Source organism: Geofilum sp. OHC36d9 (genome assembly GCF_052400685.1).
Classification (GTDB): Bacteria; Bacteroidota; Bacteroidia; order Bacteroidales; family Marinilabiliaceae; genus CAZHHH01.
The window spans coordinates 288,686-329,339 of sequence record NZ_JBQTGJ010000003.1 but is presented as its reverse complement, the minus strand read 5'-3'; the positions used below and the strand labels follow the sequence as shown (position 1 = coordinate 329,339).

The window sequence follows — 40,654 nt, the reverse complement described above, 5'->3', positions numbered from 1 at the left end:
CTTTTTTGTCTGGGAAGCCATGTAGGTATCTACACGGCGTCCTTTTTTGTCTGGGAAGCCATGTAGGTATCTACACGACGTCCTTTTTTGCCGGGAAAGCCATGTAGGTATCTACACGACGTCCTTTTTTGCCGGGGAAGCAATGTAGGTATCTACACGAGGTCCTTTAACAGATTTCGGAGATTTATACTCCGCTATGTTTTTTGCATCAAAAAAATCCCCGGAGGGTTGCTCCGGGGATTACTATCAGGCGTTTTTGAATGGCCTATTCCGCTGCATCATCTTCATCATCTTTGTCGGAACTATTGGATCGTTTTTTAACAGTGATGTTGTTGTTCGAAATAATTTGATTGACAACTTCGCCAAACTCACTGTAATTCTCCTCATCGACGGCAACCATTGCCCGCAAGTAAACCACCAGCTTGTTGTTGATGAGCTGAACAATTTGTTTTTTAATTGTGGTGGCATTTTCCACGGAAGTTTCTTTGGCTTTTTCTTGTTCGAAGAGGAGGTCACTGGCCTCAAAGGCTGCCTGTGCCGTTTTAATATTAGCCAGACTTTCGGCTACGCCCGATAAAAGCGCAATGTTATCCGTCATTTCGGGGGTGCTTAAATCGGTAATCATGGAATTAACCAGCGACGATTGGGTGGCGTAACTATCTGAAATAGTTTTTAGTCCGTAATGGTTAAACACAGACATCACTTTTTCAGCTGCCGACTTAATGCTGTTGTCGAAGTGGTGTGTGTAACCCAGCACCTGGTAATAAAAGCTTCTGATGGAATTGTCGCGTAATTCGTCTTTTTCTTCCAGTTCCGATTCGCTTTTTATGCGGTTAATGGCATTGTTAAAAGGACCGGAGAGTTCCTGAATCGATTTCATGATGGCCGACAGGTGGGGGTCGTCTGTCAGGCCTGAACTTCTGTAAGCCGATGAAATAAGAGATGCTGATGCATCGACCTCTGTCATGCGGCTCGTTTGTATGATTTTTTCAATCATAGGTGGGTGTTTTTGAGGTTAATAAAATATTGAACTGTGAAACAATACACAAAATTTATAAAAAATTTTAAAAATGTCAAGATTAAAATGGGATGGGGGTGTGGTCGTCTGAAAAAGGCATTATTAATTTTTGGCTTTAGCCCTTTCAGGGCAATGAAACCATGGAATATCATAACACAGGGCGATGCCCTGTGCTAATGCTACAAGGCTTTCAGCCTTGGACAATATCATGGTATGAGGTCCTGAGGGCAAATCAAAGCTTACATATACTGATTGGTTGTTGTATTTATAATACTCTCCTAAACCCTCACGCATGCCCCCTGACCCCCTTGAGGGGGAACCGCCTGCGCGCAATGTGGCGGGGCAATAAGAATCCGTTTTATTCGGGATAATTCGCGTCATTCGTTGACAAAAATGAGCGCACAAAAAAATGGTATTTTCTTGCTGACTCATTAATAGGCAAATGCAAATACTTTATTATTTTTCGGGCTGAAAGCCCAACTAAATTCAGCCCAATGGCAACGCCTTGGGTAGAAAAACATCGACCTAATTAGCACCCTGAAAGGGCAAATCAAACCTTCCTATCTGATTTTTTCAAAACCGCCTACGTATGCCCCCTGACCCCCTAACCCCCTTGAGGGGGAACCGCCTGCGCGCAATGTGGCGGAGCACAAAAAAATTCGCGTTAATTCGCGTTAATTCGCTGACAAAAAATGGCTTTGGGAATATGATATCAACTACGTGGTCAAATATGGATGTATTAATTTTTGGCTTTAGCCCTTTCAGGGCAATGAAACCATGGAATATCATAACACAGGGCGATGCCCCGTGCTAATGCTATAAGGCTTTCAGCCTTGGACAATATCATGGTATGAGGTCCTGAGGGGAAATCAAGTTTTCGGTGCTGATTGTTTGGCGTATTTCCAATATTTACAAAACCCCCTCACGCATGCCCCCTAACCCCCTTAAGGGGGAACCGCCTGCGCGCAATGTGGCGGAGCACAAAAAAATTCGCGTTAATTCGCGTTAATTCGCTGACAAAAAAAAAGAGTGGGTGACACCCCGGTCAGATTGTGTAAACAACCACCTATAAGCCCTGAAAGGGCGACAAGCAACAGCATAGGGCAACGCCCTATGAATATGAACGACCCTATAACATAGCCCTGTAAAGGCGTAAGCCAGACAGTGATACAATTTATTCCAGGGGTGGCTATAACATATAATATTAAAAGAAATTATCGGGTAGACCGACCACACTAAAATATGTCTTTAGAAACAGGAGATCAATTGCGGCGTAAATATGAATAAATCTGTTTTTGGCTTTAGCCCTTTCAGGGCAATGAAACCATGGAATATCATAACACAGGGCGATGCCCCGTGCTAATGCTATAAGGCTTTCAGCCTTGGACAATATCATGGTATGAGGTCCTGAGGGGAAATCAAGTTTTCGGTGCTGATTGTTTGGCGTATTTCCAATATTTACAAAACCGCCTCACGCATGCCCCCTGACCCCCTTAAGGGGGAACCGCCTGCGCGCAATGTGGCGGAGCACAAAAAAAATCGTGTTAATTCGTGAAAATTCGCTGACAAAAAATGGTGTTTTCTTGCTGACATTAGTTAACAGGCTGAAGCAAATACGTCATTGTCTTTTTTTCACTTTTATTAAATACCGGCCATAGAAAGCCGCAATGACCAATGCCAGAAATCCTTCGATTAAAACCGTCATTTGCACGCCAATGTAATGAGAAACAGCGCCGATCAGCAGGCTTCCAAGGGGCATTGTTGTCGATAATATCATCAAATAAATACTGATCACCCTGCCACGAAAACGATTGGGAACATGGATCTGAACGATGGTATTACTGATGGTTCTCACCGACATCATACCAAATGCGCCAATCGTAATAAACAGCAAAGCCATCGGTAAAATCACTATCTGCGAAAAGAGCGCCAGTGCCACCCCGAATATCACGGTGTTGATGGCCAGTACTTTGCTTAGGTTAGCACTTTGTCTTAACGAGGCTAAAAACAAAGCGCCTATTAGCGCCCCAAATCCAATCACCCCATCAATTATTCCCAGGGTAGAAGCTGAGCCGTGAAAAATATCTTTGGCAAAAACAGGGGTGAGTGTGGTAAAAGGCAAAACCAAAAAACCCATAATACTAACAAAAATGAGGACTGAATTGATCTCGGGTTTGCTTTTTATATAATTGATTGCTTCGGTAAACTCTTTTTTCAGGTTCTTATCTGCGTTTGGTTTTAACTTTGGTTTTGGTAATTTCATTAAGAGCAATGTAAAAATTACCGGAATAAAACTGACGGCATTCAGGCCAAAACAGACGGTGTCGCTGAATTTCTCCAATACAAAACCGGCAATGGCAGGACCAATCAGTTTTGCCAAATTACCCATGGACGAATTTAAGGCCAAAGCATTGGGTAATTCGGCTTTATTGGTAACTAAATCGCGTATTAATGATTGACGTGCCGGCATATCAAATCCATTAATGACACCCAACACGGCACTTAATATAATGATGACCCAAACGGCAAATTGTTTGAAAAATACAATTGACAGGGTTAATAAAATGGCCTGTAACAGGGATAGTACCTGCGTTGATAATAAAACTTTATAACGGCTGTATCTGTCGGCGACGATGCCGCCATACAGCGACACCAAAGCGGTTGGGAAAAGGGTTGCAAAAACCGATACCCCTAACATGAATTTGGATTGTGTTAAAGAATAAATAACCCAACTGACAGCTGTTTTCTGCATCCAGGTTCCCATTAGCGAAACTGACTGTCCAACAAAAAACAACCGGTAGTTTCGATTTTTGAATGAACTGAATGTGTGATTTATCATTTTACAAAGAAATTGCTTTTAGCCCGACAATAAAACCAATTTATGTAGAAAAACAACAGTTGTTTTAATTAAGAGAAAGAAAAAGCGACTTTAAATAATTCTGCAATCGTTGTGTAGTTTATTTTATAAACTAAGTGTTTGAAATAAAAACACGCTCCCTGACCCCTGACCCCCTAACCCCCTTGAGGGGGAACCGCCTGCGCGCGATGTGGCGGAGCAAAAAAAAATTGCGTTAATTCGTTGACAAAAAATGGTATTTTCTTGCTGACACATTAATAGGCAGATGCAAATACGTTATTGTCTTTCGGGCTGAAAGCCCAACTAAATTCAGCCCAATGGCAACGCCTTGGGTAGAAAAACATCGATCTAATTAGCGCCCTGAAAGGGCAAATCAATACTTACATACTTATTGGTTGTTATATTTTCCAACATTTTCAAATCCCCTCACGCATGCCCCCTAACCCCCTGAGCCCCTTGAGGGGGAACCGCCTGCGCGCGATGTGGCGGAGCTCAAAAAATTCGCGTTAATTCGCGTAATTCGCTGACAAAAGAGAACGTAACGAAAAAATGGTATTTTCTTGCTGACTCATTAATAGGCAAATGCAAATACTTTATTATTTTTCGGGCTGAAAGCCCAACTAAATTCAGCCCAATGGCAACGCCTTGGGTAGAAAAATATCGACCTAATTAGCACCCTGAAAGGGCAAATCAATACTTACATACTTATTGGTTGTTGTATTCTCCAATATTTTCAAATCCCCTCACGCATGCCCCCTGACCCCCTGACCCCCTTGAGGGGGAACCGCCAGCGCGCGATGTGGCGGAGCACAAAAAAATTCGTGGTAATTCGCGTTAATTCGCTGACAAAAATGAAGGATAAATCAAGGATTTTATACTGATTGGTTGTTGTATTATCCAATATTTTTAAACGGCCCTCACGCATGCCCCCTGACCCCCTTGAGGGGGAACCGCCAGCGCGCGATGTGGCGCAGCAATAAAAATTCGTGGTAATTCGCGTTAATTCGCTGACAAAAAAAGAGCGGATGACACGCCGAAGTGGCAAATCAAGTTTTCGGTTTGGCGATAATCAGTCGTTCAGAATTTGGGCGGAGGTGGTGAGTTGTGCGCCTTGTTTTTCCATATTCATTATGGCCTTTTGGGAGTCGTTGGGGTGGATGTTGACGCCTTTGGTGGCGTCGGTAATGAGAGTGGTTGCGTAACCCAGCTTAAGCGCATCGAGCACGGTGTAGTATACGCAATAGTCGGTGGCCAGTCCGGCAACATACAGGCTGGTAATGCCGTTGCGCTTCAGGTAGACCTGTAACCCTGTTTCTTTTAAATGGCCATTATCGTAGAAAGCACTGTACGAATCAATGTCAGGATCGGTCCCTTTAAATATCACATTTGATAAAAGAGATTGATTAATCCGGGGCGAGAGCTCGGCTCCGGGACTACCTTGCATGCAGTGATCGGGCCATAGTATTTGTGTCAGCCCATTTAATTGTATCACCTCACCGGGTTGTTTGTTAACGTGGTTGGAGGCAAAACTACCATGATTAGCCGGATGCCAGTCGCGTGTTGCAATAATACAGTTGAATTTATGCTGGATATTATTGATGACCGGAATAATATGATCGCCATCGGGCACACCCAAAGCGCCGTTCGGCAGAAAATCGTTTTGGATATCAATGAGAAGTAGTGCTTGCATCTGTTTATAATTATTTTTTGAAACTAAGACAAATATTTCTTTTTATAAAAAAGAATTAGTTCCATGCGTCGGTTGAATAATTGTTGTTCCAGCCCAACGGGATAGATGTGAGGATTAACCAATCGGCGGTGCGTTTTGTCTAACAACGAAAGACCTTCTTTTGTTCTGTTTTGAAGTTGTTGAACACTTTCGTGTGTGCCGATGAAAGTTCCGTTTTTTATAATGGGCGTCAGTAAATCGGCTGAATGGGTGTCCTTCATATCGATGGTTTTAGTCCGAACAGGGTCGGCCGGGTCGATAATAACAGTTTTTGAAGGCAGCGTATCCCTTTCATCATAAATCATATCGCAACAGAAATCATTGTCTTTAAAAAACCGTTTCACCTGTTGAAAGCCGGGTATATTAACTTTTATGGACTGTTCCGACAGTTTGATGCGGTCTTCCCATTGGTTGGGTTTCGTTTCGATGGCCGAGAGTTTGTAAACGCCACCCAGTGCGGGTTGGTCATAGGCCGTAACCAATTTTGTGCCCACGCCCCAGATGTCGATGGGCGCTTCTTGTTGTTTTAAACTGGTGATGAGATGTTCATCCAAATCGTTGGAAGCAACAATTTTCATAAATGGGAGGCCTGCCTCGTTGAGCTTTCGGCGGGCCAGCTGACTCAGGTAGGCGAGGTCGCCCGAATCCAACCGAATACCATTAATCTGATAACCATTGGCCAGCATTCGCTTGGCCGTTTTAATGGCGTGATCGATGCCAGTAGGGGTGTGGTACGTGTCGACGAGCAATACGGTATTGCCGGGCATGGCGTCGGCAAACGTATCAAAGGCCGTCTGTTCCTCATCAAAAGCCTGCACCCAGCTGTGGGCATGCGTTCCCAAAGCCGGTATGTTGTATTGTTTGGCGGCCAGTACGTTGGAGGTTCCGGCCGCGCCTCCAATATAGGCAGCACGGGCGGCCGACAGGGCGCCGTCGATACCCTGGGCACGGCGTAAGCCAAATTCCATGATGGGATCGCCTTTGGTGGCCAGAACGATACGGGCGGCCTTGGTGGCTATCAGTGACTGGAAATTAATGAAGGTCAGCAGTGCCGACTCCACCAGCTGGCATTGAATGATGGGGCCGGTGACCCTCAGCAATGGCTCATGCGGGAATACAATGGTGCCTTCGGGCACGGCATGCACATCGCAGGTAAACGACAGCTGTGACAGGTATTTTATAAATTCTTCATCAAACATGGGTTGTCCGCTTTGATCCTTTAAGGTCGACAAATAGCCCAACTCTTCATCCGTAAACGAAAAATGATCCAAAAATTCAACCACCTGATCCAGTCCGCAGGCTATGGTGTAACCACCCTTAAAAGGGTTTTCCCTGAAAAATAAGTGAAACACCGCCCGACGGTTGTGTAAATTATTTTTCCAAAAGCCATAGGCCATGGTTAGCTGATACAAGTCGGTGAGCAGAGCTGATGTTTGCATGAAATTATGTTTTGATGAAGTTATACCCGTGTAAATGTGAGAAAAAACAGACCCGAAGACAAAATTTTTCTCATCCGTTCAATGTTTTTTATTGAAACGATTGGTTTACGGTCTTTGTATTGGTAATTGCCATAAGCGATACGTTTTGTTTTTAGCGCATCTGCCGGGCCTGTTTTTATTGTCTCAATAATTTACTGGTCAAAATGTGTGAGGCGGATAGTTTTTTTGGCAACAGCGACCAATGACTGGCGCGGGCCGGACAAATATCAATGCCACCCCGTCGGGTATAGATGCAGGTTACCATTAATTCTTCGGGCTTAAAACGTTGCCACAAACGCTGGTATATCATTTCGCATATTTCTTCGTGGAAATGGTTCTCACTGCGAATGGAAACGATATATTTCAACAGACTGTTATTCCCGGGCAAAGCAGCCCCTTTCAGATATATAAAAACCGAGCCCCAGTCGGGTTGATGTGTTATTTTACAGTTGCTGCGTAGCAGGTGAGTCGCTGTTTTAAGGCTGCCACCATGACCACATGACAAAAGCAGATCGGGATTTTCGGCGAAAGTATCAAACGTAATTTGTTCTGCGTCCGGACTCTCTTCCAAAAGTGAATAGTCGGGAAAATCAGACGTTTGTAATGACGTGTTATGATTAAAAAACGACAGTTGGGTGTTACATTTCAGAAGTTTATCGAGGTCGTTTTTAATAATATCAAGAACCTTTTTCACGCCTTCGTCGCGGTTGTTGCCATACCGCTCCATATTGAAGGCATTGAGGTAGAGTTTCAGCGATTTGCTTTCCACCAAAAAGGGGCTGTCGGCGGGATAAACAATTTTCAGAACGCCTGTAACCGGTAGTCCTTTGTTTGTGAGCAGACTTAATTCGTAGGCGTGCCAGGCATCGATACCCACAAAAGGAAGCTGTTCATTTTTCAGATCATACATTTCGCGGTTGAGAGCGCGCGGCACTGCCACCAATATTTCAGGTTGGTAATGGTTGGGATAATTGACCTGTTTTCCCAATACCTTTGCTTCAGGTAGCTCGTTTTTCATAGTAGCGTGATTATTGATCGGTCATCGGGCTAAACACCGGCTATGGCGCCAAATAAATCGATGTGAATTCGTGAGGTATAGCGCCAGCCATTACGAATGGCCATCTCAACCACCAAATTAGTCGTTTGTTTCAACTCTTCCTGATTAGCTCCCAGCGGCATTAACATGATATCTTCGGGTTGCCAGCCGGTTAGTCGTTGCAGATATTGCTGAATAATTTCCTGTTCATCGGTTGCCCTGGCTACAACAAATTTTAGCTGTATCGCTTTATGATTTGATCGTGAGAAATCGATGAATGACTGGAGTGCTTTGAGATTGTAACGTTTTTCGGCATGAAAATCGGCAGGGCCATTCATTTTCAGTCCCAGTGCTTCCATCTTTTTTGCATTGGGCGTTGCGTTGGTCAGCTTGGGCGACACACTAAACAGGTCGATGTATTGCGCCAAATCATCGTCGAACAACGTGCCATTGGTTTCCATGGTCAGATGCAGGCCGAGCTCCTGCTTGAGCCTTTTGGCCAGCATCGTCAGCGGTTTTTTTTGCAGCAAAGGCTCTCCACCTGTCAGTACCAGATGCTTCAGGTTTCCCTGATTCTGTTTTATCAGTTCAAAAACGGTGTCAACACTCAGTTGTTGTATGGTTTTCACCTCGAATGAGGCGTAGGGCGTGTCGCAACGGCTTAAGGTGCCGTCGGGTAACTCCCAGATGCAACGAAGATTACATGACGCCAGCCGCACAAAAAGCGAGGGCACACCAGCCATAATTCCTTCGCCCTGAATGGTTCCCGACACAGAAAGGCCCGTCGCCGGGCGGTCGTTCAACCGATTTCCTTGCGCGTCTTTGGTGATGGGAAAAACGCCTTCGTTGGCCAGCACCAGTTGACTGTTATCCATCTTCATATTAAATTTTCTTTGATTTGATGGCGGGGTCTGCCATCCCGGCTTTTCTAAATGCTTCTGCGCGTAGCAAACAACTGTCGCAAGTGCCGCATGGTTCATCACCCCCGCGATAGCAGCTCCAGGTATTTTCGAAGGGGACTCCCAGTTTTTGCCCTAAAAGAATTTCTTCCGTTTTCGTTTTATGTATGAACGGGGCGTGAATGGTAATGGGTAGTCCTTTTTCGGCGCCCATCACGGTGCCCTGGTTAATCGCCGTTTGCATGGCGTTGATGAAAGAAGCCCGGCAATCCACATAACCGCTGTAGTCGACTTCGCTTACGCCGATAAATATGTCCTGAGCACCAATGGCTTCGGCGTAGGAGGCGGCCACAGAAAGAAATACCATATTGCGGGCCGGGACGTAGGTCACAGGAATATCGGTACGGCTGATGTCGCCATCTTCCACATTCATATTTTTGTCGGTGAGGGACGAGCCGCCCCATTGTCCAATGTTAATGGAGACCAGCCGGTGATTTTGAACGCCTGCTTTTTGGGCCAGAATGGCCGCTCCTTTAATCTCTTTGTCGTGCCGTTGACCGTAGTTAAAACTCAGGGTGTGGGGTTCAAAACCTTCGCTCCTGGCCAGCCAAAGCGCTACGGCCGAGTCTAACCCGCCCGATAATAATATAACAGCCTTTTTGCTCATTTTTTATGATATTTATAGACAAACCGCGCCTGCCGGCAAAATGATAATCATCAAAGTAAATAGTGTCAATTCTTTCGTTTCGCTCGCTTTCAATATGATTTTTTACCAATGTAAATTCACATTTCTTGAGCGGCGTAAGCCTTGAATTTGAATTTTTCAGCTCAAATTCCCGACTTTCTGAACAGACACTAAATAGCAAGCAACAGGTTTCATCCGACTTATAAACAATAATTAGTTTTTTAAACAATCAGCAGGATGAATGCAAACAGAACCTCGTCTTAAATAAACAGCTAAAGGCAACGTGGAGTAGTATTGAGATGTATTGAAAAACATCTGCAAAAGCAGAATGGAAGGAGGTGAATAGACATTCAACCCTTTCATCGGCATTTTTGCGCATGAACGCCATGGCCCATAGTTTTATTTAAAGACAGGATGGTTTCGAACTGTCTGTATTCATTAGCGGCGCAAAGATAACTGATTTTGCGCACCCAACCATAAAAAAACGTGAAATAACGTGGGCGTAAATTTTCAGCAATTTTGATGGTTGTCTTTAAAAATTCCGGAAGGGTGTGTTCATTCTGGGCGGTATTGTGGGAAGGGGGGCTTTTAGCTTATTTTTTAAGACATCTAGCTAATTAGTGTCTGTCCATAAACTAAGTTTTTAAAGTATAAAGTTAAAATACAAGGCTTGTGAGGTCATAAAAATCAAGGCGTTTACTTTTCGTAAATGACTGTTTTTATGACAAGCATAACGCAGAAGTTGACTTTATAGACAAACACAAATTAGGCTTATTCGCTGTAAATCATAACAATTTTAATAGGATGCTGTGACTCAGGCAAGAGAGATATACTACAAAAAGTCCTGATTTGAATTTGGTAAAGTAAACCGATTAGTTAACTTTACGCAATGATTAGAAAAGTAATTGTATATAAGGATCACTTTGTAAACTTTTACAAAAATCAGGATTCCAAAATTAAAGAGAAAATTGGATATGTTCTTGATTTAATAAGATTTGAAAGCCAAGTACCAACGAAATTTTACAAATTACTTGAAAATACAGATGGAATTTGGGAAGTTCGGGTAATCACAACTTTTAAAAGTATTCGGATTTTATGCTTTCAAGACAAAGGATCCCTTGTTGTGCTAACCAATTGCTTTCTTAAGAAAACCCGTAAAACTCCGCAAAAAGAGATAAAGATGGCTGAAAAATTAAAAAAAGAGTATTTGAAAGAAAAATATGGAGGACAATAAAATGAAACGAGCCATGAGTGTAATTTCACACACAGAAGTATGATTAATTCCGGCGAGTTCCATATGGCAACTGAAAGACAAATTATAAACATATGAAACGAACATGAATTTTAGCATTCTAAAATACACACAGGAGAATGATTAAAATTCATCGAGAGTTCCATATGACCATTGAAAGATAAATTTAAACATATGAAACGAGCCATGGGAATTGATTCACACACAGAAGTATGATTATCCCGGCGAGTTCCATATGGCAACTGAAAAACAAATTATAAACATATGAAAAATATAACTGATTTTGAAGACTTATTAATTGACAATTTTGGTGTAAAAGGCACTCCATCTAGAGATAAGTATGATGCTGATTCATTATCTTTTAGACTTGGAGTTATGCTCAAGGAAGCCAGAAAAGAGGCTCAAATTACTCAGGAGGAACTGGCAGAAAGGACAGGAACAAAAAAAAGTTATATATCGAGAATTGAACGTGGACAAAGTGACATCCAAATTTCAACATACTACAAATTGATTGAAATTGGATTAGGGAAACATTTAAATATCTCCATAGGATAAAGCTACGGCGTGCCAACAGACGGCCAGGAAGCAATGGGTGGCGCTATACTATTTTATAGTCACGGCATGTTATTGCCATGGTGAAATCCAGTTTTAGTTACAAAACTTTCTCCTTTTACACATCCGTTTTGACAATTATTAATTTTCAGTAATTTAGATTGTTGTTTAAAAAATATCCGGAAGGCTGTGTCAATTTTTGAGGCGGTGTTATTAAAGACAATCAGACTAGTCTTTCTTTAGATGACTAAATTACCGCACAAACCCAAAAAATAGAACAATTAAAACAGCATAAAAAGGGCTTGATGCAAGGTTTGCTTTTGTCTTTGCAACGTCATTCGGAGGAGAGTCAGAGTCCTCTGAAAATTGAGATTGCGGATCAAGTCCACAATGACGTATAGGATGAAGCCCGCAACGCTGTCATTGCGGACCCTGATCCGCAATCTCCAATAAAGAACAAAAACAAAGTCAACGTAAATGACACAAAAAGAAAAACATGAAAAACAAGGAGTCTCTCTTTGAGAGACTGTACTCTCAACTCAATCCAAAGCACAATCTATAATATACTGCGATTTTTCATTTTTTGATACCCATCCACGTTGCTTTGTGCCACCAACCTTCAAGAGGCCCGCGTTTGTGGCCATTCATCCACCATTTTGAAAACAGGGTTTGCACAATTGCCAGAGTCATACCGATGAGCAGGCAATGGGTGGCACTGGTGTATTGATACAGCCCCAGTCCGAAGCCATAATAGATAAAAGAACCGAGTATGCTTTGAATCATGTAGTTGCTTAGACTCATTCGGCCAACAGGCGACAGTTTGGTTAACCATGCAGCCGATCTTTTAAACCTGAAAAGAATGACAAACAGGGCGACCAAAATGCTCATAAAGGCAAAGTTAGACCACGAAGTGATGATGACGCCCAGCCGAAGTCGTAACGCCTCAGCAAACGGCCATCCGGATACGGACGATTTTAGATAAAACAAAGGGATAAAAGCGATGACAGCCAGCAATAATGTTCTGTTCCAGAATTTATGATTGGACGACGTCATGGCGAAACGATTTTGACGCCCCAACAACATGCCTGACAAAAATAAGGCGGCCGTCTGAAAGTAACGTCCGTTTTCGAGCGACCAATACAAAACGGCTGTGCGTCCATTGGTGAGATTACCCCATGCGGCCTCAAAAAAAGAACCGTTGGAAAGATATTCGCCAATTTTATGAAAGTATGTGCCTGCTTTTGCCACCGGGCCTGTGTAGTCGGGGTTCAATACTATTTTAATGAAATAGAACCACTCCAACGGCTGAAGCATTAAAAAGATGGCGGCAGATAACACGATGGCGTTGCTGAGCTTTCGGAATGGAACCATAATAACACCAATAACTGCATAAATTGCCAGTATATCACCTTCGAAAAAAATGGAATTGATAATACCAAATCCCAGCAATAACAGAAGACGCCACAGAAAACGTCCGCAAAAATCTTCGCCTCGTTTTTGCCGGTTGTTGTACTGAATAAAAAAGGTGACGCCAAACAGCAATGCAAAAATAGCATACGATTTTCCGCCAAACAGGAAGAATAAACTGTCCCATATAATCTTATCGAGGGATGAAAGCCATGCCGGCAGATGTTCAGGTATAAAATAAAAATCGAAATGCTCAATGTTGTGGAGAAGCATTATTGAAATAATGGCAAAACCTCGCAGCGCATCAACCACATTTAGCCGGTCCGGAGATGTATTGGGGATTGACTTCATTGGGTGTTTGTTTATGGTTTCTGTTTTAACGATTACTGAGTTACTTCATTGGCATCTGTATCTTCCTCATCAGTGACCTCCTCTTCCGAAAGATCGTCGTTTGAGGGGGCAAATATTTTAAGGAATTTTTTCATCCGACTGGCGGGCGACAATACAAAGGTATAAGAAGGATCGCCCAGACCAACTTTCATACGGCGAATTTTTTCATCAACCGTCTGAACATGTGTATTAAAAGCCTCGTTGGAGGAGAGCACGTTCATGACGCCACTGCGGTAATTAAAAAAGTAAAAGAGATCATCTCCGGCATCAATGTAAAAATTCATTGAATTACCTGCGCGACTGAATGTAATATTTGCCTTGATGGATACCCTTCGGTTCATGGGTTTGTCCTGCATCCAAAGAATTGTGGATTCGGTATCGCAAATGTAGCTTCGTGATGAAGAATCCCATACCCAGTCGAGGTTATCAAAGACAAATAGTTGTTGATAGGGCTGGGGCAGAGACTGCAAGGCATCGACACCTTGCACCTCACGTGATACGTTGATGGCATTTTCGTGCCCCATCCATTCAGCCATCCGCCAAATTGTTGTGGACGATTCGGGTTTGCCTGTGTTGGAGGAATTGGCATTTCGCAGATCCGCATACATCATATCAATGGCTGGCTGGTCAAGCATGAAATCAAGTCCAAACAGCGTATAGAGTCTGATGGTGTCGTTGTCGGAGCGTGATTGTATGATTTCCCCCGAAGCAGCTGTTTTAACCTGTCCCAAATCGAGTCCCATATTTAGCGTTCCCTGTCCGGTAACCATACAGCCATCGTTGAGAAAACGCATTACATTACCCGTTGTGTCGGGGTGATTTATTTTTATTTCGTCGGAAATTTCAAAACTGTTACGGGATTTGTTAAACCAGAGTATTCCGTCGGCCGACATGACCGGCACGTCACTATGAAACAGTTGTTTTTCCAGAAATGCACTGTAAATAATATTGGAATCCCTGTTCAGGAAAAAGTTACTATAGACATTCTCGAGATCGGAATTTTGTTTTTTCTCAGGAAGAGGAATGCGAACATCCTGCGGGTCTATTTCCGATTCAAAACGAATATAGTCTTGTGGTCCTAATACCGAGCAGGCGTGAAGCATCTGTACGCCCCCTTTAAAATTGAGTAAGGGCTTACCGGCCGTGAGATGCGTTTCCCCTTTAAAGGCAAAATAGGGATTAAACGTGAAGAGGTCTTTGTCGTCAATTGTTCCATCGGCAATGGTCTTGCCCTCTTTGTTAAGCGTTATATCATCAAATACAATGGTTTTAACAGCGTTGGCCCCGTTGATGAAATCGAATTTTCCACTTGCTTTATAATCGTATTTCCCATTGATATGAACCAGCGCATCATAAAATGTGTGAATCGAATCGTTCAGCACAATCTTAACATTAACAAGCGAGTCGAGTACCGCCTCCTTATTAATGGTTACGTTGCCATCGGACAGTTGCATACGGCTGTCGCCAACATTAATCTGTTTAACTTCTTGTGCTTTAATGATTTTATTTTCCACATCATACAGGGCCAGTGGCGCAATAAAATCAAGCGAATCCTGACGTTTGTGAGTTGAAACAAAACGGTTACCTGTGGAACCGCTGGCGCCCAGATAGATGTCATTGTTATCCATATCCCACGAAAAGGCGGTGATATAAGCGATGTACAGGTTGTCGGTGAATTCGACTTTGTTGCCGGCATTGTGTGACTGGAAGTTACCCCGGCGGCTTTCAAAGTCTATTGTCGACAGCAGATTGTTGGTCCGGAAATTCACTTCGGTGGTTCCTGCGTCGTTAATTAAGTTGAAATCTGATGAGTCGGCTACGGCAATATGATGGGAAAAATCAAAGCGGTTGGCTGTCAGATAGGCATTGGGCATATTGAATTGCCCGCTGCCTTCCAATCCGTTTGGCGACACAGTAAGCGATCCCACAAGTGAGGTTTCTTCCTTATACATCGTAAAGGGATCGCTGGTAACCGTTGCAATCAGTTTTTCATCATAAGGCTGGTAATTGATGTCGGCATTTAAACCATTTACATCGGGATATTCAACGCCGTTGGCACGTTCATCCACCTTAAAGGAGTACGCATTACCCACTGTTTGTTGCGGCAGGAAGGTGAACTCTTTTGATTGGCTGGTTGAAGTCAGATAGTTTAGTGTTCCATCGCCTTTTAAACCCGCATTGCTAAGGTTTATGGTATTGGTAAACAATGCCCGCTGGTCGTATACAGGGTAACCATCGGGGGGTGACTGGCGTGTAAATCCAAGAGAAAAATCGGGTTGAACCACCAATGTCTCTTCAATGACGGGAAAAATATTTGATTGTAGTTCACCTGTAAACGCAATGTTTTCGCGTGTCAGATAGTTGATGCTGTCAATAACAAACGGGTCGAGCGTAAAGAAAAACTGGTCGCGTTTATAAGCGCCTCCTTGTGTTGACGACTGATCGTAATACACAAACGAGTTGGTATTACTGGTCAAACGCGGGTACTCGGGATACTCTTCCACGCCTGATTTATTATTGGGTCTGTCTATCTCCAAAAAGCCCGAGAGATTTGAAATGGTATTATTAATTTTTTGTTGTTGTCGTTGCCCCACAAAATCGTATTGGTTAACTACCATGTGCAGAACCATTGAGTCGATGGCATTGAGGTCAATACGGAATTTATCATAATTAAAGGTGAATCCCTGCCCGAAGAGATCAATCATACCTGAAGTGATGGAGCCATCGAACTGAAAAAAACGATTTTTTTTCAATAGTATTTTTTGGTCTCTGGGATAGAAAATAACATTCTGGCGATCGCTGATGGAAACAGTTGGTACACCATTGATTTGCATATCGTAATTTTTCAGGTCGAGGATGGCATTGGGTATTGCTCCCGGAGTGGTGGACCTGAATTGTATGACATCATAATCTTTTCGTCCGGCACGGAAAAGCAGAAAATCGGTTAACCGATCTTCAATCTCAATGAAATCGGTATTTACATTATATTTTATAAAGCCATGGAATGACAGGCCAATGACCTGTTGCCGCACCTGGTTTTCGGGCATTCCAAGGTATTGTGCATAATCTTTGGCGGTAAAAGGACGTCCATTCCAATATTTAGAGCAGTTTAAAAGTCCCTGCAACGGATGGACGGCGTCCATGCCTTGTAATTTATGAAAAAACGATTCTCTGAAATAGCTTATCGATTCAAAGAAGGCATGGTTCTGGTCAGCACCGGTTAGCATTCTGAATTCGATCTGGTTTTCGTTTAGTCGCCATTTAATCAGCTCGGTATCCATACTTATATTGTGGTAAGTATTGAAAAACGGACTCAGAGCAATGCCTTCACCATCCCTTATAAGATCCAGCTCTTTGATGCCCGCCATATATTTGAAATAAACACCGGGATGATAGATGGTGCCGGAGTCCAGAAATAGAGTGATTTCGGCACTGTTACTTAAAATCTGGTCGTCGCGAAGCGAGAAATAGAGCGATCGGGCGGTGATAAAAAGTGTGTCGTTGCGGAATATTTCAATTTTTGCCGGTTTTTTTGAGGTTCCGGAGCCCAAAAACTTTTCTCCATACTGGGCGAATCCTCCTTCGTAATTAAAGTCGGGCTGTATGTCAGGAATTTGATAAAACTGTTCGTAGGATTCAAATTTGGGATAATTTGACGTGCGGCTGTTAACGAGTTTGTGATGAAGATGACCTTTTAACGGTTGATTAAAATAATGACTATTAATAAACGTAACGCTATCAACCTTAACTTCATTACGTTTCATATTGATTTTATAAGCACCAAAATGCGCATTTACTTCATTGGCCTTAAAACCAAATCGCTCCCAGGTTACCGTTCCTTTTTGACCCTGCCATTGCCCCGATTGGAGATTGACACGACCTTTGGTGTCGAATATTTGAAGACTGTCGTAACTGGCACGGCAGGTCAGTGCCATATTATCGGTAACAAGGTATAACGAATCGGTAAACCGAAACTGAAAATCCGGCGATGAACTTTGCCACTGAATGGCGGGGGTGGAGTAGATAATATTATTTAACAACGCATTGTTAGTCAATCGGCATAGTGCGACGGCATGACGTATTCTGAAACGTGGCGAATCAAATAATTTGAGCAGGGCATTATGCCAGGTTTGATAGCTGGCTTGTGGATGGCCACTTGATTGAAAAGCCATTACTGTTTGCAGATATTCAGAATAATCAGGGAAGGGAAATGCTTTTTGTTGATAAAAAATATCACATATCGTAATGATATCTGCTTTTATTTCAGGTGACGTGTTGGACGATTCCCAGAAATCATTAAAGGTGTCGAGGAATTCTTTGGCCTTCTTACGATCACCTGTGGTATTATAAAGATTTTCCAGCTGCTTAATAAAACCGGCTTCTCCATCGGTGCTGAAATAGCCGTTTTGTGAAGAGCTATTTATGGTGAACAAAAAAATAAATGCAATAATAGCGCCCCCTGTCTTTCTCATCTGCAGTCCTATTTTCAATCAATTCACTTTTTCATACGCAACAGCTGTCCATTGGTTATTTTCTTTTACCGATACAGATGTTAATAAATGTTTATTGGCGCAAGCATCGATAATCGGTTTGTCGATATCATAAAAGCCGCTCAGAATAATCAATCCGCCGGTTTTCAGCCGATTGTAGTATGTAGGCAGGTCTTCCAGCAATATATTACGGTTGATGTTGGCCAGAATGAGGTCGAAATTATCCATGGTGGCGAGCGTGGATGCAGTTCCCTGCAGTATGCTCATGTTTTGAATGTTGTTAAGTGTACAGTTTTCTTCACTGTTGTCAACGCACCACTGGTCTATGTCGATGCCAACCACTTCTTTGGCGCCGCGCATCGATGCCAGAATGCCCAGGATACCAGTGCCGCATCCCATATCAAGCACACGTTTCCCGGTCACATCAACCTCCAGAATATGCTCGATCATCATGGTGGTTGTAGCATGATGGCCTGTACCAAACGCCATTTTTGGCGCTATAATTATTTCGGTTGGAAGTGAAGGGTAGTCTTTGTGAAAGGGGCTGCGAACCAACACCTGGTTGGCAACAGCTATGGGGTGAAAATAATTTTTTTCCCACTCTTCATTCCAGTTTTTATCGGCTATGGTAGTATTGGAGAATGAGAGGTTAAATTCGCCAAAAGGAATTTGAAGGGTTTGCAAAGTCGTTTCGTCAAACATCGCAACCGGAATATAAGCTTCAATACCGTTATCGGTATCCACAAAGCTTTCGTAACCCAGGCCACCCATCAAGGCACTTAAAATGTCAGCGGCTTCTTGTTGGTATGGGGTTATGGTAACAATGGTTTGTATGTATTTCATGGCTTTGTATATGGGTATTTGTAAGAAAGAAAAGAGACTGCACCGTTGGGGCAGCCTCTTAAAAGTATGGTTTTTAATGAAATAATTCAGTTAAAAACAGGATGCTTTTTTAGAAAGCGGTGATGATTGATAAAAAGTCTTCGGCTTTTAATGAAGCGCCACCAATTAATCCGCCATCTACATCGGGATTTGAAAATAATTCTTTGGCATTTTTGGCGTTGCAGCTACCACCATAAAGAATAGATACGTTGTTGGCGACCTCTTTACCGTATTTACCAGCTACCAAACCACGGATAAAGGCATGAATTTCCTGAGCCTGTGCTGGCGAAGCCGTTTTACCGGTACCAATGGCCCAAACAGGTTCGTATGCCAATACAATTTTACCGAAGGCTTCAGCCGAAAGATGAAATAAAGCTTCTTCAATCTGGCTTTTAACCACATCAAAATGCTTGTTTGATTCGCGTTCGCTCAATACTTCACCTACGCAGAAGATAGGAAGCAAGTCATTGGCCAGTGCTAAATCTGTTTTTTCTTTCAGGATAGCATTGTTCTCGCCATAATAAGCACGGCGTTCTGAGTGACCCAGGATAACATATTTTGCACCGGTTGATTTAACCATGGCGGCTGAAACTTCACCTGTGTAGGCACCAGAGACTTTGTCGGCACAATTTTGAGCGGCTACGGCAATTTTATCAGATTTTACCGTTTTTACCACTTCGGTGATGTGAACAAATGGTGTTCCTAAAATAATTTGGCATTTGGGATCAATGGCTTCAACACGGCTGTTTATATCTTTTGCCAGCTCGACGCCTTCCTGAACAGTTTTGTTCATTTTCCAGTTTCCTGCTACAATGTTTTGTCTCATTTTTGAATTTTTATAGTATTAAATGTATTTGCAACTAGTATGGTGACAAAAAACAGTGCAAATATATGTAACCAAACTGTTTTTTGTGAAGATTGACGGGTTTGATTTTCAATCGCCGTTGCCAGTGGTTGATCCAGAATCTTTTTGGCCGGGATATCCTTAAAGTGCCATTTTCCGACAATGGTACCATCGTATAACAATACCAGTCCCGGATTGGAACGGATGATGGTTTTCAGCGTAACGTCGTCGGCCTGCAAAACATCAAAAATGGTTTTGTTTTTAACCAGGAATTGATCAATCTTGTCAAGGTTAGAGGATGTTACCAGATAGAAGGGAATTTGTTTTTCTTCGGCGCCACGAGCCAGCTCCGACAATGTCATGATATTATCAGCGTTCATGGTTTCTACTTTTGGGCTGATAAGCAGGAACAGCGGGCCTTTGTGGTTTACGATATCAGAAGTGACATCGTTTTGAGCGTCATCCATCAGCGATAGGTCGCGCAGTGGAGGTTGGTAGCCTTCTGTTATAACTTTACTTTCGCGGCTGACAAAAACCCAGGTGGAATCTTCATACGGATAATTGTCAACGGTAAAGGTTTGTTGTTTTCCGTTTTTTTCCAGTACAAAGGTGGTTTCATATTCAGGCATAACGGCCCCTTCGGGAATAATCATTTGCGATGGGACGTTGACGCCGACCTTATAGGGGCGGAAATCCAGAATGGGCAGATGATTGTAACTGTATAGCGCCAGCCATAATACATAGACCAGGGGTAAGGCCGACATTGCACTGTTGTATATTTTGTTTGTATTTGAAGCATAATCCTTTCTGAAAATATACAACCCAATGGTGAAAATGATAACCACTACGTTTTTCCAGAAGGTTTCCCAGTTGGTTAATTTTATGGCGTCGCCAAAGCAACCGCAATCACTAACAGGATTAAAAACGGCCAACACAAGTGTTAAAAGCGTGAAGAATGCCATTAGCCAAAGGGTAATTTTTGCCATTACCCGGGTATGAAGATTCACTAAAAGATAAAAACCAATACCAAATTCGAGTATGGCCTGAATAATGGCGAATGGTATTGCCATTGGTATTAACCAGGTGATGTGAAAGGCGGTGAAATAGTCATCAATTTTAATGGCCCCGCCAACGGGATCTACAGCTTTTACAAAACCGGAAAAAATAAATGTCAGACCAGGAATTATCCGAAAGATAAATTTTAATACTGTGTTCATTTTATTTTTTTAATTAATACATTTTCATTTACCGTTATGTAGTAATAAGTCCTGTTTTATTATGTTGTTTATTCAGAGAAATCGATTTTAATCAGCGCAAAGACAGCATAGTTAATGATGTCCATATAATTGGCCTCAACGCCTTCTGAAACAATTGTCTTTCCTTTGTGGTCTTCAATTTCTTTAATACGGAACAATTTCATTAGTATGAGATCGCTAAGCGAACTGATGCGCATGCTGCGCCATGCCTCGTCGTAATCGTGATTTTTATTTTCCATGAGTGATTTGGACTCATCAATGGCTTTCAGGTAGCGATCGAGGGCCTCGTCGTGTGGCATAACCGGGTTGTCGCTAACGCCCAGATCCAACTGGATAAGTGCCATGGCAGCATAGTTTACAATGCCTATAAATTCGGGGCGGATACCTTCATCCACTTTTGAGATGCCTTTGACTTGCAGGCTGCGGATACGCTGTGCTTTTATAAATATTTGATCGGTAACGGACTCCGGGCGCAGGATACGCCATGCGGTACCATAGTCGGTCATTTTTTTTTCAAATACTTCACGACATACTTTGATCACATGTTCAAATTGCTGGTCGGTGTTATGCGCCATTTTTTTGCACGTATTACAATTAATTGAACGAAATAACTACTGTTTTTACGAAAGCGTAAAAGTATCAAAAAATGATGAAGTTTGGTAGTTTTTGCCGGTCAACCATTATTCGTATTTAAAGAATTGTGAAAACTATTTGTTAAAACAGAGGGCCGGCGGGGAATTAGTCTGGGACTGATGTAACGCAACACTGACTGTTGGTTTGGTATGTTTATTAATTTTTAATGCTGCCAGTTTGGTGCAAATCCTTACTTTTGCAGTTATTTTTGAATAAGCAGGGTGATATGAATCAACCAAAAAAAGAAAAACAGTGGATTCCGGCTTCGGTAACGACGCTTTTTTGGCATATGCTGAAATGGTTATTGATAAGTTTATTAATCGGCTTGTTAGCAGGTTCAGCTTCGGCGTTTTTTCTTTGGTCACTTCATTGGGCGACCGACTGGCGCGAAAGTCATGTGTGGATCATAGCCTTGCTGCCTTTGGGGGGATTGATCATCGGTTTGTCATATTATTATTGGGGTGAAAGTGTGGTGAAAGGTAATAATCAGTTATTGGAAGAGTTTCATTCCCCCAAAAAAGTTATTCCATTGCGGATGGTGCCACTGGTATTGTTTGGCACTGTGGCCACACATTTTTTTGGTGGTTCTGCCGGGCGTGAAGGTACTGCCATACAGATGGGCGGTGCCATTGCCGACCAGTTTACCCGCATTTTTAAATTGCGGCCCCGCGATCGTAAGATATTACTCTCGGCGGGGGTGAGTGCCGGTTTTGCTTCGGTTTTTGGAACCCCACTTGCGGGAGCCGTTTTTGCGCTGGAAGTGTTTGTTGTGGGACGGGTACGTTACGAAGGTATTCTGGCGGCGTTTCTTTCGGCAGTTATTGCCAATCAAACGTGCCGTTTATGGGGTATTCATCATACCTTGTATCATATCCCTGTTGTGCCGGAGGTTAGCCTGCAAAATGTAATTCTAGCTATAATTGCCGGCATTGTTTTCGGCTTTGGGGCACGTTCTTTTTCATATTTTGCCCGTTTTTGGGCTTCCTGGTTTAAAAAATTAATAAGCTGGCCGCCGTTAAGGCCTGTGGTAGGGGGCGTCATTATTGCGTTGGTTGTTTGGCTCATGGGCACGACCCGCTATATTGGTTTGGGCGTTCCGGTGATTGAAGAAGCCTTTTCGCAAGGCGTCCCGTTTTATGATTTTGCCATTAAAATACTGCTGACCACTTTTACGTTAGGTGCCGGATTTAAAGGGGGAGAGGTCACGCCATTGTTTTTCATTGGTGCCACATTGGGCAATCTGCTGGCCTGGTTTATGCCGTTGCCAATGGCAGTATTGGCCGGAATGGGTTTTGTGGCAGTATTTGCAGGCGCTACCAATACCCCATTGGCCTGTATCTTCATGGGACTAGAGTTGTTTGGTATGGAGAGTGGTGTGTTTATTGCCATCGCCGTGGTGCTGGCTTATCTTTTTTCGGGTCACACGGGTATTTATGGCAGTCAGATTATTGGAAACCCCAAACATATAATACTAGGCAGGCAACGGGGAAAAACTCTGGACGAAGTTTAAATGCTCAGGTTAATGTCTCCTGGTAGATATCCCATTCATAGTCTTTTTCCTTGGGTATAATTTGAATGTGATTATTGCCTCTTACCACAGTCGATTTAGAAGGTATTTTGCCGGAAATAACACAGCCCGCTCCTATGGTTACTTCATTACCAATAATGGTCCCGGCAAGTATTACGCAGTTGGCACCAATCCATACATTATTTCCAATGGTGATTCCCTTTTTTAAACTTTGCTTTCTGTGATCGTATTTGTTGTGATTGGTGGTTACTATAATCGTGTTGGCCCCTATACTGACGTTGTCGCCCATTTTTAAACCACCATAGGCATTGATATATAAACCCGGGTTATCACCTGGGTCGCACATAATTCCTTTTTCAATAAATTGCCATCCTTTTATTTTACTACGGAAATCAACCGGCCAGGGCACCGGACGATTAAAACCCATAATTTTTTGCATAAAAAAATATTGCCACAGAACTTTATAATGTCTCATATAGCCCTTTCGGGGTCTTTGATACTTTGGATATATAAATTTTACGAGCCATCTGAACAGCGACTGATCCAGTATTTCAATAATGGTATCTTTCAGTGTCATTTATTGCGTATTTAAAATTTTTCAAATGTAATTGATCGATTTTTTTGAGCATCCCAGCTGGCATACACAGCCCTAAAGATAGGAAAAAAGGAGATGGTCAGTTTTCGGCATTTTATTATGCAATAAAACAGATCTTTCCTACCATTAAAATTGGGGAGTTAAGAAATGGGTGGGTATAAGATTAAATGACTTTTTAAATAATGATTAGCGCATCACTGTATCGGTTTAAATGATTCATTATGTTTGTGTCTTAATATTTAGTTTTTTAAAGCATGGGAATACCTCTTTTACACAGTTGTATAGCCAGACCCCAGGGGTCACGCATCATTACTAAGTGAGAACCATCATCCAGATAATCTTCGGATTCGAGCGTCGCTCCGGCTTCAAGCAATTTGTTTTTATCTGACTCCGGCGATTCTGAAACAAAAGCAAGATGTAAAATTAACGGATTCATTTTTCGGTATGAGGGTATCTCATCTGCGGGATTTTTATAAATTTCGACCATAACTCTACCACTGTCATCTGTCAGAAAAGTTGTAAAAGGAGGCTTCTCCTGTTGTTTTAAAATTTTGAGTTCGAGATGTTTTTTATACCATTGAGCCATTGCAACGGGGGCTTCTACATTAAGAGCAAAATGTTCTATTTTCATATGTTTATAATTTGTTTTTTAAGGTCATATGGAACTCGCCAGAATAATCATACTTCTGTGTGAGAGTTCCCTCTCATGGCTCGTTTCATGTTTATATTTTGTTTGTTTTTGCCAGATGGAACTCCCATGAAAATAATCATCCCCCTGTGTGAAAAATCCTTTATCATGGTCGTTTCATATCTTCATTTTAATTAGTCTCAGCAAGAAAACCCAAACCTCTATCTGTTGTTTGTCTCTAAAGTCAACTACTTCGTTATGCTTGTTATAAAAACAGCCATTTACAAAAGTAAACGCCTTGATTTTTCTGACTTCGCAACCCTTGTATTTAAACTTTATTTTTCAAACACTTAGTTTATGGACAGGCACTATCTATCGTTGTTGATAATAGGTATTGGATAAACTTATCAATCAATTGTGACATTCAAATATAATATGAATTATCTTATCCCGATATTATTTGTTCTGGTATTGCCGTGAAAAATTCAGCAAAGAGACTACGAACTGAAGCGAGTTTCCTAATTTTGATAGACGCATTGTTATTTTAGTGACAGTAACAATACAGAGCTGATAAAAATGCGGATTTATGTGTAGGAGTTACTTTTTTATAAAGGATTATAGTCGATTTTACAACGCATACATCGCTCAATGGTATACGTTTAAAGTAAAAGAATTTATCGAGGCGAAAGCGACGGTTAAATGAAATGGTTAAATCCATTTTTTAAATTTTCAATCGATTTTCCGTTCAATTCATAGCGAAGCCCTTTTTCCCGGTTAATTTGACCAATAGATTTTAGTTCATGACCAAATTGTTGTTGAAATTCCTGTATTATTTTTTCAGCCATTTTATTGTCAATCGTCAGGAGTAAGCAATAGTCTTCTCCACCTGAAGTGGCCAATTCGTAGGTGTTGTGACCATATTTTTGAGAAAATTGTTTCATCTGAGGTGAAACCGGTAAATCAGATAACTCTATAACGGCCCCTTTATCGGATGCATTAAGAATATGTTTGAGGTCGGAAGCTATACCGTCCGATACATCCATCATTGCGTTGACCCCCGCTTGCTGTGCCAGCCACAGGCCTTCGTTAACATGGGGCATTGGATGATTGTGACTTTTAATTAAAGAAGATGTCAGTTTATCGTCAGGATAATTATTTAAGATAGCATGGAGACCAGCCGCCGAATCGCCCAGAGGTCCGCTTACCGCTATAATATCGTTGGTCTGAGCCATGCTTCGTAATCGTGCATGGCCTTTTTTTACCTGTCCAATGACGGTAATATTAAGCGTTAATTTATCAATGGAACGGGTGGTATCGCCACCTAACAGTGGAACGCGAAATATTTGACTCAGTTGGTAATACCCGTTCATCAGCGCGTCGAGATATTCTACTTCAATGTTTTTGGGAATGGCTATCGACAGGAATGAGCCAACCGGACGACCACCCATGGCTGCAATATCGCTTAAATTAACGGCCAACGATTTATGACCTAAATCCTGTGCTGAAATTTTATTGCGTAGAAAATGAATATCTTCAACCAACATGTCGGTTGTAATAATCATTTCTTCGGATTCATTCATGGGCAATATGGCACAATCATCGCCTATTCCTTTAGTGCCCGGCGTTAACAAATTATTGAAATGTGGCGTGAAACGCTCTATAAAGCCAAATTCACCTATCTCTGATAGTTTCATCTCCGTATATCGTTTTATTGTCTTCAGATGGAAATTCGCGTTGTCTTTTTGATGGTTGTTACGCCTTTGGGTAAATCAATTTTTTTGACCGTGCTTAAATCCTTGAGCCTATTAATTCTACCTCTTTTTAGACCGTTTTGTTGATCGCGAAGTTGAGTATTAAGGGTAAAAACATTCTCCATTCGTTTGATTGTGAGTGATGTATTAAAATCAATTTCTTATAAGTTTTATTTAAACATTCTTTTATGCATTTGAAAAACAATGTTTAAATGGTTTTTGTACACGTTTTCGGCTTTAAAGATAGTGGTTTGAAAAGGTTGTGAGGTAACTATGTGTTGTAAAATTGCAGGTCAAACGAAACTGATTAAAGATTGAAATAGCTAAGTTGTGCTTGTTTATAAAGTCAACTACTTCGTTATGATTGCCATAAAACAGTCATTAACGAAAAGCAAACGCCTTAATTTTGATGACTTCGCAAGCCTTGTATTTGAACGTTCTATTTCAATCAGTTAAATTTATGGACAGGCATTAAGTTGTGCTTGCAAGAAAAATTTAAACTCTGCGGTATGTTTGTCCCATAAATGGTTATTTACCATAGTAAACATATTTAAATTTTAAAGTCCCAAAAAGCGAATGTTTCCTGTCGTAAAAGGCCCTGTTAAAGTGCTTAAGCAGGTTGAAAAGACTGCAAAAAACTGTACGGGGGCGTTAATATGGTTGGATGATTATGAGTGGCGCGATGTTTTTATGTTTCGTTTCGGGTTATCCGGATATTAAAACGCAGAATTCTTTTGTCAAATATCTGGGAAGACGATTCAGAGAGTTTTTATCTGACGGCAAAAAACAAGAGGGATGTTATCATCCCTCTTGTAAGTATTGCTTGCCCGAAATATTTGGCGACAAATAAGAACGCTTAAAGGTTCTCTGTCGTTATTCTTCGTTTGGCAATTTTTTCATTTCAAATTTATCACCCGTTTCTTCCACTATTTTACGATAGAAATTTTCGCTGTATCCAGGAAACTGAGCATGTGCCGGTCTGCCATATTCGTTACGCAGAAATACACCATCTTTTTCGGGATGCAAGTTTCCGTCCTGATATTTTACCATTAAAAATGCGCCCAATTTTTTCCATTCCTCAACTGTTGTCCGGGCTTGTGTGTGGCTGTATTCAGTAAGGAATTGCCGTGCGAGTGCCGGATCTTTGTCATACAACGCTTCGGCTGTCTGATCAATTACAGCACCATAAGCCTCAAACTGGTCTTCCAAACGTTTTTGTGTTTTACGAACATCGTTAATCATCAAATCGTAACGGGTATAAGATTGATTAGAAACCCAGGTAAACACCCAAAAAGCACTGTTCCAGGTAAAGTCAATCATACTACCGTTACCCACTTTATAATTGTAGGGCACGCTGTTCATTCCCATGTACATTGGGACGTATACCGTTGTGTTGGCATCGTCGACACCAAACCAAAGAATTCCCCCAATGGCATCGTGATACCCGCTTCTCATTTGAGCTACAAACGAAAATCCCGTTTGTTGGGTGGCGATGGCCCGTTCGTTAAAATATTCTTTGCCATCCACTTCCCAGGTTAGCGGACGCCATCGGTATGGCAAGCTATATGCGCCGGCGCCGGCATCTTTGGTCATATCAAGAGGGGTGCCTTCGAAATGATCGCGCATGATATTCTGTACGTCGCGTACCGAAACTTTTTTATCCGGCTTGATGTACAGTGGCATTCTATCAGTTGATTTGCCTTCTACAAAGTCGGTGTATTTATCCATCTCTTTGTTGACATGTCTAAATGCGCTCCACACACGCGCTTCACAAAAACGAACGGCTTCAAAATCTAATGGTGCGTAGGCATCGGCAAAACTGAAGTCTTTGTTTTTACCATTGAAATAGCCCATTTCCCGTGCAAAGGAAATAACATCTTTAGAATAGATGACATTGTCTTTATCTGATAAATCGAAGGTGGTGATACGCGACTGGTTGGCATGAGCCGATATGTAGCCATCGGGAATACGCACAGCCACCCATACGGCTCCTTTGTCACGGTTGCCTTTGCCAATCATCTCCATTATCCAGACTTCATTGGGATCGGCAATCGAAAACGATTCTCCGGAACTGTAATAACCGTATTTATCCACCAAATCGGTCATTATTTCGATGGCTTCACGAGCTGTTTTTGATCGTTGCAGCGCAATGTACATTAAACTTCCATAGTCAATTAGACCAGTGGTGTCAACCAACTCGGGACGTCCGCCATAGGTGGTTTCTCCAATGGATACCTGGTGTTCGTTCATATTACCAATAACCTGATAGGTTTGTTCTGCCTGGGGTATTTCGCCCAAATATTTTCCGGTATCCCATTCATACACCTTCAGCATTGCGTCTTTGTCCCATGTTTGTGCGGGCCAGTAATACAACTCGCCATACAAATCATGTGAGTCGGCGGCATACGAAATAAAGGTGGATCCATCAACCGAAGCCCCTTTGGTTACTAATATATTGGTGCAGGCACTTGTTTTAGTCATCCCGCTTGTCATCAACATTAACAGGCCCGCAAATACCGCGGCTTTTTTCATCATCATAATTATTAAATTTTTAAGTTTCCCCTGAAATATTTTATTTAGATGGTGCTTGCCCTAAAACTTTGTAGCAGATAAGAAAGCTCCATTTTTGGGCTTTTGTACGTGCCAATTTTTATAGGCCGTATGGAACTTATATGCCTAATATCTAAAGATATTCATATTTTTATCCAGGCCTTTTCGTTCCGAAGCTTAAAAGAGTGATTTTATTTGTGTCGTTGACCATTCTGAAAGCAATAAGAACGAGATAAATAGATTTTTCTTGCCAGCATTATCTAACAATTAATTTGCCATTATTGTTGTCAGTACCTATTGTAGTAATGATTTTTAGTCACCACAAATAATATTTTATGCTTAAAAAAGCCAATCAGCCGGCCAAAAGTATATAAAATGTTACATCCGGAAAAGGAATATCAGGCTGAGATCGCATGCGTGACGCTATCAATGAGGCCCGATCATGTTTTGGGGACTCAGAATTTCCGTCAGTTGCTCTTTTGACAACAAGCCTTCGGCCAGAACCAGCTCATAAACGCCGCGTCCTGTTTTTTGTGCCATTTTTGCTATGCGCGTGCTGTTTTTATAGCCGATGTAAGGATTCAAGGCGGTAACAATTCCGATACTGTTCATAACCATTTTTTCGCAGACTTCACGATTGGCGGTAATGCCATCCACACAGCGAAGTCGCAATGTATCCATGCCGCGTCTCAAAAATTGAATCGATTCCATAATACTATAGGCCAATATCGGCTCCATAACGTTGAGCTGTAGCTGTCCGGCTTCTGCTGCGAACGTTACGGTAATGTCGTTTCCTATAACCTTAAAACAGATTTGATTCATCACTTCAGGAATAACCGGGTTAACTTTCCCCGGCATGATGGATGAACCCGGTTGCATAGGCGGCAGGTTGATTTCATTGAGTCCGGCGCGCGGACCCGATGATAGCAATCTTAAATCATTACATATTTTGGAGATTTTCACCGCCATCCGTTTTAATGCAGATGAATAGATGACATATGCACCGGTATCGGGAGTGGCTTCAACCAGGTCGCTGGCCAGCACGATGGGATAGCCGGTGATTTCGCATAAATAGCTGACACAAGCCTGTGAGTATCCTGGAGCTGCATTTAGCCCTGTACCGATGGCTGTGGCTCCCATGTTAACTTCGTTGAAAAGATTGGCATTTTGTGTCAGACGGTCAATTTCTTCGGCCAGCGTGTTGGCAAAAGCATTAAATTCCTGACCCAGAGTCATGGGGACTGCATCCTGCAGTTGCGTTCGCCCCATTTTTATAACATCTTTAAATTCAGTACCCTTTTGTTTGAATGCTTCAACCAAAAGTTTGAGATGATCGATCAGAATATAATTTAACCGCATCAATGAAAGTTGAATAGAGGTAGGATAGGCATCGTTTGTCGATTGCGACATATTCACATGATCATTGGGTGAACAATGGTCGTAATCGCCGCGTTTGTAACCCATTAGCTCCAATGCACGATTGGCAATGACTTCATTGGCGTTCATGTTGGTGGAAGTGCCGGCTCCGCCCTGTATCATATCGATGGGAAACTGTTCGTCCAACTTTCCTTCCATCACTTCTTTACATGCCGTAACAATAGCGTCAGTCAGTGAGTCGTTTAAAAGCCCCAATTCGTTATTAGCTTTGGCGGCTGCCATCTTAACAGCTCCCAATGCCCAGATAAAGCTCCGGTAGTGTTTTAATTTGGCCGTTGAGATGTTGAAATTTTCAATGGCCCGGCATGTTTGAACGCCGTAATAGGCGTCAGCGGGGACTTCCATCTCGCCCAGCAAATCACTTTCTATCCTTGTCTGCATACCATATTTTTTATTACCAAAATTAGTGTTTACGCAGGGTTTGAGGTATGATTATTATCAGGTAATTTGTGTTTGCCCAAAAACGCCTTTGGCCGATAAAAAGGCTCCTTTTTTGAAACTTGAGCAGCTCGAAAATGTGAGTTTACTCCTGTAAATGACCATTTTGAGAGCAAGCATAATGCATAAGATAGACTTTATAGGCAGACTCTAATTAAAGCCTGTCCATAAACTAAGTGTTTGAAATATAAAGTTCAAATACAAGGCTTGTGAAGTCATAAAAATCAAGGCGTTTACTTTTCGTAAACGACTGTTTTTATGACAAGCATAACGTAGTTGACTTTATAAACAAAAACTAATTAAGGCGCATTGCTATCTTTAAAACCGGTCAACCTGAATAATATGATCGGAATTTATTTTTTTTTCACCATTCCAGCGATAAGCACTAAGTTTTCCTTTGGAGCTGGCTACGCAACTATCTATGCAACACAGATTATCTGATACTACCATTGGTTCTTTGGCCGCACAATAGTGCCCAAATATCATGATTGGATTGTTGTTCTGATACACCTCAAATGGCTTAATTATTTCCGGTGGAATAGTGTATTCCGGTAACACAAACCGATTTCCATAACTGATGGTGCGAAAAGTTTGTCCTTCTGGTTTTTCCCACCATTTTATACGGAAATTGGCACGACGCAAGTTTTGGGCGTCTTTTATTATCATGTCATTGGGAAGATTTATTTCAATGCCTCGCGTGGTTTGCCATACCGCTTCGGCAAATGGCGTTTCGTGCTTAAAGATCTCTTTTAATTGTGATCTTGATATTTTACCTCCAGTTATACTTGAAGATAATATTTTTTGATTTTCAGGGCTCCAATAGGCATGTGCCACTCGTATGCGACCAAAATCAATCATAAAAGGCAAAGTTCGTAGCCACTTTACATAGTCGTACAATTCCTCATCATTGCCAAATTGTTTCCGTATGGTTTCCATCTGATTTTTGTTGCTTGGCGCCAGAATCAGGTACGAACGTCCGTTTTTCTTGGTTGTGAAATGACCGATCATATTTAGTTCATGATTACCTAAAACGGCCATTGCCGATTGATTGTCAACCATTTGCCGGATCAGTTTTAAAACGTCACTGGTTGCGGGTCCGCGACTAACCATATCCCCAACAAAGATGGCCTTTCGAGTGGGGTGCTGCCAAACACCGTTTATTTTTGTATAGTCCATTTTCTCAAGCAATGCCACTAATTCCTTGTGGTATCCGTGAATATCCCCAATGATATCCAGCTTTTCATATCTTGAAATGACTATTTTTTCCCTTCGGCATTTGATAAAACTCTGTATCTTTGAAATCACGTGCTGATTTTTTTATTTTTATATCAATTTTAGGCACTCTAAAATGGTGATTTTTTCCAGAACTTATAATCTTTTAACTTCATTTTTTATCGATTATTTTTGTTTGGTTTGTCATCGAAGCAATATCTTGATTACATCGTGTAGCTGTCTGTAAAGGGAGGCGTTTGCTGCGAAGCTCAAATACAAGTTTTGTGCAGTTGGGAAAATTTGAGTTGACGGTTGTAAATGATCAATTTAGACGCGAGAGTAACGAAAAAAAAAGTATCTTATTATTGACACGACTTATTAATTATAGTATCAACATGGAAATTTAAGTGCTTGATAAAAAATATTCAATTCTGACAAGCACTATTTATAACATAAAATTATGGAAGTACGTTGGGGTTTTATTGGATGCGGTGATGTTACTGAAAAGAAAAGTGGTCCGGCCTTTAATAAGGTCACAGGTTCGAAGGTGGTGGCTGTGATGCGCCGAAATGGCCAATTAGCGAAAGATTATGCGAGTCGCCATGGTGTTAGTACATGGTACGATAGTGCATCTGACTTAATAAACGATACAAATGTTAATGCGGTTTATGTGGCAACGCCACCTTCTACGCATGCGCGTTATGCCATTGAAGCCATGCAAGCCGGAAAACCGGTGTATGTTGAAAAGCCAATGGCGGCTTCGTATGCCGAATGCCAGGAAATGCTGAAAGTATCCCGCGAAACGGGTAGTCCTTTGTTTGTAGCTTACTATCGACGCACTTTACCTGGATTTTTGAAGGTAAAGGAGTTGGTACAAGATGGTCGCATCGGAAAACCTTTGATGGTTAATATTCGTCTTACGCGTCCGGCCCTCGAAGTGGAAGCCAATGTTAATAATCAATCGTGGCGGGTAGACCCGAAAACAGCTGGTGGAGGAATCTTTTACGATCTGGCATCCCATCAACTTGATTTTTTGATGTTTGTGTTTGATGATATTGTTGAGGTAAGCGGCTTAACAGATTGCATGGGTGGGTTATATAGAGCAGAAGACACGGTGGTTGCCAATTTCCGGTTTAAATCGGGGGTTCTGGGCGTTGGGGCCTGGTCGTTCGTTACGGGTGAAGCGGCACAGGAAGATGTTATGGAAATTATTGGTACGGAAGGTAAGATTCAGTTTTCGGGCTTTGGACATTCGCCGGTGCGGTTAATCACTCCTAAAGGAGTTCTTGAATTTCCGTGTCTCAACCCTGAGAATATTCAATATAATTTAATTGAACAAGTAGTTGAGGCTATTAACGGTAAGTGTCAGTGCGTCAGTACAGGTGAAACTGCAGCACAAACGAATTGGGTGATGGAACAAGTGGTTAAGGATTAATTTATATTGTTATAAGCCGATTGTTTTATCTGGCATCGAAACCCTGATATCAGTGGCTTTTTGCGGTATTTCCTGTCAACTTTGATACTCCCAAAGCACAAATGTTATCCGTATTTTTGGGCTTATTTCATTTAATACACCTTTAGCTACATTTTTTTATGAAATATTGATACCATGTTGTACTATATGTTGTTGACAATTCAACGTATCATAAATATTGGGTATAAAAGTGTCCGATTTTTTTGGAGAATTATTTATAAGCTGGATACTTTTAACGAGGCTTTTTGGTTGGCTTTTCTGTCTCAAAAAAGGATGGATGCTCTTACTTTTGCCAAATACCGGGGCGATAAAGTATATACAAAAGACGAAAACACCAGAAAAGGTTTGTTTAATTGGGAACAGGTTATTTTGGATCAATATATTCCTAAAAACGAATTAATTATAATCATTGGGGCTGGCGGCGGTCGGGAAACCTATTCGTTATTGAAATCGGGTTATAGCGTTAAGTCTTTTGAAGCAGTGCCTGAAATGGTGGCCTATGCCAATAATTTTTTCAAAAATGAAGGCTTACCAGTCATCTATAATTTGCAACCGATAAATACAGTCCCAAAAGTTAAAGGTAATGTTTGGTGGCTTGGCTGGGGTCTTTATACGCATTTATATGGGCGCGATAACCGGGTTCAATTTTTAAAGGAAGTTCGTGCTAATCTGTTAAATGATGACGGTATTATTGTTATTTCTTATTGGCGAATTGGGGATAGCAGGAAGCATTTGGATTTGGTGTTTAAATTAAGTAACAGACTTTCTAAGAGAAAAGTCGAAATGGGTGAGTGTTTTAGGTATGGCTATTGGGCAAAATATTTTTCAAAGGAAGAGATTCGCGATGAAGCTGAACGGGCTGGTTTAATGGTCGCATATATAAATCATGATGAATACGGATGTGCCGTTTTGACACCCGGATGACTATTATGTGTGCAAGAGTATGATGACTAGTGTCTATCTATAAAGTCAACTATTTCGTTATGCTTGTCATAAAAACAGTCATTTACTAAAAGTAAACTGTCTCCGTCTTCTTTCTCCTTGTAAAGCATAATCAAAGCAATAGCTTTGCTTCTGCCTTTACTTCGTTCGTCAGTTCCTTGATTTTTATGACTTCGTGAGCCTCGTATTTGAACTTTATATTTCAAATACTTAGTTTATGGACAGACTCTAATTAATATTCAATTTTTTCCGAATATTCATTCTATCTTTTCTTTAATCCTATTTTTTGCTAATTTTGCGCAAAATTTAATGTGACCAAAGATGTTTGAGAATCTATCGGAAAGACTCGATCGCTCTTTTAAAATGCTTAAAGGGCAGGGCAAAATCACTGAAATTAACGTAGCGGAAACGCTTAAAGATATTCGTCGCGCCTTATTGGATGCCGACGTCAATTTTAAAACGGCCAAAACTTTTACCGAAACGGTAAAAGAAACGGCCTTGGGTCAGAATGTGCTGACGGCTGTTAAGCCCGAGCAGATGATGGTCAAAATTGTTCATGACGAGCTGACTCAGTTGATGGGTGGGGAAACCACCGATATCAATTTAAAAGGGGAACCTGCAGTTATCTTAATTGCAGGTTTGCAGGGATCCGGTAAAACAACATTTACCGGTAAACTGGCAAATTATCTGAAAAGCAAGAGATCCAAAAATCCTTTGTTGGTTGCCGGTGACGTTTACCGTCCTGCTGCCATCAACCAGTTGCAGGTGCTGGGTGAGCAAATAGGAGTACCTGTTTATACGCAGGAAGGCAGTACCGATCCGGTAAGAATTGCCAAAGATGCCATTAAAGAAGCCAAACAAAAAGGCTATGATTTGGTAATTATTGATACCGCCGGTCGTTTGGCTGTTGATGAGGCAATGATGAAAGAGATTGCTGCCATTAAATCGGCTGTAAAACCCGACGAAATATTGTTTGTGGTTGATGCCATGACGGGGCAGGATGCCGTGAATACCGCCAAAGAATTTAATGACCGATTGGATTTTGATGGTGTTGTATTAACCAAACTGGATGGTGACACCCGGGGTGGTGCCGCTCTTTCTATCCGAAGCGTGGTTAGCAAGCCAATAAAATTTGTGGGTACCGGCGAAAAAATGGATGCGCTGGATGTGTTTCACCCCAGCCGTATGGCCGACCGTATTTTGGGTATGGGTGATATCGTTTCTTTGGTAGAACGGGCACAAGAGCAGTTCGATGCCGAAGAAGCTCAAAAGCTGCAAAAGAAAATCGCCAAAAATCAATTTAGCTTTAATGATTTTCTGAGTCAAATTCAGCAAATCAAAAAAATGGGTAGCCTAAAGGATTTGGCGGGCATGATTCCTGGTATGGGTAAGGCCATTAAAAACATGGATTTTGATGATGACGCATTCAAAGAGGTGGAAGCCATCATACATTCGATGACGCCCGACGAGCGAGAAAGGCCTGAGATACTTAACGGAAGCCGTCGTAAACGTATTGCTGATGGCAGTGGAACTACCATTCAGGAGGTAAACCGACTTATAAAACAGTTTGAAGATACGCGTAAGGTGATGAAGATGATGAGTCAAGGCAAGAATTTGTCCAAATTAATGGCCAATATGCCAATGGGGCGACGTTAATTTTTTGCCAATCACTTTATTATAACCATAAACCAGTATAATATGCAACTTATTGACGGGAAAAAGACCTCACAGGCCGTAAAACTTGAAATTGCAGAGGCTGTTAAGAAAATGATTGCTTCAGGTAAAAAGAAACCACATCTGGCTGCTGTTTTGGTGGGTAACGATGGCGGCAGTGAAACCTATGTGGCAGCTAAAATTAAAGCCTGCGAAGCAGTGGGGTTTGTCTCGTCTTTGGTTCGTTTTACGGCCGATGTTACTGAAAATGAATTGCTGGCAGCGGTCAATAAGCTGAATAATGATCCTGACGTGGATGGATTCATCGTTCAGCTGCCTTTACCCAAACATATTTCTGAAGAAAAAATTACCGAAGCCATTGACCCTTCCAAGGATGTGGATGGTTTTCATCCACAAAACCTGGGGCGTATGATTACCGGTGGCGATGCTTTTATTTCGGCCACACCCCAAGGTATAATGGAGCTTCTGAAGCGGTATGATATCGAAACAAAAGGCAAGCATGTGGTTATATTAGGACGCAGCAACATCGTGGGACGCCCTATGAGTATTCTCTTGTCACTTAAAGGAAACCCAGGCGACGCCACTGTTACAGTTTGCCATAGCCGGACAAAAAATCTCAAAGAAATTTGTTTGCAGGCTGATATAATCGTAGCTGCCATTGGTATTCCTGAATTTTTGAAGGCCGACATGGTAAAAGAAGGTGCTGTTGTTATTGATGTGGGTACCACCCGTGTTCCATCTACTGAAACAAAGAGTGGCTTCCGCCTGAAAGGGGATGTAGACTTTGCCGAAGTATCGCCCAAATGCAGTTTTATTACACCGGTACCAGGTGGTGTAGGACCTATGACTATTGTGTCGTTGCTGCTGAATACCCTGAAGGCTGCTGCAAAAAGATAATCTGCAGACAGGTACGTTTTGAAGTGCCATTTCATAGCTGGTACTCAATCATGTATATGCTTAAAATCAGCAATTTGAGCTTGAAAAATAACATGTAAGGCTTATGCGAAGTGTACGTTTACTTGTGTAAATGCCCATTTTGAAGGTAAGCATGCCGCAGTCGTAAAAAATCCATACGCAGATTTTTGCTGAATCTCATTAAAATAGCCGAATGATAATCACGATGTCATACTGCCGGCCATCGTTGTAATTAATGGGCGATAAGTTGTATTTGACGGTTTTACCAATAATAGGGTACTTTGGATAAAATCGTTTAGCAATGGAAAGCACTCCTAATATTATCAGGAACTACTTATTTTACCAATTTGTACAATCGCCAGGATCTGCAGGTTGATATACCAATGTAAGTGAGTTGATACCTGCTGACCTTCGGTTTTTGGAAAATGAAGAAAATAAAGCCATTGTCCCAAACAATTCAACAAGGGTTCAATAGTCCACGAGTAGATAATTTTGATTTTGACGAAAATCTGTAAAAACTCAAAGCAGAAGAAAGGAAAACCGCCATTTTATTAATTTCATTGGCTGATTGATTGAAATTTATTAACTTTTCAACCCAATCAAATAGAGTATGTCAAACTTAAAATCAAAAAATTTTTGGCTAAAACTCGATAACGCAGCCAAACTTTATCCGGCCATACAAAATGCTGAATTGACTGCGGTATTTCGAATTACGGCAGTGTTGACCGATCGGGTCAAAATTAAACCTTTAATATCGGCTGTTTCGTTGGCAGAGAGCCGTTTTCCATATTTCAGAGTGACACTTAAAACCGGTGCTTTCTGGTATTATCTGGAATCTTCAGATTTGAAGTTTAAGGTATTACCTGATTTTGATACACCTTGCCGGGCTTTTGCTAAAGATGAGTTATTATTCAGAATTTTGGTAAAAGGCAATCGAATTAGTGTCGAGTTTTCTCACATACTCACAGATGGTTCGGGGGCTTTTTCGTTTCTAAAATATGTATTGAACCACTATTTCAGAATTTGTGGTGTTGAAAATATTGTGACGAAAGAATTTGAGCTAAAGCCTGATAAAGAAGAGTATGAGGATGCTTACAACCGATATTTTAAGCGGGTTAATGTATCGCCGGTAAAACAACCAAAAGCATTTCACCTGCCGTTTAAGAATCCTGTTTCTTTTAATGTGCTCACGGCAACCATTCCTCTGCGGCAGTTAATTGCAACGGCCAAAGGTTTTGAAGTATCTGTAACGGAATATCTGACGGCTGTTTACTTATTTGCTTTGCAAAATCTGTATAATAAAACCCCAGGGTTTAAGCGGCATCGTATACTGCGTATTCAGGTACCAATCAACCTCCGTAATATTTTTCCTTCCAAAACAATGCGCAATTTTTCGCTTTTTGTTATGCCCGGTATTGATTTGCGGCTGGGGGCATACACTTTTGAGGAGATTGTAAAAATGGTGCATTATCAGATGCGGCTCGAAACAGATCAGAAGTTAATTCATAAAACAATGTCGCGTAATGTTGCCGGTGAAAAGAACTTTTTTGTACGGAGTATGCCTTTATTTTTAAAATCGTTTGTCATTTCGTTGTTTTATGCCGCTGGTGCCAATCAGTATAGCGGTGTGATAACCAATTATGGATCGCTAAAATTGCCGACAGCAATGGAGCATCGTATCGAACGGTTTTATTTTATTCCGCCGCCGCCCAATAAGCATATCAAAGTCAGTGCTGGGATGGTTGGATTTAAGGGGAATTTGATAATTAATTTTGGAAGCATTACTGCTTCGAAAGAGTTAGAACGTCTTTTTTTCTCTGTTATGATTCAACAGGGGATATCGGTAAAAATATTAAAATCGTAGGTTATGATATATTGTAAAAAATGTGGTGTTGAATTGGAGCCGGACATGACAAAATGCCCGTTGTGTGGTACTTCAATTAACGAGACACACCCCATGATCGAAAATAGCGAAAATGAAGTTGATCTGAATGCCGGAAAAGAAATGACTCCACCGCAGAAGCGGGTGATTTGGGAAATTGTTTCCATTACCATAATATCGGCTGTCATTGCAACATTTTCCATCGATTTTTTGATGAGTCACCGTATTTCGTGGTCTGAATATCCGGTGGCTGTTAGCTTAATGGTTTTTTCGTATGTTTCGTCGTTTGCATTTTTGAGAACCACTACTGTTATTAAAATAGCCACTGGCTTATTGGGAGCCTCCGGTTTTGTAGTTTTGATAGATCTATTGACCAATGGCCTGCAATGGGCTTTTCCCATTGCAATACCCGTATTATTTACCGGAAACGCCATTGCGGCAGTATTAATGATGATTTTTAAGAAGGTGAAACGAAAAGGTGTAAATCTGGTTGCTTATGCTTTGCTGGCAATTGGTATTTATATGTTGGGACTTGAAGCTATTTTTTCAATTTATAAAACCGGCGTTGTTGCTTTAAAATGGAGCGTAATCGTTTTGGCATGTGTTGTGCCGGTTGCTTTTGTGTTGATATATGTTCATTTCCGTCTGACCAAAAATAAAAGTCTGGAGCGCATTTTTCATCGGTAAAAAATGGGGGACAATACGATGAAAGTATGGTCCCCTTACATTATTATTCAATTTCTTCAACAGTACCACCCAAACTGGTTTTTATTTCCACTTTTTCGGGGTTGCCTGTGTAACCGATTTTGCCACCGGTAGCAGATTTTGCTTCAAGTTTTTGAGTGACCCATAAATAGATTTTAGAGCCCATGTTTGCCTTCGCTGCTGCCTGACCGGTTTCGAGGTTAAGACCGTCAAATCTCCCCGCAGCAGATGCTGTTATGTCCAGAAAATCAGAGGTGCCTGTTAAATGGATGGTGGCAGCTGATGTATTTACAACCACTTTTTTCATTGCGACTTGCAGCTGAATTGATGCGTCGGCTCCGGCCTCCAGCTTAAGCTGATCACCTTCCAGTTCTATTTCTGAATAAACACTGCCACCTGTTCCGGCATTAATTTCCCGAATGGGATTGGTTCCCAGGGTAATAAACACATTTACAGCCATCTCTTTATATATCTTTGGTCGCATCTTAATGGTAACTGTCATGCCTTCTTGTACAAGGATGACATCGTCAGGGGTCGCATTTTTAATTCGTATTTCAGCCTGGGGTGATAAACCTTCTTCCAATGTTACATTAATACCTCTTGATACGATAATTTTGTCGAAATTATTTAATGCACGGGTTTCAATTACTACGGCCGAATCGGCGTCCTGAACGTTCTGCTGACCATAGCAATTAAAATAGGAGATGAGCGTTAGCAGACTAATGAAAGATGCTTTTATCATAAAATTATGTTTTTGTTTAAAATGCGTTTTTTCTTGTTTGTATTAAATATTATTTGTGGGTTTACCATCAAAAATAAAGCCACTATTTGGTTATCCCGTTTTTAAGTCGTTTGTTTATTTAGTGTTGGTTTATAAAGTTAACTTCTGTGTTACGCTTGTCATAAAAACCGTCATTTATGAAAAGTAAACTGACTTCGTCTTCTTACTCCTTGAAAAGCATAATCAAAGCATTTATAAGATTAATCCACAGCAATAGCATTGCTTCTGCCTATACTTCGGTCGTCAGTCCCTTTATTTTTATGACTTCGCAAGCTTCGTATTTGAAGTTTAATTTCAAAAGTATTCGTGATCCGACTTACTCCAGCACAAGAAGAAATGCCGCTTTTGTAAGTAATTTTCAGAAAATTAACTTTATTGCCTTGAGGTGGGAAACAAGCACAACGTAACTTAAAAGCCCTGGCATCCTCCTGAAATTTGGCTGCTAATCAAATTTTTTAATTTTAAACAGATGCCGATGATTTAAAGCTTGTTACGTGTATCTTTTTCGTGAGCACAGAATCCAGATTTCATAAGCATAGTTTTTTTCGTAGGCATAAGAATGAATCCATCATTATCCGGTAAACTATATTTTCTTATCCCGTACTTATCTTATTGGCTGAAGCTAAAATTTTGAACTGGCATCTTTAATGCTTTTGGCAAATATATCCCAGGCTTCATCAACGCCTTTTTTTAATACAAGCCAAGCTTCCCCGCCTGTTTTTTGAAGTTCTTTT

Annotated in this window: 32 protein-coding genes (1 of these 32 only partly in view); 10 read left to right on the top strand and 22 right to left on the bottom strand. The window is 41.5% G+C overall.

The features are described 5' to 3' along the window. Window positions 1-265: 265 nt before the first annotated feature. From ACT3CD_RS06260 to queC, 8 genes are all read right to left on the bottom strand, one after another. Window positions 266-997, bottom strand: coding sequence for a DUF6261 family protein (locus tag ACT3CD_RS06260; protein ID WP_444643975.1), 732 nt, complete (start codon window positions 995-997; stop codon window positions 266-268). 123 nt (window positions 998-1,120) lie between these two features. Further along, on the bottom strand, window positions 1,121-1,399 hold the full coding sequence (locus ACT3CD_RS06255; RefSeq protein WP_444643973.1) for a hypothetical protein: 279 nt from the start codon (window positions 1,397-1,399) through the stop codon (window positions 1,121-1,123). A gap of 1,237 nt (window positions 1,400-2,636) precedes the next feature. After that, entirely contained in the window at window positions 2,637-3,857 is a 1,221-nt protein-coding gene (locus tag ACT3CD_RS06250) for an MFS transporter (protein WP_444643971.1), read from the bottom strand. Window positions 3,858-4,944: 1,087 nt separating this feature from the next. After that, entirely contained in the window at window positions 4,945-5,565 is a 621-nt protein-coding gene (gene pncA, locus ACT3CD_RS06245) for a bifunctional nicotinamidase/pyrazinamidase (protein ID WP_444643969.1), read from the bottom strand. A 23-nt stretch (window positions 5,566-5,588) separates the two neighbouring features. After that, entirely contained in the window at window positions 5,589-7,043 is a 1,455-nt protein-coding gene (locus ACT3CD_RS06240) for a nicotinate phosphoribosyltransferase (protein WP_444643967.1), read from the bottom strand. Between the two features lie 175 nt (window positions 7,044-7,218). Continuing rightward, window positions 7,219-8,100, bottom strand: coding sequence for an NADPH-dependent 7-cyano-7-deazaguanine reductase QueF (locus ACT3CD_RS06235; RefSeq protein ID WP_444643965.1), 882 nt, complete (start codon window positions 8,098-8,100; stop codon window positions 7,219-7,221). Window positions 8,101-8,129: 29 nt separating this feature from the next. Further along, window positions 8,130-8,999 (bottom strand): 7-carboxy-7-deazaguanine synthase QueE, encoded by an 870-nt coding sequence (locus ACT3CD_RS06230; protein WP_444643964.1) that lies wholly within the window; start codon window positions 8,997-8,999, stop codon window positions 8,130-8,132. Between the two features lies 1 nt (window position 9,000). Further along, window positions 9,001-9,684 (bottom strand): 7-cyano-7-deazaguanine synthase QueC, encoded by a 684-nt coding sequence (gene queC / locus ACT3CD_RS06225; RefSeq protein WP_444643962.1) that lies wholly within the window; start codon window positions 9,682-9,684, stop codon window positions 9,001-9,003. A gap of 907 nt (window positions 9,685-10,591) precedes the next feature. On the opposite strand from queC, the gene ACT3CD_RS06220 reads away from it, so the two are divergent. Both ACT3CD_RS06220 and ACT3CD_RS06215 read left to right on the top strand, forming a co-directional pair. Further along, the gene (locus ACT3CD_RS06220) at window positions 10,592-10,936 is read left to right on the top strand and encodes a type II toxin-antitoxin system RelE/ParE family toxin (RefSeq protein ID WP_444643960.1); all 345 of its coding nucleotides are present in this window, start codon (window positions 10,592-10,594) and stop codon (window positions 10,934-10,936) included. A 282-nt stretch (window positions 10,937-11,218) separates the two neighbouring features. Next, entirely contained in the window at window positions 11,219-11,509 is a 291-nt protein-coding gene (locus ACT3CD_RS06215) for a helix-turn-helix domain-containing protein (RefSeq protein ID WP_444643958.1), read from the top strand. Window positions 11,510-12,082: 573 nt separating this feature from the next. Here the strand turns inward: ACT3CD_RS06215 and ACT3CD_RS06210 are convergent. The 6 genes from ACT3CD_RS06210 to ACT3CD_RS06185 form a co-directional block, all read right to left on the bottom strand. Further along, the gene (locus ACT3CD_RS06210) at window positions 12,083-13,264 is read right to left on the bottom strand and encodes a DUF418 domain-containing protein (protein WP_444643956.1); all 1,182 of its coding nucleotides are present in this window, start codon (window positions 13,262-13,264) and stop codon (window positions 12,083-12,085) included. 32 nt (window positions 13,265-13,296) lie between these two features. Next, window positions 13,297-17,775 (bottom strand): hypothetical protein, encoded by a 4,479-nt coding sequence (locus tag ACT3CD_RS06205; RefSeq protein ID WP_444643954.1) that lies wholly within the window; start codon window positions 17,773-17,775, stop codon window positions 13,297-13,299. 18 nt (window positions 17,776-17,793) lie between these two features. Beyond that, window positions 17,794-18,636: a 50S ribosomal protein L11 methyltransferase gene (prmA, locus tag ACT3CD_RS06200; RefSeq protein ID WP_444643953.1), complete on the bottom strand. Its 843-nt coding sequence runs from the start codon at window positions 18,634-18,636 to the stop codon at window positions 17,794-17,796. Between the two features lie 109 nt (window positions 18,637-18,745). Next, a complete protein-coding gene (gene tpiA / locus ACT3CD_RS06195; RefSeq protein WP_444643951.1) occupies window positions 18,746-19,501 on the bottom strand; it encodes a triose-phosphate isomerase in 756 nt (251 codons plus the stop codon). Beyond that, complete coding sequence (locus ACT3CD_RS06190) at window positions 19,498-20,736, bottom strand: BT_3928 family protein (RefSeq protein ID WP_444643949.1); 1,239 nt, start codon at window positions 20,734-20,736, stop codon at window positions 19,498-19,500. The genes tpiA and ACT3CD_RS06190 overlap by 4 nt, the downstream gene beginning before the upstream one ends. 68 nt (window positions 20,737-20,804) lie before the next feature. Beyond that, entirely contained in the window at window positions 20,805-21,350 is a 546-nt protein-coding gene (locus ACT3CD_RS06185) for a DUF1599 domain-containing protein (protein WP_444643947.1), read from the bottom strand. A 284-nt stretch (window positions 21,351-21,634) separates the two neighbouring features. Here ACT3CD_RS06185 and ACT3CD_RS06180 point away from each other — a divergent pair, with 284 nt between their 5' ends. Beyond that, complete coding sequence (locus tag ACT3CD_RS06180) at window positions 21,635-22,918, top strand: voltage-gated chloride channel family protein (RefSeq protein WP_444643945.1); 1,284 nt, start codon at window positions 21,635-21,637, stop codon at window positions 22,916-22,918. A 4-nt stretch (window positions 22,919-22,922) separates the two neighbouring features. Here ACT3CD_RS06180 and ACT3CD_RS06175 read toward each other — a convergent pair whose 3' ends face one another. The 6 genes from ACT3CD_RS06175 to ACT3CD_RS06150 all read right to left on the bottom strand — a co-directional run bounded on the left by ACT3CD_RS06175 (window position 22,923) and on the right by ACT3CD_RS06150 (window position 31,640). Then, complete coding sequence (locus ACT3CD_RS06175) at window positions 22,923-23,513, bottom strand: acyltransferase (RefSeq protein WP_444643944.1); 591 nt, start codon at window positions 23,511-23,513, stop codon at window positions 22,923-22,925. A 265-nt stretch (window positions 23,514-23,778) separates the two neighbouring features. Beyond that, window positions 23,779-24,162 (bottom strand): VOC family protein, encoded by a 384-nt coding sequence (locus tag ACT3CD_RS06170; RefSeq protein ID WP_444643943.1) that lies wholly within the window; start codon window positions 24,160-24,162, stop codon window positions 23,779-23,781. A gap of 692 nt (window positions 24,163-24,854) precedes the next feature. Beyond that, window positions 24,855-25,853, bottom strand: a complete 999-nt coding sequence (thiL, locus tag ACT3CD_RS06165; RefSeq protein WP_444643942.1) for a thiamine-phosphate kinase — start codon at window positions 25,851-25,853, stop codon at window positions 24,855-24,857. Between the two features lie 930 nt (window positions 25,854-26,783). Continuing rightward, window positions 26,784-28,448: a dipeptidase gene (locus ACT3CD_RS06160; protein ID WP_444643941.1), complete on the bottom strand. Its 1,665-nt coding sequence runs from the start codon at window positions 28,446-28,448 to the stop codon at window positions 26,784-26,786. 438 nt (window positions 28,449-28,886) lie between these two features. Next, entirely contained in the window at window positions 28,887-30,278 is a 1,392-nt protein-coding gene (gene aspA, locus ACT3CD_RS06155; protein ID WP_444643939.1) for an aspartate ammonia-lyase, read from the bottom strand. A gap of 375 nt (window positions 30,279-30,653) precedes the next feature. Continuing rightward, window positions 30,654-31,640 (bottom strand): metallophosphoesterase, encoded by a 987-nt coding sequence (locus ACT3CD_RS06150; protein WP_444643937.1) that lies wholly within the window; start codon window positions 31,638-31,640, stop codon window positions 30,654-30,656. Window positions 31,641-32,007: 367 nt separating this feature from the next. On the opposite strand from ACT3CD_RS06150, the gene ACT3CD_RS06145 reads away from it, so the two are divergent. The 6 genes from ACT3CD_RS06145 to ACT3CD_RS06120 all read left to right on the top strand — a co-directional run bounded on the left by ACT3CD_RS06145 (window position 32,008) and on the right by ACT3CD_RS06120 (window position 39,121). After that, window positions 32,008-32,982, top strand: coding sequence for a Gfo/Idh/MocA family protein (locus ACT3CD_RS06145; protein ID WP_444643935.1), 975 nt, complete (start codon window positions 32,008-32,010; stop codon window positions 32,980-32,982). Window positions 32,983-33,156: 174 nt separating this feature from the next. Next, complete coding sequence (locus ACT3CD_RS06140) at window positions 33,157-33,945, top strand: hypothetical protein (protein ID WP_444643933.1); 789 nt, start codon at window positions 33,157-33,159, stop codon at window positions 33,943-33,945. Window positions 33,946-34,284: 339 nt separating this feature from the next. Then, window positions 34,285-35,619, top strand: a complete 1,335-nt coding sequence (gene ffh / locus ACT3CD_RS06135; RefSeq protein WP_444643931.1) for a signal recognition particle protein — start codon at window positions 34,285-34,287, stop codon at window positions 35,617-35,619. 42 nt (window positions 35,620-35,661) lie between these two features. Beyond that, window positions 35,662-36,534, top strand: coding sequence for a bifunctional 5,10-methylenetetrahydrofolate dehydrogenase/5,10-methenyltetrahydrofolate cyclohydrolase (locus tag ACT3CD_RS06130; RefSeq protein ID WP_444643930.1), 873 nt, complete (start codon window positions 35,662-35,664; stop codon window positions 36,532-36,534). Between the two features lie 628 nt (window positions 36,535-37,162). Then, entirely contained in the window at window positions 37,163-38,416 is a 1,254-nt protein-coding gene (locus ACT3CD_RS06125) for a hypothetical protein (protein WP_444643928.1), read from the top strand. Window positions 38,417-38,419: 3 nt separating this feature from the next. Then, window positions 38,420-39,121, top strand: coding sequence for a DUF6320 domain-containing protein (locus ACT3CD_RS06120; protein ID WP_444643926.1), 702 nt, complete (start codon window positions 38,420-38,422; stop codon window positions 39,119-39,121). A 43-nt stretch (window positions 39,122-39,164) separates the two neighbouring features. Here the strand turns inward: ACT3CD_RS06120 and ACT3CD_RS06115 are convergent, their stop codons facing one another. Beyond that, on the bottom strand, window positions 39,165-39,881 hold the full coding sequence (locus ACT3CD_RS06115) for a GIN domain-containing protein (protein WP_444643924.1): 717 nt from the start codon (window positions 39,879-39,881) through the stop codon (window positions 39,165-39,167). Between the two features lie 176 nt (window positions 39,882-40,057). Here ACT3CD_RS06115 and ACT3CD_RS06110 point away from each other — a divergent pair, with 176 nt between their 5' ends. After that, window positions 40,058-40,327: a hypothetical protein gene (locus ACT3CD_RS06110; RefSeq protein ID WP_444643922.1), complete on the top strand. Its 270-nt coding sequence runs from the start codon at window positions 40,058-40,060 to the stop codon at window positions 40,325-40,327. Between the two features lie 215 nt (window positions 40,328-40,542). Here ACT3CD_RS06110 and ACT3CD_RS06105 read toward each other — a convergent pair whose 3' ends face one another. Continuing rightward, window positions 40,543-40,654: the end of a hypothetical protein gene (locus ACT3CD_RS06105; RefSeq protein WP_444643920.1), read on the bottom strand. 173 nt of this gene lie beyond the right edge of the window; 112 of the gene's 285 nt are visible here — the last part of the coding sequence; the start codon falls outside the window, past its right edge — the gene reads right to left on this strand; its stop codon occupies window positions 40,543-40,545.

What these genes read in the sequence shown, in the direction of transcription:
- ACT3CD_RS06235 (WP_444643965.1), bottom strand. Translation starts at nt 8,100, where the DNA reads ATGAAAAACGAGCTACCTGAAGCAAAGGTATTGGGAAAACAGGTCAAT.
- ACT3CD_RS06180 (WP_444643945.1), top strand. Translation starts at nt 21,635, where the DNA reads ATGAATCAACCAAAAAAAGAAAAACAGTGGATTCCGGCTTCGGTAACG.
- ffh (WP_444643931.1), top strand. Translation starts at nt 34,285, where the DNA reads ATGTTTGAGAATCTATCGGAAAGACTCGATCGCTCTTTTAAAATGCTT.
- aspA (WP_444643939.1), bottom strand. Translation starts at nt 30,278, where the DNA reads ATGCAGACAAGGATAGAAAGTGATTTGCTGGGCGAGATGGAAGTCCCC.
- ACT3CD_RS06170 (WP_444643943.1), bottom strand. Translation starts at nt 24,162, where the DNA reads ATGAAAATAGAACATTTTGCTCTTAATGTAGAAGCCCCCGTTGCAATG.
- ACT3CD_RS06220 (WP_444643960.1), top strand. Translation starts at nt 10,592, where the DNA reads ATGATTAGAAAAGTAATTGTATATAAGGATCACTTTGTAAACTTTTAC.
- ACT3CD_RS06215 (WP_444643958.1), top strand. Translation starts at nt 11,219, where the DNA reads ATGAAAAATATAACTGATTTTGAAGACTTATTAATTGACAATTTTGGT.
- pncA (WP_444643969.1), bottom strand. Translation starts at nt 5,565, where the DNA reads ATGCAAGCACTACTTCTCATTGATATCCAAAACGATTTTCTGCCGAAC.
- ACT3CD_RS06110 (WP_444643922.1), top strand. Translation starts at nt 40,058, where the DNA reads ATGAAAAGTAAACTGACTTCGTCTTCTTACTCCTTGAAAAGCATAATC.
- ACT3CD_RS06130 (WP_444643930.1), top strand. Translation starts at nt 35,662, where the DNA reads ATGCAACTTATTGACGGGAAAAAGACCTCACAGGCCGTAAAACTTGAA.
- ACT3CD_RS06145 (WP_444643935.1), top strand. Translation starts at nt 32,008, where the DNA reads ATGGAAGTACGTTGGGGTTTTATTGGATGCGGTGATGTTACTGAAAAG.
- tpiA (WP_444643951.1), bottom strand. Translation starts at nt 19,501, where the DNA reads ATGAGACAAAACATTGTAGCAGGAAACTGGAAAATGAACAAAACTGTT.
- ACT3CD_RS06185 (WP_444643947.1), bottom strand. Translation starts at nt 21,350, where the DNA reads ATGGCGCATAACACCGACCAGCAATTTGAACATGTGATCAAAGTATGT.
- ACT3CD_RS06250 (WP_444643971.1), bottom strand. Translation starts at nt 3,857, where the DNA reads ATGATAAATCACACATTCAGTTCATTCAAAAATCGAAACTACCGGTTG.
- ACT3CD_RS06125 (WP_444643928.1), top strand. Translation starts at nt 37,163, where the DNA reads ATGTCAAACTTAAAATCAAAAAATTTTTGGCTAAAACTCGATAACGCA.
- thiL (WP_444643942.1), bottom strand. Translation starts at nt 25,853, where the DNA reads ATGAAACTATCAGAGATAGGTGAATTTGGCTTTATAGAGCGTTTCACG.
- ACT3CD_RS06190 (WP_444643949.1), bottom strand. Translation starts at nt 20,736, where the DNA reads ATGAACACAGTATTAAAATTTATCTTTCGGATAATTCCTGGTCTGACA.
- prmA (WP_444643953.1), bottom strand. Translation starts at nt 18,636, where the DNA reads ATGAAATACATACAAACCATTGTTACCATAACCCCATACCAACAAGAA.
- ACT3CD_RS06120 (WP_444643926.1), top strand. Translation starts at nt 38,420, where the DNA reads ATGATATATTGTAAAAAATGTGGTGTTGAATTGGAGCCGGACATGACA.
- ACT3CD_RS06240 (WP_444643967.1), bottom strand. Translation starts at nt 7,043, where the DNA reads ATGCAAACATCAGCTCTGCTCACCGACTTGTATCAGCTAACCATGGCC.
- ACT3CD_RS06260 (WP_444643975.1), bottom strand. Translation starts at nt 997, where the DNA reads ATGATTGAAAAAATCATACAAACGAGCCGCATGACAGAGGTCGATGCA.
- ACT3CD_RS06140 (WP_444643933.1), top strand. Translation starts at nt 33,157, where the DNA reads ATGTTGTACTATATGTTGTTGACAATTCAACGTATCATAAATATTGGG.
- queC (WP_444643962.1), bottom strand. Translation starts at nt 9,684, where the DNA reads ATGAGCAAAAAGGCTGTTATATTATTATCGGGCGGGTTAGACTCGGCC.
- ACT3CD_RS06175 (WP_444643944.1), bottom strand. Translation starts at nt 23,513, where the DNA reads ATGACACTGAAAGATACCATTATTGAAATACTGGATCAGTCGCTGTTC.
- ACT3CD_RS06230 (WP_444643964.1), bottom strand. Translation starts at nt 8,999, where the DNA reads ATGAAGATGGATAACAGTCAACTGGTGCTGGCCAACGAAGGCGTTTTT.
- ACT3CD_RS06210 (WP_444643956.1), bottom strand. Translation starts at nt 13,264, where the DNA reads ATGAAGTCAATCCCCAATACATCTCCGGACCGGCTAAATGTGGTTGAT.
- ACT3CD_RS06255 (WP_444643973.1), bottom strand. Translation starts at nt 1,399, where the DNA reads ATGACGCGAATTATCCCGAATAAAACGGATTCTTATTGCCCCGCCACA.
- ACT3CD_RS06160 (WP_444643941.1), bottom strand. Translation starts at nt 28,448, where the DNA reads ATGATGATGAAAAAAGCCGCGGTATTTGCGGGCCTGTTAATGTTGATG.
- ACT3CD_RS06115 (WP_444643924.1), bottom strand. Translation starts at nt 39,881, where the DNA reads ATGATAAAAGCATCTTTCATTAGTCTGCTAACGCTCATCTCCTATTTT.
- ACT3CD_RS06205 (WP_444643954.1), bottom strand. Translation starts at nt 17,775, where the DNA reads ATGAGAAAGACAGGGGGCGCTATTATTGCATTTATTTTTTTGTTCACC.